The 55,368-nt window shown below is 71.2% G+C and carries 53 protein-coding genes (2 of these 53 only partly in view); 30 read left to right on the top strand and 23 right to left on the bottom strand.

Translation table 11 applies throughout. The features are described from left to right. A protein-coding gene (locus ACZ7J0_RS21115) for a flavin-containing monooxygenase (protein WP_470889491.1) crosses the window boundary here: on the bottom strand, positions 1-266 show its start. 868 nt of this gene lie to the left of the window's left edge; only the first 266 of its 1,134 coding nucleotides appear in the window; it begins with the start codon at positions 264-266; its stop codon lies off the left edge, out of view. Between the two features lie 149 nt (positions 267-415). On the opposite strand from ACZ7J0_RS21115, the gene ACZ7J0_RS21110 reads away from it, so the two are divergent. Continuing rightward, complete coding sequence (locus ACZ7J0_RS21110; protein WP_470889489.1) at positions 416-865, top strand: DoxX family protein; 450 nt, start codon at positions 416-418, stop codon at positions 863-865. Continuing rightward, entirely contained in the window at positions 865-1,305 is a 441-nt protein-coding gene (locus ACZ7J0_RS21105) for a Zn-ribbon domain-containing OB-fold protein (protein WP_470889487.1), read from the top strand. The genes ACZ7J0_RS21110 and ACZ7J0_RS21105 overlap by 1 nt, the downstream gene beginning before the upstream one ends. Positions 1,306-1,476: 171 nt before the next feature. Here the strand turns inward: ACZ7J0_RS21105 and ACZ7J0_RS21100 are convergent, their stop codons facing one another. Both ACZ7J0_RS21100 and ACZ7J0_RS21095 read right to left on the bottom strand, forming a co-directional pair. Then, positions 1,477-1,725, bottom strand: coding sequence for an SCO4226 family nickel-binding protein (locus ACZ7J0_RS21100; protein WP_470889485.1), 249 nt, complete (start codon positions 1,723-1,725; stop codon positions 1,477-1,479). Between the two features lie 61 nt (positions 1,726-1,786). Next, the gene (locus ACZ7J0_RS21095; protein ID WP_470889483.1) at positions 1,787-2,197 is read right to left on the bottom strand and encodes a hypothetical protein; all 411 of its coding nucleotides are present in this window, start codon (positions 2,195-2,197) and stop codon (positions 1,787-1,789) included. A gap of 75 nt (positions 2,198-2,272) precedes the next feature. Here ACZ7J0_RS21095 and ACZ7J0_RS21090 point away from each other — a divergent pair, with 75 nt between their 5' ends. The 4 genes from ACZ7J0_RS21090 to ACZ7J0_RS21075 all read left to right on the top strand — a co-directional run bounded on the left by ACZ7J0_RS21090 (position 2,273) and on the right by ACZ7J0_RS21075 (position 4,591). Then, positions 2,273-3,097 (top strand): helix-turn-helix domain-containing protein, encoded by an 825-nt coding sequence (locus ACZ7J0_RS21090; protein WP_470889481.1) that lies wholly within the window; start codon positions 2,273-2,275, stop codon positions 3,095-3,097. Beyond that, positions 3,094-3,336: a DUF397 domain-containing protein gene (locus ACZ7J0_RS21085; RefSeq protein WP_470889479.1), complete on the top strand. Its 243-nt coding sequence runs from the start codon at positions 3,094-3,096 to the stop codon at positions 3,334-3,336. Before ACZ7J0_RS21090 ends, ACZ7J0_RS21085 begins: the two co-directional genes overlap by 4 nt. An 86-nt stretch (positions 3,337-3,422) precedes the next feature. Then, positions 3,423-3,863, top strand: coding sequence for a hypothetical protein (locus tag ACZ7J0_RS21080; RefSeq protein WP_470889477.1), 441 nt, complete (start codon positions 3,423-3,425; stop codon positions 3,861-3,863). Further along, positions 3,860-4,591, top strand: coding sequence for a hypothetical protein (locus ACZ7J0_RS21075; protein ID WP_470889475.1), 732 nt, complete (start codon positions 3,860-3,862; stop codon positions 4,589-4,591). Before ACZ7J0_RS21080 ends, ACZ7J0_RS21075 begins: the two co-directional genes overlap by 4 nt. Before the next feature lie 10 nt (positions 4,592-4,601). Here ACZ7J0_RS21075 and ACZ7J0_RS21070 read toward each other — a convergent pair whose 3' ends face one another. The 3 genes from ACZ7J0_RS21070 to ACZ7J0_RS21060 form a co-directional block, all read right to left on the bottom strand. Next, positions 4,602-5,270, bottom strand: coding sequence for a pyridoxine/pyridoxamine 5'-phosphate oxidase (locus ACZ7J0_RS21070; protein ID WP_470889473.1), 669 nt, complete (start codon positions 5,268-5,270; stop codon positions 4,602-4,604). Positions 5,271-5,453: 183 nt separating this feature from the next. After that, a complete protein-coding gene (locus tag ACZ7J0_RS21065; RefSeq protein WP_470889471.1) occupies positions 5,454-6,689 on the bottom strand; it encodes an FAD-dependent monooxygenase in 1,236 nt (411 codons plus the stop codon). A 111-nt stretch (positions 6,690-6,800) separates the two neighbouring features. Next, positions 6,801-7,979 carry a thiolase C-terminal domain-containing protein gene (locus ACZ7J0_RS21060; RefSeq protein WP_470889469.1) on the bottom strand — a complete coding sequence of 393 codons (1,179 nt, stop codon included), beginning with the start codon at positions 7,977-7,979 and terminating at the stop codon, positions 6,801-6,803. Positions 7,980-8,012: 33 nt separating this feature from the next. Here ACZ7J0_RS21060 and ACZ7J0_RS21055 point away from each other — a divergent pair, with 33 nt between their 5' ends. The 3 genes from ACZ7J0_RS21055 (at position 8,013) to ACZ7J0_RS21045 (ending at position 10,109) form a co-directional block, all read left to right on the top strand. Next, positions 8,013-8,384: an iron chaperone gene (locus ACZ7J0_RS21055; RefSeq protein WP_470889467.1), complete on the top strand. Its 372-nt coding sequence runs from the start codon at positions 8,013-8,015 to the stop codon at positions 8,382-8,384. Positions 8,385-8,463: 79 nt separating this feature from the next. Next, positions 8,464-9,639, top strand: a complete 1,176-nt coding sequence (locus tag ACZ7J0_RS21050; RefSeq protein WP_470889465.1) for an acyl-CoA dehydrogenase family protein — start codon at positions 8,464-8,466, stop codon at positions 9,637-9,639. Continuing rightward, a complete protein-coding gene (locus ACZ7J0_RS21045) occupies positions 9,639-10,109 on the top strand; it encodes a nitroreductase family deazaflavin-dependent oxidoreductase (protein ID WP_470889463.1) in 471 nt (156 codons plus the stop codon). The genes ACZ7J0_RS21050 and ACZ7J0_RS21045 overlap by 1 nt, the downstream gene beginning before the upstream one ends. A gap of 110 nt (positions 10,110-10,219) precedes the next feature. Here the strand turns inward: ACZ7J0_RS21045 and ACZ7J0_RS21040 are convergent, their stop codons facing one another. Then, positions 10,220-10,867, bottom strand: a complete 648-nt coding sequence (locus ACZ7J0_RS21040; protein WP_470889461.1) for a TetR family transcriptional regulator — start codon at positions 10,865-10,867, stop codon at positions 10,220-10,222. 313 nt (positions 10,868-11,180) lie between these two features. Between ACZ7J0_RS21040 and ACZ7J0_RS21035 the strand changes: the two genes are divergently transcribed. Together ACZ7J0_RS21035 and afsK are read left to right on the top strand one after the other, a co-directional pair. Further along, complete coding sequence (locus ACZ7J0_RS21035; RefSeq protein WP_470889459.1) at positions 11,181-12,158, top strand: VOC family protein; 978 nt, start codon at positions 11,181-11,183, stop codon at positions 12,156-12,158. Between the two features lie 85 nt (positions 12,159-12,243). Continuing rightward, positions 12,244-14,703 carry a protein serine/threonine kinase AfsK gene (gene afsK / locus ACZ7J0_RS21030; RefSeq protein WP_470889457.1) on the top strand — a complete coding sequence of 820 codons (2,460 nt, stop codon included), beginning with the start codon at positions 12,244-12,246 and terminating at the stop codon, positions 14,701-14,703. 28 nt (positions 14,704-14,731) lie between these two features. On the opposite strand, the gene ACZ7J0_RS21025 is transcribed toward afsK, so the two are convergent. Then, positions 14,732-15,445, bottom strand: coding sequence for a hypothetical protein (locus ACZ7J0_RS21025; protein ID WP_470889455.1), 714 nt, complete (start codon positions 15,443-15,445; stop codon positions 14,732-14,734). A gap of 120 nt (positions 15,446-15,565) precedes the next feature. On the opposite strand from ACZ7J0_RS21025, the gene ACZ7J0_RS21020 reads away from it, so the two are divergent. Both ACZ7J0_RS21020 and ACZ7J0_RS21015 read left to right on the top strand, forming a co-directional pair. Continuing rightward, entirely contained in the window at positions 15,566-16,156 is a 591-nt protein-coding gene (locus ACZ7J0_RS21020; protein WP_470889453.1) for a hypothetical protein, read from the top strand. An 83-nt stretch (positions 16,157-16,239) separates the two neighbouring features. Further along, complete coding sequence (locus ACZ7J0_RS21015) at positions 16,240-16,731, top strand: hypothetical protein (protein WP_470889451.1); 492 nt, start codon at positions 16,240-16,242, stop codon at positions 16,729-16,731. On the opposite strand, the gene ACZ7J0_RS21010 is transcribed toward ACZ7J0_RS21015, so the two are convergent. Genes ACZ7J0_RS21010 through ACZ7J0_RS21000 form a run of 3 tightly spaced genes read right to left on the bottom strand, consistent with a single transcriptional unit; the run spans position 16,728 to position 19,067 of the window. Continuing rightward, positions 16,728-17,501, bottom strand: coding sequence for an enoyl-CoA hydratase/isomerase family protein (locus ACZ7J0_RS21010; RefSeq protein WP_470889449.1), 774 nt, complete (start codon positions 17,499-17,501; stop codon positions 16,728-16,730). The genes ACZ7J0_RS21015 and ACZ7J0_RS21010 overlap by 4 nt on opposite strands. Then, positions 17,498-17,923 (bottom strand): Zn-ribbon domain-containing OB-fold protein, encoded by a 426-nt coding sequence (locus ACZ7J0_RS21005; protein WP_470889447.1) that lies wholly within the window; start codon positions 17,921-17,923, stop codon positions 17,498-17,500. The genes ACZ7J0_RS21010 and ACZ7J0_RS21005 overlap by 4 nt, the downstream gene beginning before the upstream one ends. 1 nt (position 17,924) lies before the next feature. Further along, a complete protein-coding gene (locus ACZ7J0_RS21000) occupies positions 17,925-19,067 on the bottom strand; it encodes a lipid-transfer protein (RefSeq protein WP_470889445.1) in 1,143 nt (380 codons plus the stop codon). Positions 19,068-19,161: 94 nt separating this feature from the next. Here ACZ7J0_RS21000 and ACZ7J0_RS20995 point away from each other — a divergent pair, with 94 nt between their 5' ends. Further along, on the top strand, positions 19,162-20,712 hold the full coding sequence (locus tag ACZ7J0_RS20995; RefSeq protein WP_470889443.1) for a FadD3 family acyl-CoA ligase: 1,551 nt from the start codon (positions 19,162-19,164) through the stop codon (positions 20,710-20,712). Here the strand turns inward: ACZ7J0_RS20995 and ACZ7J0_RS20990 are convergent. The 3 genes from ACZ7J0_RS20990 to afsR all read right to left on the bottom strand — a co-directional run bounded on the left by ACZ7J0_RS20990 (position 20,696) and on the right by afsR (position 24,410). Further along, positions 20,696-20,839 carry a hypothetical protein gene (locus tag ACZ7J0_RS20990; protein ID WP_470889441.1) on the bottom strand — a complete coding sequence of 48 codons (144 nt, stop codon included), beginning with the start codon at positions 20,837-20,839 and terminating at the stop codon, positions 20,696-20,698. The genes ACZ7J0_RS20995 and ACZ7J0_RS20990 overlap by 17 nt on opposite strands. A gap of 169 nt (positions 20,840-21,008) precedes the next feature. Further along, complete coding sequence (locus ACZ7J0_RS20985) at positions 21,009-21,233, bottom strand: hypothetical protein (RefSeq protein WP_468710541.1); 225 nt, start codon at positions 21,231-21,233, stop codon at positions 21,009-21,011. 219 nt (positions 21,234-21,452) lie between these two features. Further along, a complete protein-coding gene (afsR, locus tag ACZ7J0_RS20980; protein WP_470889439.1) occupies positions 21,453-24,410 on the bottom strand; it encodes an SARP-family global regulator AfsR in 2,958 nt (985 codons plus the stop codon). A gap of 166 nt (positions 24,411-24,576) precedes the next feature. Between afsR and ACZ7J0_RS20975 the strand changes: the two genes are divergently transcribed. The 8 genes from ACZ7J0_RS20975 to ACZ7J0_RS20940 all read left to right on the top strand — a co-directional run bounded on the left by ACZ7J0_RS20975 (position 24,577) and on the right by ACZ7J0_RS20940 (position 34,848). Next, positions 24,577-25,794, top strand: coding sequence for an amidohydrolase family protein (locus ACZ7J0_RS20975; RefSeq protein ID WP_470889437.1), 1,218 nt, complete (start codon positions 24,577-24,579; stop codon positions 25,792-25,794). Positions 25,795-25,872: 78 nt separating this feature from the next. Then, on the top strand, positions 25,873-26,517 hold the full coding sequence (locus ACZ7J0_RS20970; RefSeq protein ID WP_470889435.1) for a pentapeptide repeat-containing protein: 645 nt from the start codon (positions 25,873-25,875) through the stop codon (positions 26,515-26,517). Positions 26,518-26,605: 88 nt separating this feature from the next. After that, on the top strand, positions 26,606-27,526 hold the full coding sequence (locus tag ACZ7J0_RS20965; RefSeq protein ID WP_470889749.1) for an LLM class F420-dependent oxidoreductase: 921 nt from the start codon (positions 26,606-26,608) through the stop codon (positions 27,524-27,526). Between the two features lie 10 nt (positions 27,527-27,536). Then, complete coding sequence (locus ACZ7J0_RS20960) at positions 27,537-28,298, top strand: SDR family NAD(P)-dependent oxidoreductase (RefSeq protein WP_470889433.1); 762 nt, start codon at positions 27,537-27,539, stop codon at positions 28,296-28,298. A gap of 123 nt (positions 28,299-28,421) precedes the next feature. After that, positions 28,422-29,546, top strand: coding sequence for an LLM class flavin-dependent oxidoreductase (locus tag ACZ7J0_RS20955; RefSeq protein ID WP_468710533.1), 1,125 nt, complete (start codon positions 28,422-28,424; stop codon positions 29,544-29,546). A 265-nt stretch (positions 29,547-29,811) separates the two neighbouring features. Next, the gene (locus tag ACZ7J0_RS20950; protein ID WP_470889431.1) at positions 29,812-31,551 is read left to right on the top strand and encodes an N-acyl-D-amino-acid deacylase family protein; all 1,740 of its coding nucleotides are present in this window, start codon (positions 29,812-29,814) and stop codon (positions 31,549-31,551) included. Beyond that, positions 31,548-33,017 carry an aldehyde dehydrogenase family protein gene (locus tag ACZ7J0_RS20945; RefSeq protein WP_470889429.1) on the top strand — a complete coding sequence of 490 codons (1,470 nt, stop codon included), beginning with the start codon at positions 31,548-31,550 and terminating at the stop codon, positions 33,015-33,017. Before ACZ7J0_RS20950 ends, ACZ7J0_RS20945 begins: the two co-directional genes overlap by 4 nt. 259 nt (positions 33,018-33,276) lie before the next feature. Further along, positions 33,277-34,848: an APC family permease gene (locus ACZ7J0_RS20940; RefSeq protein ID WP_470889427.1), complete on the top strand. Its 1,572-nt coding sequence runs from the start codon at positions 33,277-33,279 to the stop codon at positions 34,846-34,848. Positions 34,849-34,939: 91 nt separating this feature from the next. Here ACZ7J0_RS20940 and ACZ7J0_RS20935 read toward each other — a convergent pair whose 3' ends face one another. Both ACZ7J0_RS20935 and ACZ7J0_RS20930 read right to left on the bottom strand, forming a co-directional pair. Next, entirely contained in the window at positions 34,940-35,395 is a 456-nt protein-coding gene (locus ACZ7J0_RS20935) for a carboxymuconolactone decarboxylase family protein (RefSeq protein ID WP_470889425.1), read from the bottom strand. A 56-nt stretch (positions 35,396-35,451) separates the two neighbouring features. Beyond that, complete coding sequence (locus tag ACZ7J0_RS20930) at positions 35,452-35,907, bottom strand: carboxymuconolactone decarboxylase family protein (RefSeq protein WP_470889423.1); 456 nt, start codon at positions 35,905-35,907, stop codon at positions 35,452-35,454. Positions 35,908-36,254: 347 nt separating this feature from the next. On the opposite strand from ACZ7J0_RS20930, the gene ACZ7J0_RS20925 reads away from it, so the two are divergent. After that, complete coding sequence (locus ACZ7J0_RS20925; RefSeq protein WP_470889421.1) at positions 36,255-37,082, top strand: LLM class F420-dependent oxidoreductase; 828 nt, start codon at positions 36,255-36,257, stop codon at positions 37,080-37,082. Between the two features lie 41 nt (positions 37,083-37,123). Here ACZ7J0_RS20925 and ACZ7J0_RS20920 read toward each other — a convergent pair whose 3' ends face one another. Then, the gene (locus ACZ7J0_RS20920; RefSeq protein ID WP_470889419.1) at positions 37,124-38,764 is read right to left on the bottom strand and encodes a CocE/NonD family hydrolase; all 1,641 of its coding nucleotides are present in this window, start codon (positions 38,762-38,764) and stop codon (positions 37,124-37,126) included. A 207-nt stretch (positions 38,765-38,971) separates the two neighbouring features. Here ACZ7J0_RS20920 and ACZ7J0_RS20915 point away from each other — a divergent pair, with 207 nt between their 5' ends. After that, a complete protein-coding gene (locus ACZ7J0_RS20915; RefSeq protein WP_470889417.1) occupies positions 38,972-41,563 on the top strand; it encodes a bifunctional FO biosynthesis protein CofGH in 2,592 nt (863 codons plus the stop codon). 203 nt (positions 41,564-41,766) lie between these two features. Further along, on the top strand, positions 41,767-42,885 hold the full coding sequence (locus ACZ7J0_RS20910; protein WP_470889415.1) for an ADP-ribosylglycohydrolase family protein: 1,119 nt from the start codon (positions 41,767-41,769) through the stop codon (positions 42,883-42,885). A 13-nt stretch (positions 42,886-42,898) separates the two neighbouring features. On the opposite strand, the gene ACZ7J0_RS20905 is transcribed toward ACZ7J0_RS20910, so the two are convergent. Continuing rightward, positions 42,899-44,452: a sodium:solute symporter family protein gene (locus ACZ7J0_RS20905; RefSeq protein WP_470889413.1), complete on the bottom strand. Its 1,554-nt coding sequence runs from the start codon at positions 44,450-44,452 to the stop codon at positions 42,899-42,901. Positions 44,453-44,655: 203 nt separating this feature from the next. Further along, positions 44,656-45,438, bottom strand: a complete 783-nt coding sequence (locus tag ACZ7J0_RS20900; protein ID WP_470889411.1) for an SDR family oxidoreductase — start codon at positions 45,436-45,438, stop codon at positions 44,656-44,658. An 81-nt stretch (positions 45,439-45,519) separates the two neighbouring features. Between ACZ7J0_RS20900 and ACZ7J0_RS20895 the strand changes: the two genes are divergently transcribed. Then, positions 45,520-46,359, top strand: coding sequence for a hypothetical protein (locus tag ACZ7J0_RS20895; RefSeq protein WP_470889409.1), 840 nt, complete (start codon positions 45,520-45,522; stop codon positions 46,357-46,359). Between the two features lie 116 nt (positions 46,360-46,475). Here the strand turns inward: ACZ7J0_RS20895 and ACZ7J0_RS20890 are convergent, their stop codons facing one another. The 3 genes from ACZ7J0_RS20890 to ACZ7J0_RS20880 all read right to left on the bottom strand — a co-directional run bounded on the left by ACZ7J0_RS20890 (position 46,476) and on the right by ACZ7J0_RS20880 (position 48,722). Further along, the gene (locus ACZ7J0_RS20890; protein WP_470889408.1) at positions 46,476-46,685 is read right to left on the bottom strand and encodes a DUF397 domain-containing protein; all 210 of its coding nucleotides are present in this window, start codon (positions 46,683-46,685) and stop codon (positions 46,476-46,478) included. 191 nt (positions 46,686-46,876) lie between these two features. Further along, positions 46,877-47,737 carry a helix-turn-helix domain-containing protein gene (locus tag ACZ7J0_RS20885; RefSeq protein ID WP_470889406.1) on the bottom strand — a complete coding sequence of 287 codons (861 nt, stop codon included), beginning with the start codon at positions 47,735-47,737 and terminating at the stop codon, positions 46,877-46,879. Positions 47,738-47,993: 256 nt separating this feature from the next. Beyond that, positions 47,994-48,722: a GOLPH3/VPS74 family protein gene (locus tag ACZ7J0_RS20880; RefSeq protein WP_468710513.1), complete on the bottom strand. Its 729-nt coding sequence runs from the start codon at positions 48,720-48,722 to the stop codon at positions 47,994-47,996. Positions 48,723-48,895: 173 nt separating this feature from the next. Here ACZ7J0_RS20880 and ACZ7J0_RS20875 point away from each other — a divergent pair, with 173 nt between their 5' ends. The 4 genes from ACZ7J0_RS20875 to ACZ7J0_RS20860 all read left to right on the top strand — a co-directional run bounded on the left by ACZ7J0_RS20875 (position 48,896) and on the right by ACZ7J0_RS20860 (position 55,132). Continuing rightward, positions 48,896-51,232, top strand: a complete 2,337-nt coding sequence (locus ACZ7J0_RS20875) for a D-alanyl-D-alanine carboxypeptidase (protein WP_470889404.1) — start codon at positions 48,896-48,898, stop codon at positions 51,230-51,232. A 114-nt stretch (positions 51,233-51,346) separates the two neighbouring features. Then, on the top strand, positions 51,347-53,224 hold the full coding sequence (locus tag ACZ7J0_RS20870) for an MFS transporter (RefSeq protein ID WP_470889402.1): 1,878 nt from the start codon (positions 51,347-51,349) through the stop codon (positions 53,222-53,224). Between the two features lie 167 nt (positions 53,225-53,391). Next, positions 53,392-54,159, top strand: a complete 768-nt coding sequence (locus tag ACZ7J0_RS20865) for an adhesin (RefSeq protein ID WP_470889400.1) — start codon at positions 53,392-53,394, stop codon at positions 54,157-54,159. Between the two features lie 166 nt (positions 54,160-54,325). Beyond that, positions 54,326-55,132, top strand: a complete 807-nt coding sequence (locus tag ACZ7J0_RS20860; protein WP_470889398.1) for an AfsR/SARP family transcriptional regulator — start codon at positions 54,326-54,328, stop codon at positions 55,130-55,132. 93 nt (positions 55,133-55,225) lie between these two features. Here the strand turns inward: ACZ7J0_RS20860 and ACZ7J0_RS20855 are convergent, their stop codons facing one another. Beyond that, positions 55,226-55,368 carry the 3' portion of a response regulator transcription factor gene (locus ACZ7J0_RS20855; protein WP_470889396.1) on the bottom strand. It continues 466 nt past the right edge of the window, so only the last 143 of its 609 coding nucleotides appear in the window; its start codon lies beyond the right edge, outside the window; it ends in the stop codon at positions 55,226-55,228.

Here is a 55,368-nt window from a genome sequence, read left to right as displayed (position 1 = left end):
TACTTCTCCAGATAGCGCACGACGTCGTCCCGTGAGACCCACCGTCCGAAGGAGCGGGGGATCGGCAGTCCGGGCAGCGCGGAGAGCCGCCGGGTCGTGTGCAGGCGCAGCCGGTCGTAGTGGCCCCGCCAGGAGGCGCCGACGGAGTCGGACTTCTCCAGCACGACGGCCCGGACGCCGCGCTCGCGCAGTGAGGCCGCGACGGCGAGTCCCCCGGGGCCGCCGCCGACGACGTAGACGGGTCTGTCATGGGTGGTCATGTCCATGAATGCTGAGCGTAACGGCGTGCTCACATGATGGGTCTCGGTGAAGAGGGGTTTCGGTTGCGAATCGATCACGCCCGCACGCCCCTTGCGTACAACGGTTGCATCCGCTGAACTGACGTACCGTCAGATCAAACGGGAGGGGAGCCCCCATGCGGACCATCTGGCTCACCGGCGGCGAGTGGCTCGCCGTCCTGCGGATCGGGCTCGGGCTGTGGTGGCTGGAGAGCTGGCGCCACAAGGACAAGAAGGGCTGGTTCGAGCGCGGCACGGGCATCGCCTGGGCGCAGGACGTCGCCGCGAAGCACAAATGGGCCATGGTCAAAGGAGGCTTCGACCGGGTGGTCGCGCCCCGCCCCAGAGCGATCGCCTACGTCGTCGTCTACGCCGAACTCGCCCTGGGCCTCGGCCTCGTCCTCGGCTTCCTCACGCCGATCGCCCTCGTCGGCGGCCTGCTCCTCAACCTTCTCTATCTGGTCCTGATGATCCACGACTGGGCCGAGCAGGGGCAGAACGCGATGATGGCGCTGATCTCCTTCGTCGCGCTCTTCGCGATGTCCTGGCAGACCTGGTCCCTCGACCACGCGATCGGACTGTTCTGATGACCACCGCGAAGCCGGCCGCGATCACCGCCGCCACGCCCGGGATCGACGCCTTCACCCGGCCCTACTGGGACGCCGCCGCCGACGGCCGGCTGCTGATCATCCGCTGCGGCGCCTGCGGGAAGGCCCCGCACTACCCGCGCGAGTTCTGCCCGTCCTGCTGGAGCGAGGACGTCGCCTGGGAGCAGGTGAGCGGACGGGCCACGCTCTACACGTGGTCCGTCGTGCACCGCAACGACCTGCCGCCCTTCGGCACGCGCACGCCCTACACGGCCGCCGTCGTGGACCTCGTCGAGGGCCCGCGGCTGATGACCGGGATCGTGGAGTGTGCGGAGGCGGACCTCCGGATCGGCATGGAGCTGGAGGTGGCCTTCCGGACGGACGACACGGACGGCGTCACCATCCCGGTGTTCCGGCCGGCCGGCGCGCCCGGCCCATGAGCACGCCCGGGCCAACGCCCGGCCCTTGCGCACGCTCGGGCCAACGCCCGGCCCTTGCGCACGCTCGGGCCAACGCCCGGCCCTTGCGCACGCTCGGGCCAACGCCCGGCCCTTGCGCACGCTCGGGCTGAGCGCGACCGACCCTTGAGGGCACTCAGCGCTCGAGGGCGCTCACACCTTGAGCGGTACGGGGTGGATCTCGTCGGCGGCGTGCCCCGTGCGCTCGTGGATGCGCTGCACCGCCTCGGCCGACGGCGCCTCGGACAGGCAGTACACCGTCCCGGACTCAGGGTCGGCCCACGCCTTCTCGAAGTGGACGCCCTCGTCCTTCTCGATGGACAGGTCCGCCTGGTGCGCTTCCTTCAGCTGCTCCGCCGTTATGCCCACCATTCCGTGGTGGACGTCCATGTAGGTCGGCATGGCTCCCACACCTCCGCTGGTCGCGTCGCGCCCCCGTTTCCTTCCTTCCATGGTGCGCCGCTCACTCGCCCGGGGCCACGCAGAGCTGGGCCGTCACCACCAGGTTCAGCAGCTCCGGGTCGACGAACTCGCCCTCGGCCGGTGGGGCGCAGCGCCACGACAAGGGGTACGTGTTCCCGTGGGCGGCCGGGACCCCGACGTACTGGTCGCGGGCCGAGGGGCCGAAACAGGTGGCGCCCGGCGGCCACGCGTATTCCTTGCTCGTCCCCGGAGGGATCAGGAAATACGTCCACCGCCCGCCCGCCACCTCCCGCACCACGGGCCCCGGCTGCCCGTCCGTGAGGTCGGCCAGGTGGTGGAGCACGGCCTCGCCGCGCACCCCGCGCACGCGGATGGCGTCGAAGTGGACACCGGCGAGACGCAGCTGGTGGCCCGACGCCGGTACCCAATCGGGGAGTTTGTTGCTCGTCATGGCTACGAGCATTCCGATGGTTGCGTAGCGTGACCAGAGGGACTCGATGCACATCGGACCGATGTGGGGAGGGTGGTGGTCGTTGTGGTCACGAGCCAGCAGCCGTCGGCGGCGCGCGTGCACGTGGGGGAGCTGATCAAGGGCTTCCGCAAGCGGGCGAACCTGACGCAGAAGGACGCGGCGGAACGCCTGTTGATCTCGGAGTCGCTGGCCGGGGCGTACGAGCGCGCGGAGCGGATTCCGACGTCCGACTTCCTGCGGGACGCGGACAAGGTGCTCGGCGCGGAGGGCGCGCTGATGTCATGCGTCCGGCTGATGGAGGAGGAGAAGTACCCGCGGACGTTCATCGGCTGGGTGCGGCTGGAACGGGACGCGCGCAGCATCGGCGCGTACGAGAACATGCTGTTCCCGGGCCTGCTCCAGACGGAGGCGTACGTACGGGCGCTGTACGGGGTGCGGGTGCCGTCGCTGAGCGAGGGTGAGATCGAGCGGAACGTGCAGGCCCGGTTGGAGCGGCAGGCGGTGCTGCGGCGCGATCCGTTGCCCGTGGTGGCGTATGTGATCGACGAGTCGGTGCTGCAACGGCCCATCGGAGGCCCGGAGGTGCTGAAGGCGCAGCTCTGGCACGTGGCGGAGTGCGCGCAGGGGATGCAGCATCTGACGGTGCAGGTAATGCCGATGAGGCTGGCGGTGCATGCGGCAATGAGCGGGCCGATGGCTCTGCTGAGTACACCGGAGGGGCGGAATTTCGGGTACGCGAGCTGGCAGGGCGGCGGTACGTTGATCTCGAATCCGCAGGACGTCAACCAGTGGATCGACCGCTTCGGCGCCTTGCGGGCCCAGGCGCTCACCCCCTGGGAGTCCGTGGACCTGATCGAGAGGATGGCGGGGCAGCTATGAGCACCGAGCTCGCGTGGTTCAAGTCCAGTTACAGCGGCAACGAGGGCGGCGCCTGCGTCGAGGTGGCCTACGACTGGCGCAAGTCCAGCTACAGCGACAACGAGGGTGGCAACTGCGTCGAGGTCGCCGCCCACCCCCGCGCCGTCCACGTCCGTGACTCCAAGGTCCCCGACGGCCCCGTCTTCACCGTCACACCCGCCGCCTGGAGCGCCTTCCTGGAGGGGCACGCAACGCGCTAGGCGTGTGGTCAACCACCCCCCGGCAGGGGCGAGTTCGGTCGTACGATGCCCTCGGGCCCACGAAGCGTGTGGAACGAGGGGGAATGATGTTCGCAGAGGGAATGACCGCCCTGGCGGCAGCGCTCAGTGCCGCCGTGGTCCAGGCAGCCGGTACGGATGCCTGGACCGCTGTCCGTGACCGGGTGGCCGGAGTCTTCGGCCGGGGTGACGGAGAGGTCGAGCGGGCCGAGCTGGAGCGGCTCGACCGGACGGCCGCCACGCTGGAGGCGTCGGCGCCCGAGGAGGCCGACCGGACCAGGACGCGCCAGGAGGGCTTCTGGCAGGGCCGCTTCGAGGAACTGCTGGAACGGCTGCCCGAGGACGAGCGGGCGCGTGCCGTCGCGGAGTTGCGTGCCGTGATCGCGGAGCAGGACGGCCCGTCGGGGGCGGCCGGCGGACAGCTCTCGGGCAATGTCTTCCACGGCCCCACCGCCGTCCAGACCGGCAGTCACAGCCACCAGGTCAACCACTTCGGGCGGGGTGCGTGAACGACTCCGTACCCCCGAGACCGCCGGGACCCCCGAGACCCTCGAACCCGCCGAACACCTTCCACGGCTCCAACGCGGCGCAGACGGGCCCGTACAGCACCCAGTACAACCACTACGCGGAGCCGCGCAGCAAGGTATGGATGTCGGTCACGGGGACGGCCGCGCTGGTCGTGATCTGCGGCGCCGTACTGGCCTGGTTCCAGCTCTTCGGTAACCCGGACACCTCAGACGCGGGCAAGGACCCGGGGGCGGTGACGTCGTCATCCGGCGGAGGGACGGACCACGCGGGCGATCCGGCGCCGCCGGCGTCGCTGCCGTCCGAGAGCACGCCGTCGAGCGGCAAACCCTGGACGGGGCCCGTGCGGCTCACAGAGATGGGGCCGCAGCTCGACCGGAACCCTCCCACGCTCGACGCGTACGAACGCGATCTCTACCTCGTGCTGATTTATCCGACGACGGTCCATGACTCGGACGCCATGACCAACAAGAGCAACATCGCGATCTGGTCGGGAGAGGGCACGCCCAACCGTCAGCAGTGCCTGGAGACGGTCTCTGCGCAGGGCATCCGGCAGGTCGAGGTGAAGCAGGGGACGGTGCTCTGTGTGAGGACCAAGGAAGGGCGCATCGCGGCACTGAAGGTCACCAAGGCGGTGAACGACTTCACCACCGGTGTCGAGGCGCAGGCGACCGTATGGCCCGAGATCATCGCGGCATCAGGAACGAACTGACCCACCACCCTCACGGCCAGAGCAGCTCCCGTACCCACTCCGCCCCTTCCCGGCGGTACCGCAGCCGGACGTGCCGCCGGCGCTCGTCGCCCTGGAAGAACTCGACCTCGCGGGGTTCGAGTACGTACACCGTCCAGGTCTCCGACTCGGCGTCCGGCTCGGCCCGCGCGCGCTCCCAGGCCGCCCGGCTCGCCTCGGCCAGCGTGTCCGTCGCGTCGAGGACCTCGCTCTGCCGGCCGACCAGGGCGGAGGCCAGCGCGCCCGTCGAGCGGGCGTGGAGGTCGGCGGCGGCCTCCTCGGGGGTGCCGGTCACGACCTGGCCGCGGACGCGGATCTGGCGGCCGCGGGACGGCCAGTAGAAGCCCAGCGCCGCGTCCGGGCGGCCCGCCAGCTGGCGGCCCTTGGCGCTGGTGGCGTGCGAGGCGAAGTGCCAGCCGCGTGCGTCGGCGTCGTGCAGCATCAGGGTCCGTACGTCCGGCCGCCCGTCGTCGTCGACGGTGGCCAGTGACATGGTGTGCGGCTCGGGCTGGCCCGCCTCGGCCGCCTCGACGAGCCACTCCTGGAAGAGCGGCAGCGGCTCGGAGGGTGCGGCCGTGGGGTCGAAGTCCGGCAGGTCGATGTCCCAGACCCGCAGCGAGCGGAGGGTGGCGTGGAAGCGTGACGCGGTCGGCTCGGTCATGGGGCCCATCCTTTCGCGCCGTCCGACAGCCGCTCGCGGCAGGTCCGCCTGGAGGCGATGATTCCGGCATGTCACACGTGTCACCCGGCTTCGACCCGGTGACCAGCCGCCATCCGGCGGCCGTGTGGTGGGAGGAGATCGCGCGGAGCCGGCCGGCCGGGGGCCGACCGGTCGACCGCCCCCTCACGCGGCCAGGCGGGCGACCGCGTAGGACTTGAGCGGGATCGCGCGGGCCGCCTTCTGGATCTCGTCGCGGATCTTCTTGGCGATCAGGTTCTTCCAGGGGGTGCGGGGGAGTATCCGCACCATGAACATCCGCAGGGCGATCTTGCGGCGCGAGGAGACGGTCATCTCCTTGGCGAAGCCCGCGGCGACCTTCTGGTTCAGCTCGACGCCGGGCCGCATCTCCCGCTCATAGGCGGCGAAGGCGGCCGTGTGGTCGCCGCCGGCCGCCGCGAGCTCGCCCGCCAGGACGTATGCGCCGATGAGCGCGAGGCCGGTGCCCTGCCCGGAGGCGGGGGAGGCGCAGTGGGCGGCGTCGCCCAGGAGCACGACCCTGCCCTTCGACCAGCGGTCCATCTCGATGAGGCTGAGGGAGTCGAAGTAGAAGTCGTCGGCCGCCGCGGCGTCCTGAAGGAAGCGGGGGATCTCCCAGCCGACGCCGGTGAAATTGTCGGCGAGCAGCCGCTTCTGCTGGGTGGAGTCCCGGTGGTCGTAGACCAGTTCCTGCGGGGTGGAGAAGACGAAGCCGGTCTTCGCGGTGGTCTCGCGGGCGGAACGGTAGGCGAACACCAGCTTGTTCGGGACCGCGTGGTAGGTCTCCCACTGGGTGAGACCCAGGCGGTTGGGGCCGGAGAAGATGGAGATGTACGCGCCGAGGTGGCGCGTGAACTGCTTCTCGTCGCCGAAGACGAGCCGCCGGGTGTTCGAGTGCATTCCGTCGGCGCCGACGACCAGGTCGAACCGGCGGCGCGTGCCGCTCTCGAAGGTGACCTCGACGCCGTCCGCGTCCTCGTCGAGGGCCGCGATCGAGTCCCCGAAGAGGTACTCGACGTCGTCGCGGGTGCGGTCGTACAGGATGCGGGCGAGGTCGCCGCGCATGATCTCGTCGTCGCCCTCGACCCGGCCGCCGAAGATCTCGGCGGGCAGCTCGCCGATGGTCCGGCCCTCGGAGTCGACGTACGAACCGCCGTCCATGTCGGTGGACTTGGCCCGCACAGCGTCCATGATGCCCATCCGCTCGCAGACCTCGATGGCCGTGCCGCGAAGGTCGACCTTGTAGCCGCCGGGCCGCAGTTCGGGGGCCCTCTCGACCACCGTCGGCACGAACCCGTAGCGGTGCAGCCACAGGGCGAGGGCGGGACCGGCGATCGAGGCGCCGGAGATCAGGACGGTCTTGGAAGCGGGCGTGCGCGTCATGGCGGGACTCCTTGTCGGTGGTGTCCGGCGCCGCTTCCGGCGCCGTGCACACGACTATACGGATGTCCTACACGCTTGTCTATGACGGATGTATAGATCCTTGGGAAGGGCTCAGTCGCGCCCCAGGACCACCGTCCCCGAGGAGCAGAACCAGCCGCCCGTGCCCGAGGCGACGGCCAGCTCCGGCAATCCGCCCCCGGCCTTGCGCACCTGCCGTCCCGTCGCCTCACCGCGCAGCTGGCGCACCGCCTCGACCAGCAGGAACAGCCCCCGCATCCCGGGATGGCAGGCCGACAGGCCGCCCCCGTCGGTGTTCACCGGCAGCCCGCCGGTCAGCGTCAGCCGGCCCTTCTCGACGAACGGCCCGCCCTCGCCCTTCGCGCAGAAGCCCAGGTCCTCCAGGGTCACCAGGGTCATGTAGGTGAAGGCGTCGTAGATCTCGGCGAGGTCGATGTCCTCGGGGCGCACCCCGGCCCGCTCGAAGGCGAGCCGGCCGCTCACCGCCGCCGGGGAGACCGTGAAGTCGTCCCACTCCGACATCGTGGTGTGCGAGACGTACTCACCGGTCCCGAGGATCCACACCGGGTCCTTCGCCGTGTCCGGCACGTACTCCTCCGCCGCCAGCAGCACCGCGCAGCCGCCGTCGCTGCGGATGCAGCAGTGCAGCTTGGTGAACGGATCGGCGATCACCGGTCCGTCCAGGACGTCGTCCACGGTGATCGGGTCGCGGAACATCGCGTCCGGGTTGAGGGCGGCGTTCGCCCGCGCCTGGACGGCGACCTCGGCGAGCTGCTCCAGGGTCGTGCCGTACTCGTGCATGTGGCGGCGCGCGGCCATCGCGTACTTGGAGACGAGGGTGTGGCCGTAGGGCACCTCGAACTGCAGCGGTCCGCGTCCGCCGAAGGAGAGGTTCGACGTGCGGCGCCCGGCCCGGATGTCCGCGCGGGCCGTCGAGCCGTAGACGAGGAGGACGGCGTTGGCGTGGCCCGCGGCGATGGCGTCGGCGGCATGGGCGGCCAGCACCTCCCAGGTGGCGCCGCCCACGGCGGTCGAGTCGACCCAGCGGGGCCGGAGCCCCAGATACTCGGCGACCTCGACGGGGGCGAGGGTGCCCAGGCCCGCCGAGCCGAGACCGTCGATCACCGAGCGGTCGAGCCCGCTGTCGGCGAGGGCGCGGCGGGCGGCCTGGGCGTGCAGGGCGTGCGGGGTGGCCTCGTCGACGCGGCCACAGTCCGAGAGCGATATGCCGACGACGGCGACTCTGCGCCGGTTGCGCGGGGTGGCAGGCATGAATCTGACGGTACATCAGATAGGGTCGCGCGTATGCCGAGAAGTGCCGCTGAAGATGTCGACGAGTACCTCGCCGAGGTCGTCGAGCCCGACCGGCTCACGGTCCTCGTGCGGCTGCGCGAGCTGTGCCGCACGGAACTGCACGGCTACGAGGAGGTGATGGCCTACGGCATGCCCGCCTACCGTCTCCCCGGCGGCGAGCCCGAGATCGCCTTCGCCAACCAGAAGCACTACCTCTCCTTCTATCTGATGCGCCCCGACGTGCGCGAAGGCTTCGAGGACCGGCTCTCGGACCAGGACATGGGCAAGGGCTGCCTGCGGTTCCGCCGTACGGAGACCGTCGACTTCGCTCTCGTGCGGGATCTGCTGCGGGCGACGGCGGCCGGCCCCGGCCAGGTCTGCTGAGGCTCGCACCCCCCGACCCCTGGGCATCCGACCCGGCCCGCTCTAACATGACGGCCCGTCAGATACGGAGGGGAGCTCCATGGACGCCGCCTTCACCGCAGAGCAGGACGAGATCCGCCGCACCCTGCGCGAACTGCTCGCCAAACGGTCCGGGCCCGCCGAGGTCCGCGCGGCGGTCGCCACCGCCGACGGTTACGACCCCGAGCTGTGGGCCCAGCTCTCCGCGCAGCTCGGCCTGCCCGGACTCGCCCTGCCCGAGACCCACGGCGGAGTCGGCTGCTCCCTCGCCGAACTCGCCCTCGCGTGCGAGGAGACCGGCCGGGTCCTGCTGCCCTCACCCCTGCTCGCCACCGCCGCGCTGGCCGCGCCCCTGATCGACCGGCTCGGCACGGACAGCCAGCGCACCACGCTGCTCCCCCGGATCGCGGCCGGCTCGCTCACCGCCACGCTCGCGGTGCCCGGGGGGTACCTCGCCACCGCCCTCGGCCTCACCGACGACACCACGGACGGCCAGTGGGCCGGTGGCGGCAGGGCCGGAGGCGTACAGGCGCGGCCGTCCGGGGACGGCTGGCAGCTGTACGGGGAGGCCGCGCAGGTCATCGACGGGCACAGCGCCGGGCTGCTGCTGGTCGCCGCGCACACGGGTGGCTTCGCCCGTGCCCGGACCCTGCTCTTCCTCGTACGGGCCGGGGCGCCGGGCCTGTCCCGCGTACGGCTCACCTCGCTGGACGAGACCCGCTCGCTCGCCCGCCTCGAACTGCGCGACTGTGCGGCCGAGTTGCTCGGGCTGGACGGCGTGGACGTGACCCGGGCGCTCGCCGCCACCGGCCGGGGAGCCGCCGCCGTCCTCGCCGCCGAGGCCGTCGGCGCGGCAGCGGCGGCCCTGGAGCGGACCGTCGACTACGTCCGGTCCCGCGAGCAGTTCGGCCGGCCCATCGGCTCCTTCCAGGCGGTCAAGCACCGGCTGGCAGATCTGTACGTCCACGTCCAGGCGGCCCGCTCGGCGGCGTACTACGCGGCCTGGGACCCGTCCGCGGGCGGCCTCGCGCTCGCCCAGGGCCTGGAGGCGCTGCGCACCGTCGCCGGGGAGGCGATCCAGCTCCACGGCGGCATCGGCTTCACCTGGGAACACGAGGCGCACCTCTACTTCAAACGGGCGGCCGCCGACGAGCTGCTGTTCGGTCCCGTCCACCGGCTGCGCGCCCGCGCGGCCGAGGAAGCCGGACTGTTCACCCCGCGAAAGGCGGCCGCCTGATGCCTCCCGGAGTCCGCCTCATGCAGAAGGTGTCCTCGACGCGCACGTTCGCCAGGATCGCTCCCTACTTCATCCCGGCGATGGACCGCACGGTGCACCGGCTGACGCGGGGCAAGGTGATGCTCAGCGCGCGGATGCTGCCGGGTGTGGTGCTCACGGCACGCGGTGCGAAGTCGGGGCAGCCCCGCCGTACGCCCCTGGCCTGCATGCCGGAGAAGGACGGGAGCTGGATCCTGATCGGCTCCAACTTCGGGCGCGAGGGGCATCCGGCGTGGACCGGGAACCTGCTCAAGCACCCGGACGCCGAGGTGAGCTGGCGGGGTGAGGACATACCCGTGAGGGCGCGGCTGCTCACGGGGCAGGAGCGGGCGACCGCATGGCGGGAGGTGCTGAGGTTCTGGCCGCCGTACGCCACGTATCAGGCGCGGGTGGAGCGGGAGATCCGGCTGTTCCGGCTGACCCGGCGATAGAGCCTGTTCCTCGGAGCGTGCCGGTCTTTGGACATGGGAAAGCCGACGGCGGTCGGCATCGCGCGGGACCGCCGTCGGCGTGACAGGACGTGCGGAGGGGACGAAGAACGTTACTTCGTCGGCTTCTTGCCCGTGATTCCCAGATGGACCAGCAGGGAGAGATTGGGCTTGAGTTCGGTCTGCTTGACGCCCCAGGCCTGGAAGCCCTTCTGATGCGAGGCGACCGCGGCCAGCATCGCGACCAGCGAGCCGGCCATCGCCGCGGGGCTGACGTCCTTGTCGACCTTGCCCTTGGCCTGGAGCTCCTTCACCGCGTCCGTAAGGGAGTTGGTGACGGAGTTCAGGATCTTCATGCGGATCTTGTAGAACCGCTTGTCGCCCTCAGCGGCCCCCAGATCCACCACCCGGAGGATGGCGTCGTTGCGGCGCCAGAAGTCCAGGAATCCTTCGACCAGCTCCTCCGCGGTCTGCCAGCCGGCCTTGCCGACCCAGGAGCGGCCGGAGACCAGTTCGGTCAACCCGGCGCCCTCCTTGGCCATTTCCTCGGCCACTTCGAGGACAGCGCCCTCGACGTCGGGGAAGTACTGGTAGAAGGTCGCGGGTGAAGTCCCCGCCTTCCGGGCCACGTCGATGACTTTGACGTCCCGGTACGGCGAGGAGCTGAGCATCTCGCTGAGGCAGTCGAGCAGCTTCTGCCGCGTCGCCTGGCCGCGTCGGCCTGCCACGCGGCCGTCGACGGTGCGTACTTGTCCTGTCATGCCGTCAGCTTACCGAGGGGTGATCGGCGCGCGATTCGGCCGACTGCAAATGGGGTGTGGTCCTCCTCCCACCCCCGGGCGGCCCCGGCGACGGCCCTCCGGGCGCCGGCGTCAACCGTCGGCGTCGCGGGGGTGCCACTCAATAGGATTATTAACAGCCTGTGGACAACTTCGGTGGACAAGCCATGGGAATCCCGGGCCCCAGACCGAAAAGTGCCTGTTTGTTCGATTCTGTTCTCTGTGTGGGTCGTGTGGCGCCGCTAGCTTGACCGTGACGGGCACCACACGGGCCGTACCAGGGAAGGAACCGCCCATGGCCGCATTCGCAGAGGGCACACCGTGCTGGGTGGACGCGCAGCTCCCCGACCTCGAGGCGGGCAAGCGCTTCTACGGTGAGCTCTTCGGATGGACGTTCGGTGACGACCCCGACGCGGACCACGGGCACTACACCACCGCCCTCCGCGAGGGGAAGCGTGTCGCCGCCCTGGTCCCCAAACGGGACGGCCGCCTTCCCACCACCTGGAACGTCTACCTCGCCACCCCTGACGCGGCCACGCTCGGCGACCGCATCGAGGAAGCCGGAGGCCGGGTGGTGCTGACCCCCTTCCCAGTCGGCCCCCTCGGCCTCATGGCACTCGCCGCGGACCCGGGCGGAGCGGTCTTCGGGCTCTGGCAGCCCGGCACCCACAGCGGCTTCGAGCTGCAGAACAAGCCCGGCTCCTTCTGCTGGGCCGAGGTCTACACACGGGAGAAGGAAGCCGTCGACGCCTTCTACGAATCGGTCTTCGGCTATGAGGTGAGGGACATCGCGGCCGAGGGGGAGAGCGAACCCATCGACTTCCGCGTCTGGTCCCCGGCGGGCAGCGCCAACGGCGACGACCAGGCGATCGGCGGCCGGAGCGTGATCAACTCGGCGTTCCCGGCCGAGATGCCCAGCCACTTCCTCGTCTACTTCGCCGTCGAGAACTGCGATGCCACGGCGGAAACGGCCGTCCGGCTCGGCGGCCGGGTCACCGAGCCGCCCTTCGACACGCCGTACGGGCGGATCGCGGCGCTCATGGACAACCAGGGCGCGGCCTTCGCGGTCCTCGCCGAGCCGGTGACACCCGCCCAGCCGTTCCGGCCGGCCGCCGCTCTCGGCGCCCAGCCGCCCAAGACCCCGGATGCCAAGGCCCCCGCCGCCGAGGCCCCGGTCGCCAAAGCCCCGCCGGCCGGGGGCGCGGAGGCCGCCGTGACCGCCGACCCCGCCCGGTCCCTGGAGGCTCAGGGCGGTAAGGGGTCCGACGAGTGATATGAGCTGAGACACCCCGATCCGCCCCCGGGTTCGCCACCGCCGCCTCCGGCAGGAACAATCAGGGGCGCGGGGCCGTACCCTCATGGCCCTACGGGGAGGTGGCAGGCAAGTGGAGCAGCTGACGCAGCACGACCCGAGGCGGATCGGACCGTTCGAGGTGCTGGGCCGGCTCGGTGCCGGCGGCATGGGTCTGGTCTATCTCGCGCGGTCGGCGTCCGGCCGGCGTGTGGCGATCAAGACCGTACGGACCGAGCTCGCCGAGGACCAGCTGTTCCGCGTCCGCTTCACGCGTGAGGTCGAGGCCGCGCGGGCGGTCTCCGGCTTCTACACGGCGGCCGTGGTCGACGCCGATCCGCGCGCGGCGGTTCCGTGGCTCGCGACCGCCTACGTCCCGGCTCCCTCCCTCGAAGAAATAGTGAATGAGTGCGGGCCCATGCCCGCCCAGGCCGTCCGCTGGCTCGCGGCCGGTGTCGCCGAGGCCCTCCAGTCCATTCACGGCGCGGGCCTCGTCCACCGCGACCTCAAGCCGTCGAACGTGCTCGTGGTCGAGGACGGGCCGCGCGTCATCGACTTCGGTATCGCCTCCGGTGTCTCCAACACCCGGCTGACCATGACCAACGTCGCCGTCGGCACTCCCGCGTACATGTCCCCGGAGCAGGCGCGCGACTCGCGCAGCGTCACCGGCGCCAGCGATGTCTTCTCGCTCGGCTCCATGCTGGTGTTCGCCGCGACCGGGCACGCCCCCTTCCACGGCGCGAACCCCGTCGAGACCGTCTTCATGCTGCTGCGCGAGGGCCCCGACCTGGAGGGGCTCCCGGACGAGCTCAGGCCGCTCATCGACGCCTGTATGCAGATGGACGTCTCCCTGCGGCCGACCCCCGCCGACCTCCAGGCGCAGCTCGCCCCGCACCTGTTCGGTTCGGGCAACGACGACAGCGGCACCGCGTCCGCGTGGCTGCCGTCGCGGGCCACGGCGATGATCGAGCAGCGCCGGGGCGGTGGCCGGGTCCCGGCGCCCGCACCCGCCGCGCCGCCGACTCCGCCGCCCGCGCCGCCGCGCCCTCCCCGGCGCGCGCCGGACTGGGACGCGGCCTGGCGCGGCGGTGAGGACCCCCGTACCGGCCAGGCGTCCCCCGGCCCCGCCCGGGGCCCCGGGCGGCACGCGGGGCCCGGATCGCCCTCGGAGGCCGGGCCCGTCCGGCTGCCGGGCGCGGCCGTGCCCATCGGCCCCGGCCCCCGGGTCGCCGACACCCGCGCCGCGATCGTCGCCGACACCGGCCCCGCGACCGGCTGGATCCGCCGTCCGGGTGGTGGCCCGAACGGCGCGGAGCCGGGGCCGACGGCCGGCACCCGGCCCCTCCCGTCGCCCGCGTCCGCGCCCACGGCGGAGGGACAGCCGCCCGCCCAGGCCGAGCCGGGGCACTGGCGCCCCTGGCGGTTCCGTATGTCGAACGACGTGTGGGGCACGCCCGTCGTCGACGGCGACCTCCTCTACGTCACCTCCTTCGAGGTGCACGCCCTGGACGTGGCGAGCGGCCGGCGCCAGTTCAAGACCCGGGACGTCGCCTGGTCGATGGCGGTCGCGGGCGGCCGCGTCCACGCCTCCGACGGGCCCACGCTGTACGCCCTCGACGCCACCGACGGCAGCGAACGCTGGCGTCTGCGGACCGACGCCTGGGTGTACTCGCTCAAGGTCGACCGGGGCACCGTCGTCACCGGCACGCGCGGCGGCGGCGTCCAGGGCTGGGAGGCCTCCAACGGCGCCAAGCTCTGGGAGATCAGCGGCGCGCAGACCGACTTCGAGACCCCCGAGGCCGGACCGGCCGTCCACGGCGACACCGTCTACGTCTGGCGCGACGCACGCCTCCAGGCGCTGGACGCCCGTACGGGCACCGAGCGCTGGTCGTACCCCGTCGGTGACGCGGCGTCCTGCGGCAACGTCCCGGTCCGGGTGGCCCCGGCGGAGGACGGCTGCGTGTACGTCTCGGCCGGTACGCGCGTGCTGTCCATCGACATCGTGAGCGGGCTCGTCCGCTGGCGCTTCGAGGCGCCCGCGGTGTTCCTGTGTGCCCCGGCGTTCGCTCCCGGGCCCGCCGTCACCGGCGGCGGGGTCTACCTCGCCGACTACCTGGGCACCGTCTACGCGCTCGACGCGACCACAGGCAAGGACCGGTGGCGCATCGCCACCGAGGGCCGGCAGTCCGTCGAACCCGTCCTTGTCGTCAACGGCAACGTCCACGTCGGCAGCGGCAGCGCGCTGTACACGCTCGACGCGGTCACCGGCACGCCCAAGTGGCGCTTCGCGGCCGGCGGAGACCTCATCGGCACACCGGTGGTCGCGGACGGCCGGGTGCACTTCGGCTCGGCGGACCATGTGCTGTACACGCTGGACGCGAGTGGCGGACAGCTGCGGTGGAAGCTGGCGACGGGCGGCGAGATCACGGGGTCGCCGGTGGCCAGGGGCGGCGTGGTGTACGCGTGCAGCAAGGACCGGTGCGTGTACGCGCTGGACGCGGTGAAGGGGACGGCGACGCGCGCCTGACCTCTACGGCGCGCTGTCGCTCAGGCGGTCACGCGGGCCGGCCGGGCCCCGGCGGCCCACCGTGGCGGCGGTCGTCCGGCCAGTCGTCCCCCTGGTCCCGCGGCGGGCCGTCCCACGCCCTGGTCTCCTGGGAGGGGTCGCCCTGCGTCGGGTAGGCCGAGGTGGGGCGTTCCCCGGCACGGTCGTCCGGGTAGGCGCGCTCGTCGGGGTAGCGGTCGTCCGGGTAGGCGCGGTCATCGGGGTACGCGCGCTCGTCCGGGTACGCGCGGTCGTCGGGGTGCGCACGGTCCCCGGCGTACGCCGGCTCCGGTTCCGTACGGCGTGTACGCCGGCGGCCCGACATGATCGCCGCGCCCAGAAGCAGGAGCAGTCCGCCGCCGAGGGCGAGCCCGACGCCCGAACCCAGCCCGTCGCTGTCGTCGCCGCCGGCCGTGAGGCTGCCCGCCTCCTGGCCCTGCTGGACCATCCACAGGATGGTGAAGCCGAGCACGATGACGCCGGCGAGCGCCACCAGGAGACGCGAGCGGAAGACCAGCCCGAGCAGGGTGATCACAGCGGCCACCACGAACGGCAGCAGGACCGAGATCCACAGGTCCGACTTGGTGTCCGTGATACCGCCGAACAGGTCCTCGATGCGGTAGTCCCGCCCGTGACGGCCGTCGTACCAGGCTCGGAAGGGGCTCCAGACGGCGGCCGTCGCTCCGGCGAGAGCGGCGATGGAGCCGAGGACGTTGCGTATCATCGTCGGCCTCCTTGGGGTCGGCTCTCGATCACGACGCTACGCCGGGTGGGTACGCCCCGCCACGCGGCGGCTCGTTAAGGTGGCGCGCGACAACCGCGGTGGAGTGGCAGGGGGAGTGGCATGGTGGGTCGGCGTCCGAGGTTCGCGGCGGTGCTCGTGGTGGTGGTGCTCGCGCTGACCGGGTTCCAGACCTCGACCGGAGGCAAGAGCGGCGGCCGGGGCAAGAGCAAGAGCGGCAGCAGTCGCAGCAGCAGCAGCGGTGGCGGTTGCTCCAGCTCGAAGAAGGGCAACGGCGGCTACCGCGACTACGACAACGACAACGACGACGACTACGGCTCCTCGTCCGGCGGTTCGTCGAGTGGCTCGTCCACCGGTGAGCCGACGCCCACGCCCACCTCGACCTCCCTTCTCGACGTCGTGATCAGCGAGTGCGTGGACGCCAAGCAGCGCAGGCGCAAGGGCAAGAAGACCAGGACGGCCGCCGGCGACACCTCAGCGACCGTCCGGCTCACCTCGCGCTACTCGGTCCGCCACACGTACCGGGTCACGGTGAACTTCACCGGTCTCAGTGGCTCCTCCATCGACTCCGGGCAGGCCGAGGTGGTCGTCGAGCCGGGCGTCACCACGTCCGTGGAGGTGGGCATGAAGAACCCCAAGAGCGTGAGCCGGGTCAAGAAGTGCGTGCTGGGCCGGGTCGAGCTGAGGGACTGAGCGGTCCCGTTGCGCTGTTAGGGTGACGTGCGCCCGTCAACACGGGCCTCCGAACTTTTGACACTTTCAACGGGGGTTGAAGAGTGAAGCTTCGTCATGTCCGCGCGGTCGCCGTCTTCGGTATCGCTGTGTTCGCGCTCACCGGAGCCCGCGGCTCGCACGGCGGAAGCTGTTCCGGTTCGAGCTCCGGCGGCTCCAGCAGCCACAGCCGCGACGACAACGACAGCACCACCGGCGGCACCACCGGCTCCGTGACAGGTGGTTCCAGCAGTGCCCGCAAGGCGGAGCGCGATGTGCGGATCGACGACTGCCTCATCTCGGCCGACAAGCTCACGGTGAAGGTCACCATCACCAACAGCGACGCCCTGGCGTACAAGTACGACGTCAGCGTCCAGTTCAAGGGCGAGGTCGGCGGTCCCAGCGCCGACGTCGCGTTCGCCACGGTGGACGACCTGCTCGTGCCGGGCAACGGCTCGCAGTCGACCGAGGCCTCCACGCCGTACACCGGCAAGGGCGACGGCTCCGAGTACAAGAAGTGCCTCGTGGTCAGCGCGAGCCGGGTCGTGTCGAGCTAACGCAGCCGGAAGCCCGCCCCGCCCCGTCCTGAGAACAGCTGCGCCTGCCGCTCCGGCGGCAGGTTCCCGAGCGCGATCAGGTGCGGGGCGTGCGCGAGGGCCTGGGCCCTGGCCGCCTCCTTCGCCGACCACACCGCCCGGACCGTGCCCTGCACGGCCTCGGTCGGGCAGGCGGCGATGACGGCGGCGGCCCGGCGGGCCGCGTGCGCCGCCTCACCCGGGTCGGTCAGCTCGGAGACCAGCCCGGTCTCGTACGCCCGCCGCGCCGAGACCCGTTCGGCCGTGCCCATCAGGGACATACGGGCGACCTCGCCGAACGGCATCCGCTGGGCCATGGAGATGGCCTCGTACGCGCTGACCATGCCGTAGGTGGTGTGCGGGTCGAAGAAGGTCGCCTCCTGGGAGGCGACGACGAACTCGGACTCGCCCAGCAGATAGAACGCGCCGCCGCAGGCCATCCCCTCCACGGCCGCGACGACCGGCTTCCACAGGTCGTTCGCCTTGGGGCCGATGGCGATCAAAGGGTCGTCGATCGTGTACGGCGAGGACGGCTGCGGGACCTCGGCGCCCCGGTCGATGCCGGTGCAGAAGGCCTTCCCGCCGGCGCCCGTGAGGACGACGGCCCGTACCGTGTCGTCGTACCTGAACTCCCGCCATACATCGGCCAGTCGGGCCGCCATGTCGAGCGTGAGGGCGTTGTGCCGCTCGGGGCGGTCGAGAGTGACGAGCGCAACCCCCGACTCCTTGTCCGTCTCGACGCGGATGCTCATGAGCGCTCCAGCAGCCAGCGCGGAACCGCCATGCCGTCGATCTCGGTGAAGGCGACCCTGACGCCGGCGCCGATGCGCAGCCGGTCCGGGTCCACCGAGTTCAGCGGGGCGTCGGGCGCGGCGACGACATTGCCGACGAGCCGGATCCGGGGGTCCTCGACGAGCTCGACGACGACCGCGTTGTACGGGGCCTGCGCCGCGTAGTCGGGGAGCAGCGGCGGATGCGGCAGGACGTACGACCAGATGCGGCCCCGGCCGCTCATCCTGCGCCATTCGCTGTCGAAGGACTGGCAGTGCGGGCAGCAGGGGCGGGGCGGGAAGCGCGGCTCGTCGCAGGCCACGCACGCCTGAACGCGCAGCTCGCCCTGTGCGGCGTACTCCCAGAAGGGCGCGCCGTCCTCGTCGGTGACGGGTGTGAGCATCTCAACTCCTCAGCAGTACGGCCGATGTGGGCACGCCCTCGCCGGCGGTGACCAGACAGGTCGCGGCGTCCGGGACCTGGGCGGTGCTGGTGCCGCGCAGCTGCTTCACGCCCTCGTTGATGAGGTTGAAGCCGTGGACGTACGCCTCGGAGAGCCCGCCGCCACCCGTGTTGAGGGGCAGCCGGCCGCCGATCTCCAGCGCCCCGCCCTCGGTGAAGGCGGCGCCTTCTCCTCGTCCGCAGAAGCCGTAGCCCTCCAGGGAGAGCGGGATGAGGGGGGTGAAGGCGTCGTAGATCTGGGCGACGTCGATGTCCTCGGGGGTGAGGTCGGCGTTCTTCCACAGGTGCCGCGCGGCGGTCCAGGCGGGGCCGGTGAGCGGGTCGTCGTTCCAGTAGTTGACCATGCCGTGGTGCTGGGCGGGCAGGCCCTGGGCGGCGGAGTGGATGTAGACGGGCTTCTGGCGGCAGTCGCGTGCGCGCTCGGCGGAGACGATGACGCAGGCCAGCGCGCCGTCGGTCTCCAGGCAGTTGTCGAAGAGGCAGAGCGGCTCGCTGATCCAGCGGGCGGTCATGTACATCTCGCGGGTCAGGGGCCGCTCGTACATGATCGCGGCGGGATTCTGGTTGGCACGGTTGCGGCAGGCGAGGGCGACGTTGAAGAGATGGTCGCGGGTGGCGCCGTACTCGTGCATGTAGCGCCGGGCGAGCATCCCGATCTCGTCGGAGGGGCGCAGCAGTCCGAAGGGCCGGGTCCACTGGCCGGGAGTGGGAAGCTGGACGGCGGTGTTCTTCCAGGGTCTCGGTCCGCTGCCGCGCTTGCGGGAGCGCCAGGCGACGCCGACGCTCGCCTGGCCGGCGGCGACGGCGGCGGCGAGATGGGCGAGGGTGGCGCAGGAACCGCCGCCGCCGTAGCCGACCTTGGAGAAGAAGGTGACGTCGCCGGCGCCGATGGACTTGGCCACCTCGACCTCGTCCGTCTCCTCCATCGTGTACGAGGCGAAGGCGTCGACCTCGGACGGTGCGATGCCGGCGTCGTCCAGGGCGGCGAGGATGGCGCGGCAGGCCAGGGTCTTCTCGGGTTCGGGGAGTTGCTTGGCAAAGGCGGTCTGTCCGATGCCGACGATGGCTGTCCTGTCCTTGAGCACTGCAACCTCCCCGATCGCGAGCTGCTGACAGCGCGTCAGGCTACAGCTAATCTGACGGATAGTCAGCTACTGCGTCTGGGTGGAAGGACTGGGGATGCGCGGCGACCTGGAGTGGGGCTCGATACCGACGTTGGTGCGGTCGGCGGCCGAGCGGTACGGAAGCCGGGAGGCGGTCGTCGAGGGCCGGATCCGGGTGTCGTACGAGGAGCTGGGCGACCGCGTCGAACGGGCGGCGGCGGCCTGCATGGCGTCGGGCGTCCGGGCCGGGGACCGGGTCGCGATCTGGGCACCCAACACCCTCGACTGGATCGTCTCCGCCCTGGGCGCGGTGTCGGCGGGCGCGGTCCTCGTCCCGCTGAACACCCGCTTCAAGGGGGCGGAGGCGGCGTACGTCCTCCAGCGCTCCCGGGCGAAGCTGCTCTTCGTCACCGGCACGTTCCTCGGCACCTCGTACGTCGCCTCGCTGCGCCGGGCCGACGTGGAACTCCCGCACCTGGAACAGGTGGTGGTGCTCGCGGACTCCGCCCCCGAGGACTACCGCACCTGGAAGGACTTCCTGGCCGGGGGAGAGGGGGTGAGCGGGGAGGAGGTCCGGACGAGGGCCGATTCCGTCCTGCCCTCCTCCCCCTCCGACATCATCTTCACGTCGGGTACCACGGGCGCCCCGAAGGGGGCCGTGATCACACACGCGCAGACGCTGCGGTGCTACGACGTCTGGTCGGAGCTGGCCGGCCTGCGGGAGGGCGACCGCTACCTCATCGTGAACCCGTTCTTCCACACGTTCGGCTACAAGGCCGGGATCATCGCCTGCCTGATGCGGGGCGCGGTGATGGTGCCGCAGCCGGTCTTCAACGTGGACACGGTCCTCGCGAACATCGCGTCGGAGCGCATCTCGGTCCTTCCCGGCCCCCCGACGCTCCACCAGTCACTCCTGGACCACCCGGCCCGCTCCGCGCACGACCTCTCGGCCCTGCGGCTGGTGGTCACCGGCGCGGCGGTCGTGCCCCTCCAGCTCGTCGAGCGCCTCCGCTCCGAGCTGGGCATCGCCACCGTCCTGACGGCGTACGGCCTGTCCGAGGCGAGCGGCATCGTCACGATGTGCCGCCAGGGCGACCCCGCGGACGTCATCGCCGCCACGTCGGGCCGCGCGATCCCGGACACCGAGATCCGTGTCGAGAACGGAGAGGTCCTCGTCCGCGGCCACCACGTGATGCGGGGCTACTTCGAGGACCCGGAGGAGACGGCGAAGGTCCTGGACGCGGACGGCTGGCTCCACACGGGAGACGTGGGCGTGCTCGACGACGCGGGGAACCTGCGGATCACCGACCGGATCAAGGACATGTTCATCGTCGGCGGCTTCAACGCGTACCCGGCGGAGATCGAACAACTCCTGGGCCTCCACCCCGACATCGCCGACATCGCGGTCATCGGCGTCCCGGACGCCCGGCTGGGCGAGGTGGGCAAGGCGTACGCGGTCCGGCGGCCGGGCTCGACCCTGACGGCGGACGACCTGATCGCGTGGGCGCGGCGGGAGATGGCGAACTACAAGGTCCCGAGGGAGGTGGAGTTCGTACCGGAGCTGCCGCGGAACGCGAGCGGGAAGGTACTGAAGGGCGAACTCAGGGCGGTCAGCCGGTCACGGTGACGTGCACGTTCGCGGGGCCGGCCGTGGGCGTGGTGACGTGGACGTTCGCCAGCGCCGGGGCCGCGGAGCCCGTGACGAGGGCCGCGGCGACGAGCGCACCGAGGATCAGCTGCCTGGCGCGGGTCATGCGGGCCTCCGCGGGGATGGATCGATTCCGGACATGACTGACCCTAGGCGCTCGTTGGTCGGATGATCGATGGTTGCCCTGGCTTCCGGACAACTTATGGCTCGTTACACGCCGCGGCCGCGACGGCTCCCCCTCCGCGCCGCCGCGGCCGCACCCCGTGCGTGAAGGTCTACTTGGCGGGTTCCGTCGTCACGTGGATGTTGGCCGGCGCGACCTCACCCTCGGGCTCGCCCGTGACGTGGATGTTCTTGATACCGATCTTCTCGGCGATCGCGTCGCCACCCTCGCCACCGGTGACGTGGATGTTCTTCGTCTCGATGCCGCCCTCGCCACCGCCGGTGACGTGGATGTTGGTCGGCTTGACGATCGGGTCGGTGGTGTTCTCGTCGGCCATGGTGGTCAACTCCCATGAGTAGTCGCTGCGGTGGTCTGCGAGGCCCGCCCGGCTGTTCCCCCGTGGACGGCCGGACGGGCCTCAGTGCAGGGCCGCTCACCCTATTGCGTCGGAGCGACGGCCTTACCGTTGACCCGTCTGCCCCCCGACGCGACGGATCGATGAGTAAGAGAATGCCGGGCGGCGATAAACGAACGATGAACGCCCGCTGCCGGGGCCTCAGGCCGCCGCGGCCGGGGAGAGGAGCGCCCGTACGTCGGACGCCTCCGGTGAGCCCAGCACGTCGTAGATGCCGAGCGCCTCGCGCCAGCAGACCTCCGCGCGGCCGAGCTGCCCGATGCCGTGCAGAGCGCGGCCCAGGACCGTGAGGACGTTCCCGCGCCGCCACTCGCCCCCGATGCCCCTGAGTACGGTCAACGCCATCTCGGCGTTCAGCGCGGCCTGGGCGAACCGCTGGGTGGCGACGTCGACCTCCGCGAGCCGGAAGAGCGTCATGCCCTCCCACAGCCGCTGACGGCTGTCACGGAAGACGGCGAGGGCCGCCTGCAGACTGTCCGCGGCCTCCGGCAGCTGCCCTGCGCGGGTGAGGGCCACGCCCATGGCGTACCGGCCGTTCGCGCCCTTGAGGGCATGGCCCATCCCGTCGTACATCTCCGTGCCCTGGAGGGCGAGGGTGACCGCGCTGGCGGTGCGCCCGGTGAGGAGGTGGATGCGGGACAGGTTGCAGAGCGCGCTGGCCTCGCCGGGGCGGTCCTCGCAGTCGCGGAAGGCGTCGATGGCGCGGCTGAGATAGCCCTCGCCCTCCTCGTAGCGATTGCGGTAGACCGCCATCACTCCCAGCGTGTTGGCGGCCCAGCAGTACGGGAGCGGATCGCCGACCGTCTCGGCCAGGCCCATGGCCTCCCGTGCCTCCTCGTCCGCCTGGTCGAAGCGGCCCGACACATGGTGGACGTACGCCAGTGTCAGCGCGGCCCGGCCCTCCGCCCGGGTGTCGCCCGCTTCCCTCGCCGCGTCCCGCAGACCGGCCGCCGCCGCTTCGTACTCCTTCGAGTTCGCGCCCGACTCCGCCAGGTCCAGGGACGCCCACAGCAGGTCCACCGACCGGCGCAGGGTCGTCTCGCCCGTCGACTGACGGACACATGCCAGGAGGCAGTTGGCCTCCGCGTACAGCCAGTCCTGGGCCGCGTGGCGGTCGGTGAAGACCGGGCCGTCGTACCGCGTGGGCTCCAGGTGGTCCACCAGGCGGTCGCCGGGGCGTTCGATCGCGTAGCCGCGCGAGGCCGTCGACAGGTAGAAGTCCAGCAGCCGGGAGAGGGCCAGTTCCCGCTCGACCGGCGGCTGTTCGTCGCGCTCCGCGCAGGCGCGGGCGTAGAGGCGGACGAGGTCGTGGTAGCGGTAGCGGCCCGGGGCGGCGGACTCCAGGAGGGAGGTGTCGACCAGGGCCTCCAGAAGGTCCTCCGCCTCCTGGAGGGGCAGGCCCAGGACCGCGGCCGCGGCCGCCAGGGAGATGTCGGGTCCGTCGGCGAGGCCGAGGAGGCGGAAGGCGCGGGCCTGCTGGGGCTCCAGCTGGCCGTAGCCCAGCTCGAAGGTGGCCTTGACCGCCAGGTCGCCGGCCTGCAGCTCGTCGAGTCGGCGGCGCTCGTCCGCGAGCTTCGCGGCCAGGACCGAGACGGTCCAGGTGCGGCGCGCGGCCAGCCGGGAGGCGGCGATACGGATGGCGAGGGGCAGGAAACCGCAGGCGGCGACCACGTCGAGGGCCGCTTCCCGCTCGGCCTGGACCCGCTCCCTGCCGACGATCTTCGTGAAGAGCTGGAGGGCCTCCTCGGGCGACATCACGTCCAGATCGACGAGGTGCGCGCCGGCCAGATCGACCATGCGGGTGCGGCTGGTGACCAGGGCGGCGCAGCCGGCCGTGCCGGGGAGCAGCGGCCGGATCTGCGCGGCGTCGCGCGCGTTGTCGAGCAGGACGAGGATGCGCCGGCCGTCGAGGGTGGAGCGGTACAGCGCGGCCCGTTCGTCGAGGCCGTCCGGGATGGCCGTGTCGGGGGTGCCGAGGGCGCGCAGGAAGGAGCCGAGGACCGTCTCGGGCTCGGCGGACCGCGCTCCGGCGCCCTGGAGGTCGATGTAGAGCTGGCCGTCGGGGAAGTGCGGGCGGGCGGCGTGCGCGACGTGCACGGCGAGCGTCGTCTTGCCGACCCCGCCGATGCCGGCCAGCGCGGAGACGGCCATGACCGAGCCCTCGGCGGTGGCGAGCCGGTCGCCGAGCTCCCGCACGAACGCGGCGCGGCCGGTGAAGTCGGAGACGGTCGCCGGCAGCTGGGCGGGCCGGGCCGGCGCGGGGGCGGAGGTGGTCTCCTCGACCGGTCGGGCCAGCTCCGCGTCCGCCTGGAGGATCCGCTGCTGCAGCCGGGAGAGCTCGGGGCGCGGGTCGACACCCAGCTCGTCGGCGAGGAGGCGGCGGGTGTCGGCGTAGACGGCGAGGGCCTCGGCCTGCCTGCCACTGCGGTACAGGGCGAGCATGAGGAGCTCACGGAGACGCTCGCGCAGCGGGTGGGCGGCGGTGAGCGCGGTCAGCTCGGACACGGCCTCCGCGTGGCAGCCGACCTCCAGGTCCAGGTCGAGGCGGGTCTCCAGGAGCTGGAGGCGCCACTCCTCCAGCCGGGCGCGCTGGGTCTCGGCGTACGGTCCGGGCACCGAGGCGAGGGGCTCGCCGTCCCAGAGGCCGAGCGACTTGTTGATCAGCGAGCGGGCGCCCGAGCGGTCGCCGGCGGCCCGGAGCTTCTCCGCCTCGGCGGCCAGCTCCTGGGCGGCGTTGAGGTCCAGGGAGTCGGCCCGGGTGCGGATCGCGTACCCGCCGGACTCGCTGACCAGCACGCCCGGGTCCAGGATCTTGCGCAGCCGGGACGCGTAGGTGCGCACGGCCGCCAGCGCCTGGGAGGGCGGCTCCTCGCCCCAGATCGCGTCGATCAGCTCGGAGGCGGTCGCGGTGCGTCCGTCGCGCAACAGCAGCGCGGCCAGCAGGGCGCGCTGCTGCGGGGAGCCGGAGGGCAGCGCTTCGCCGTCGCGCCACGCGCGCACCGGACCGAGCACGCCGAACCGCAGGTCGCTGCCCGTATCGCTGTGACCTGTCAGCGGAGCACGCTGCTCCGGCACTCGTGGCCCGTTGTCACGGTCCATAGCTCCCCCTGCTCGCACCCCTGGTCCTGCCGCTGGCTTCGCCCCCGACAGTCTGCCTTGTCCGGAGCGTATGCGTCAGCACTGGGTGACTCTCTGCACAAGGTCTGGACATGATCTGCCGACGAGAGAGCTGACGGGTCGTCAGATCAGCGCTACGGTGGAGGACATGGAGACCTTCCCGAAGATCATCTCGGTGGACGACCACACGGTGGAGCCCCCCAACGTCTGGCGGGACCGGCTCCCGTCGAAGTACCAGGACACCGGCCCGCGGATCGTCCGGGCGCCCCTGAAGGAAATGACCTTCCTCGGCGGCAAGTTCGCGCCGGTCATGGGTGCGCCCGGGGACGACGGGCCGATCGGCGACTGGTGGGTGTACGAGGATCTGCACCGCCCGCTCACCCGCCTCGACACGGCCGTCGGCTACGACCGCGACGAGATCAGGCTCGAGGTCATCACCTACGAACAGATGCGGCCGGGCTCCTACAGCGTCCCCGACCGGCTCGCCGACATGGACGTCAACCACGTCCAGTCCGCCCTGTGCTTCCCCACGTTCCCCCGCTTCTGCGGGCAGACGTTCACCGAGGCGGCCGACCGTGAGCTGGGGCTCCTCGGCGTGCGGGCGTACAACGACTGGATGGTCGAGGAGTGGTGCGGCCCCGAGGCGCGCGGCCGCCTCATCCCCCTCACGCTGATCCCGCTCTGGGACGCGGAGCTCGCGGCGGCGGAGGTGCGCAGGAACGCCGCCCGGGGCGTACGGGCCGTCGCGTTCTCCGAGATACCGCCCCATCTGGGGCTGCCGTCCATCCACACGGACGCGTGGGACCCGTTCCTTCGGGCCTGCGACGAGACCGGGACCGTCATCGCCATGCACATCGGCTCATCGAGCCGGATGCCCTCGACGTCACCGGACGCGCCGCCGGCCGTGGGCTCGACGATCACCTTCGCGAACTGCTGCTTCTCGATGGTCGACTGGCTGATGAGCGGCAAGTTCGAGCGTTTCCCGAACCTTCGGATCATGTATGCGGAGGGCCAGATCGGGTGGATCCCGTACATCCTGGAACGGGCGGACGTGGTCTGGGAGGAGAACCGGGGCTGGGGCGGGGTGGCCGACAAGGTCCACCGGCCGCCGTCGGAGCTGTTCGCGGAGCATGTGTACGGCTGCTTCTTCGACGACGCGTTCGGGCTCAGGAACCTCGACGCGATCGGGGTGGGCAATGTGCTCTACGAGACGGACTACCCGCACTCCGACTCGACCTGGCCCAAGTCCAAGGAGGTCGGAGAGGCCCAGATGGGGCACCTGGACCCGGCGGTGATCGACCGGATAGTCCGGGGCAACGCGATCGACCTGCTGGGCCTGTCGGACGAGGGGCTGTGGGTGGGGTAGGGCCGCGCGGCGGAGCGGCACGGTCGGTCGGCGCGTTGTCAGTCCCCCGTTGTCAGTGCCCCGGGGTTCAATCGGGGCATGTCCTCCGAGGGTGAAAATGATCAGGTCCGTCCCCTCTCCGGGCGTGCTCCCGCGGCCGGCGAGGAACGCGTCGTGCGCGGCGAGGACTGGTACGGGCGGGAGCTGGGGGCCGGTGAGACGTTCACCCGGTGCACCTTCTTCGACACCGACTGGACCGAGCTGGTCAATGAGGGCGCCGTCTTCGACGAGTGCACCTTCTCCGGTGTGCGGTTCAACGCGTCGCGGCACACCGGCGCCGCTTTCACCAACTGCACCTTCCGCAAGTGCGCCTTCTTCGACAGCCGCTTCGAGCAGTGCAAGGTCGTGGGCAGTCTGTTCCAGGAGTCGACGTACGCCCTGCTGGAGGTGACCGGCGGCGACTGGTCGTACGCCGGGCTGCCGGGGGCGGATCTGCGCAAGACCGTCTTCGACGGGGTGCGGATGCGCGAGGCGGACCTGACCGCCGCCCGGCTGGAGGGCGCGACGCTCGTCCGCTGTGATCTCTCCGGGGCGATGCTCCACAGCGCCCGGCTGGACCGGGCCGACCTGCGCGGCAGCGATCTGTCGTCCCTCGATCCGCTCACCGTGCGCGCGGCCGGGGCGCGGATCGACCTGGAGCAGGCCGCCGTGATCGCCACGGCTCTGGGCTACGACGTGGGGTAGGTTCCGGCAACACCCTTGTCTGATGGGGCGTCAGCAAAGACGATGGGGCTCATCGTTTATGACGAACCGTCAGATGAGGGTGGCCCGCATGGTCATGTACGGGATGCAGCTCCCGGTCCAGTCGCAGAGCACCATGTACGCCGAGCCCTGGGAAGCGGGCGCCGGCCCCGACGACCTCGTCGAGATCGCCCGTACCGCCGACCGGGCCGGATTCGGGTACATCGCCTCCTGCGACCATGTGGCGATCCCTCGCAGGCTCGCGGGACCCATGAGCACCGTCTGGTACGACCCGGTCGCCACCCTCTCCTTCCTCGCGGCCGCCACCGAGCGCGTCCGGCTCATGAGCCATGTCGCCGTGGTCGGCCTGCGCCACCCCCTCGTCTCCGCCAAGGCCTACGCGACGCTCGACCACCTCTCCGGCGGTCGGTTGATCCTCGGCGTCGGCGCCGGCCACGTCCAGGAGGAGTTCGAGGCGGTCGGCGCCGACTTCGAGCGCCGAGGACCGCTCCTCGACGAATCCATCGACGCCCTGCGGGCCGCGCTCGGGCCCGAGGAGTATCCCGAGTTCGGCGGAGAGCGGTTCTCCTTCAAGGACCTCGGCCAGCGGCCCCGGCCCGCCCAGTCGCACGTCCCGCTCTGGGTCGGCGGGTCCTCGCCCGCCGCCGTCCGCCGCGCCGCCCTCAAGGGGGACGGCTGGCTCCCGCAGGGCGACCCCCGCGACCGGCTGCCCGGCCAGATCGCCCGCATCCGCCGGCTGCGCGCCGACGCGGGGATCACCGGCCCCCTCGTGATCGGCGCGATCGCCGAACCGCTGTACGTGGGCGAGCCGGGGTGGGACACCGGGCGTCGCACGCTCACCGGCAAGCCGGAGGCGCTCGCCGAGTCGCTGCGGGCGTACGGCGCGATGGGCGTCGACCAGATCCAGGTCCGGTTCCGCTCCCGGAGCCGTGCCGAACTCACCGACCAGATGTCGGCCTTCGCCGCCGAGGTCGCCCCGAACCTGAGCTGAGGAGAAGACCATGGGTAAGTTGGACGGGCGCGTCGTCGTCATCACCGGCGCCGCGCGCGGGCAGGGCGAGCAGGAGGCCCGGCTGTTCGCCGCCGAGGGGGCCAGGGTCGTCCTCGGGGACGTACTCGACGACCAGGGCGAGGCGCTCGCCAAGGAGCTCGGCGAGGACACCGCCCGCTATGTGCACCTGGATGTGACCAGGGAGGCGGACTGGCGTGCCGCCGTCGCCGCCGCGAAGGCCGCCTTCGGGAAGATCGACGCGCTGGTCAACAACGCGGGCATCCTGCGCTTCAACGAGCTGGTGTCCACTCCGCTGGAGGAGTTCCAGCAGGTGGTGCAGGTCAATCAGGTCGGCTGCTTCCTCGGCATACGGACGGTCGCGCCCGAGATCGAGGCCGCCGGCGGCGGGACCATCGTCAACACCGCCTCGTACACCGCGCTGACGGGCATGGCGGGCGTCGGCGCCTACGCGGCGACCAAGCACGCGGTGCTGGGCCTGACGAGGGTCGCCGCCGTGGAGCTGGCCGCGAAGAAGATCCGGGTCAACGCCGTCTGCCCGGGGGCGGTGGACACTCCGATGAGCAATCCGGAGGGGGTCGACCCGGCGGCCGTGGCCGAGCTCTACGAGAAGCTCGTCCCGCTGGGCCGGATAGGCCGCCCGGAGGAGGTCGCGGCGCTCGCGCTCTTCCTCACCGGCGACGAATCCTCGTACATCACCGGGCAGCCGTTCGTCATCGACGGGGGCTGGCTGGCGGGCGTGAGCCTGTTCTGAGGAGCCGCCCGACGAGCTCAGTGTCTGACGGCTCGTCAGGTATTGACGCTCCCTCCCCACGGTGCCAGAGTCGACGGCACCAAGTATCTGACGCTTCGTCAGAAACACCCGAAGGAGAAGACCTTGGAATTCGGGCTCTTTGTACAGGGATACGTCGGAAAGCGTGCCGAGACCGATCCCGAGGCTGAGCACAAGGCGCTGATGGAGGAGACCGAGTACGTCATCCAGGCGGACAAGTCGAACTTCAAGTACGCCTGGGCCTCCGAGCACCACTTCCTGGAGGAGTACTCGCACCTGTCGGCCAACGACGTGTACCTCGGGTACCTCGCACACGCCACGGAACGGATCCACCTGGGCTCGGGCATCTTCAACCCCCTCGCCCCCGTCAACCACCCGGTCAAGGTCGCCGAGAAGGTGGCGATGCTCGACCACCTCTCCGGCGGACGCTTCGAGTTCGGCTCCGGGCGCGGCGCCGGCTCCCACGAGATCCTCGGGTTCATGCCGGGCATCACCGACATGAACCACACCAAGGAGATCTGGGAAGAGACCATCGCCGAGTTCCCCAAGATGTGGCTCCAGGAGGAGTACGTCGGCTTCCAGGGCAAGCACTGGTCGCTGCCGCCGCGCAAGATCCTTCCGAAGCCGTACGGGAAGTCCCACCCGGCCATGTGGTACGCGGCCGGCTCCCCCTCCTCGTACGCCATGGCCGGAAAGAAGGGCCTCGGCGTCCTCGGCTTCAGCGTGCAGAAGGTCTCCGACATGGAGTGGGTCGTCGAGTCCTACAAGTCGGCCGTCAAGGAGGCCCAGGCGGTCGGCGACTTCGTCAACGACAACGTCATGGTGACCTCCACGGCCATCTGCGCCGAGACCCACGCGAAGGCGGTCGAGATCGCGGTCGGCGGCGGGCTCAACTACCTCCAGTCGCTGCTCTTCCGCTACCACGACACCTTCCCCCGGCCGGAGGGCATCCCGGAGTGGCCCGAGCTGCTCCCGGAGTACAGCGAGGAGATCATCGAGCTGCTCATCGCCGAGGAGCTGATGATCTGCGGCGACCCGGACGAGGTGCTCCAGCAGTGCAAGCGCTGGGACCAGGCCGGGGCCGACCAGCTCTCCTTCGGGCTGCCGATCGGGATCTCCTACGAGGACACGATGAACACGATCAAGCTGATCGGTGAGCACGTGATCCCGAAGATCGACACCGACCCGGTGCACCGGACGACCCGGTTCCGTCAGGCGGCCGGCGAGTAAGGGGCCGACCCTCCAGGGACGCGGGGCGGTGTCTTCCCGGACCGCTGCCCCGTACCGGCCGGCCGGAGGGTGTCGTGGCCGCGGCCGGCCACGACGCCCCCCGGCCGGAGCCAACAGCACGAGTGAGCCGAAGAGGCCCGCGGATGCCGAAGGGGAGAACGCGCCGGGTCCCGGGGCACGGGGGACCGAGCGCGATCGACCGTCGGCGCACGCTTCAGGGCCGCGGAGGCGAACCGCGTGCCCAGACACAGGGAAAGGGGACGCCATGCTCGACCACCTCATCAGGCGCGCCACCGTCGTGGACGGCACCGGCGCGCCCGCGTACACCGCCGACGTGGGCATCCGCGACGGACGGATCGCCGTCATCGCCGAGCCCGGAACCGTCACCGAGTCCGCCCGCACCAGCGAGGACGCCACCGGCCTGGTGCTCACCCCCGGCTTCGTCGACCCGCACACGCACTACGACGCCCAGCTCTTCTGGGACCCCTTCGCCACGCCCTCCATGAACCACGGCGTGACGACCGTCGCGGGCGGCAACTGCGGCTTCACCCTCGCGCCGCTGAATCCCGACCGCCCCGAGGACGCGGACTACACGCGCCGCATGATGTCCAAGGTGGAGGGCATGTCGCTGGTCGCGCTCGAAGAGGGCGCGCCCTGGAACTGGCACACCTTCGGCGAGTACCTCGACGCCCTTGAGGGCCGTATCGCCGTCAACGCCGGCTTCATGGTGGGCCACTGCGCCCTGCGCCGCCACGTCATGGGAGCGGACGCGGTCGGCGGGCGGCCCACCGAGGAGCAGATGGACCGGATGCTGGCGCTCTTCCACGACGCCATGGACGCCGGTGCCTGGGGGCTCTCCACCACCCAGTCCTCCACGCACTCCGACGGCGACGGCCGGCCCGTCGCCTCCCGGCACGCCCGGCCCGCGGAGCTGCTGGCTCTGGCGAAGGCCGTCGCCGACCACGAGGGCACCCAGCTGGAGGCGATCGTCGCCGGCTGCCTCGACCAGTTCGCCGACGAGGAGATCGACCTCTTCGTCGAGATGAGCGCGGCCGCCGGGCGGCCCCTGAACTGGAACGTCCTCACCATCGACGCCTCCGTCCCCGAGCGGGTCCCGCGCCAGCTCACCGCGAGCGAGCGCGCCCGCAAGTCCGGCGGCCGGATCGTCGCGCTCACCATGCCGATCCTCACGCCGATGAACATGTCGCTGGGCACCTTCTGCGCCCTGAACCTCATCCCCGGCTGGGGTGACGTCCTCGGGCTGCCCGTCCCCGAGCGGATCGCGAAGCTGCGCGATCCGGCCGTACGGGAGGAGATGCTGCGCCGCGCCGACTCCAAGGAGGCGGGAGTCTTCCGGCGCTTGGCGCACTTCGGCCGGTACGTCATCGGCGACACCTACAGCCCCGCGAACGAGGGCCTGACCGGACGGGTCGTCGGGGACATCGCCGCCGAGCGCGGCCAGGACCCCTTCCACTGCCTCGTCGAGATCTGCGCCAACGACGATCTCCGTACGGTGCTGTGGCCCATGCCCACCGACAACGACCCCGCCTCGTGGGCACTGCGCCGTGAGACCTGGGAGCACGAGGACGTGATGCTCGGTGGCTCCGACGCCGGCGCGCACCTGGACCGCATGTGCGGCGCCCCGTACACGACCCGCTTCCTCGGCGACTGTCTGCGCGGCCGCAAGCTCGTCGGCCTGGAGCAGGCGGTGAGGATGCTCACCGACGATCCGGCCCGGCTGTTCGGGCTGCGCGAGCGCGGAAGGGTCGCCGAGGGCTTCCACGCGGACCTCGTCCTCTTCGACCCCGAGCGGATCGACGCGGGTCCGGCGACCCTCGTCCACGATCTGCCGGGCGACAGCCCGCGGCTGGACTCGCGGGCGATCGGCATCGTGTCGGTGCGGGTCAACGGCGTGGAGACGATCCGGGAGGACCGGGTGACGGGCGCGATCCCGGGGAAGGTCCTGCGCTCGGGCCGTGACACGAGGACGGTGTCGACCAGGTGAGCGGGACGACGGAGCGGCTGTTCATCGGCGGCGAGTGGACCGAGCCGGACGGTGGGCACTACGAAGTGGTCAACCCGGCGACCGAGGAGGTCGTCGGCCTCGCGCCCGAGGCGAGCCGTGCGCAGGTCCACGCGGCCGCGGCGGCGGCCCGGGGGGCCTTCGACGCCTGGTCCCGGACCAGGCCCGAAGAGCGGGCGGCGATCCTCGACCGGGCCGCCGACATCATCCAGCGGGAGGCGGAGCCGTTCACCCGCCTCGCGCAGGCCGAGACGGGCGCCACCACCGGCACGGCGCGCGGCATGCAGGTGGCGGTCGGGGTGTCCCGCTTCCGGCGGTACGCGCGCGGCGCCCTGGAGCCGGTCGAGCAGGCGCTGCCCCCGCAGATCAACGAGGCGGGCCCGATGGGCGCGGCGGGTGTCTTCGGCGCCGTGGCCGTGCGCCGCCCGGTGGGCGTCGTCACCTGCATCACCTCGTACAACAACCCCTGGGCGAATCCGGCGGGCAAGGTCGCCCCGGCCCTGGCCATGGGCAACACGGTCGTGGTGAAGCCCGCCCCGCAGGACCCGCTCTCGGTCTACGCGATGGCGCGGGCCCTTCAGGAGGCGGGCGCGCCGCCGGGGGTCGTCAACGTGGTGTCGGGCTCGCGCGCGGAGGCGGGGGAGGCCGCAGTCGACTCCCCGGACGTCGACATGGTCAGCTTCACCGGCTCCACCGCCGTCGGGCAGCGCATCGGCGAGGTCTGCGGGCGCGGGATGAAGCGGCAGCTGATGGAGCTGGGCGGCAAGGGCGCGGCGGTCGTCTTCGACGACGTCGGCGACGCGGGCCTGGTCTCGGCGGTCATGGGCATCGGGACGACGTTCTCCTTCTACAGCGGACAGATCTGTACGGCTCCGACGCGGGTCCTGGCCCAGCGCGGGATCTATGAGGCGCTGGTCGAGAAGCTGTCCGGCTATGTGGCCCATCTGAAGGTCGGCGACCCGGCGGAGCGGGGCACGGTGGTGGGACCGGTGATCTCGGCGGCGCACCGCGACCGGGTGGAGTCGTACGTCGAGCTGGGGAAGAAGGAGGGCGCACGGCTGGTGGCGGGCGGCGAGCGGCCGGCCATGGACCGGGGCTTCTATGTGGCCCCGACCCTCTTCGCGGACTGCACCAACGACATGCGGGTGGTCCGGGAGGAGATCTTCGGGCCGGTCGTGGTGGTCGTCCCCTTCGACGACGAGGAGGAGGGGATCGCGCTGGCGAACGACAGTGACTACGGATTGCTCGACTACGTCTGGTCGGGCGATGTGGCGCGGGCCTTCCGGGTGGCGGGCCGGCTGCGGGCCGGAGGGGTCGGGGTGAACACCGTCGGCCGCAATATGGAGGCCCCCTTCGGCGGCTTCAAGAACAGCGGAGTGGGCCGGGACGTGGGCTCGTACGCCCTGCACGCGTACAGCGAGACGCAGGCCGTGGTGTGGCCCGGCTGAAGCCCTGCCGGGGGGTGACCGTGAGTGACTTTGGGTAAGGAGACGCAGGCCACTGGAAAATTTGAAAGCGGGCAAAACGGGCAGAGCTGCGATTCCCGCATATCGAACGGTCCCCGATTTCGCCTCTCAATCGATCAGTGATGTGGATCGTCGATCTTTCAATCACTGATCGATGGGCGATCTGTCCTCGTAATGCAAGGCAATGATCCCGGAGTCAAGGGCTCCGGATAAGGAAACCGCAGCACTTAACGTCCTGTTCATGACTCAGGTGGACATGCGGCCCCAGGCCGGAGACAAGGTAAGGGGCGTCAACGCCCCGGGCGGCGACCACGGCGTTCGCACCAAGGGACTCGGCGGAAACTCCGTCGGGCTGATGGGCAGTGCCGTGATCGGCGTCTCGACCGTCGCCCCGGTCTACTGTCTGACCTCGACCCTCGGCGCCACCGCCGGCGAGGTCGGACTGCAGATGCCCGCCGTCTTCCTGGCCGGCTTCCTGCCGATGCTCCTGGTCGCCTTCGCGTACCGCGAGCTCAACAAGGTCATGCCCGACTGCGGCACGTCCTTCACCTGGACCGTCAAGGCCTTCGGCCCCCGCCTCGGCTGGATGTGCGGATGGGGCCTCGTCATCGCGACGATCATCGTCCTGTCCAACCTGGCGGGCGTCGCGACCTCCTACTTCTGGCTGCTGGCCGGTGAGATCACCAGCAACCCGTCGATCGCGGCCCTGGACGACAACAAGGCCGTCCACATCCTCACCTGCCTCACCCTGATCGCCATCGCGACCGCCATCAGCTACCGCGGCATGACGGCCACCAAGGGCGTCCAGTACGCGCTGGTCGGCCTCCAGCTCGCCGTCCTGGCCGTCTTCGTGGTCCTGGCCTTCATGAAGGCGGGCACGCCGGAGTTCTCCACCGGGGTCGACTTCTCCTGGTCCTGGATGAACCCGTTCGCTGTCGAGTCCTTCTCCGCCTTCACGGCCGGCCTCTCCCTCGCGATCTTCATCTACTGGGGCTGGGACGCCTGCATGGCGACCAACGAGGAGACCACCGGCAGCGCCAAGACCCCCGGCCGCGCCGCGCTCATCACCATGATCGTCCTGGTCGGCTCGTACCTGGCCACCGGCATCGCCGCCCAGATGGTCGTCGGTTCCGGCGACACCGGCCTGGGCCTCGGTAACCCCGACACCTCCGACAACGTCTTCGCCGCCCTCGCCGGGCCGGTCATGGGCAGCGTCCTCGGCGTCACCCTCTTCATCGCGGTCCTCGCGTCCGCCGCCGCCAGCCTGCAGACCACCTTCATCCCGGTCGCCCGCACGGTCCTGTCCATGGCGACGTACGAGGCCCTGCCGCACTCCTTCACCAAGGTCCACCCGCGGTTCAAGACCCCCGGCAAGGCCACGGTCATCGCGGGTGTCGCCACCGGCGTCTTCTACACGGCGATGACCCTGCTCAGCGAGAACGTCCTGGTCGACACGATCTACGCCCTCGGCCTGATGATCTGCTTCTACTACGCGCTGACCGCCTTCGCCTGCGTGTGGTACTTCCGCCGCGAGCTGACGAACTCCGCCCGGGACGCGTTCTTCAAGGGCGTCCTCCCGGCGCTCGGCGGCCTCATGCTCACCGCCGTCTTCGGCAAGACCCTCTACGACATGTGGGACCCGGCCTACGGCAGCGGCTCGGCCGTCTTCGGTGTCGGCTCGGTCTTCGTGATCGGCGTCGGTCTGCTGCTGCTCGGTGTGGTGATCATGCTCGTCATGCAGCGCCGCAGCCCGGCGTTCTTCCGGGGCGAGATCCTCACCAAGGAGACCCCCTCGCTGGTCGTCGCCGACTGACCTTCCGCACACCCCTGAGTCTCATGAAGTGACCCGCGCCGGAATCCGGCGCGGGTCACTTCTCTGTGGGGGCCGGCGAGAACACCGGGGACTACCACGTGGCGCCGGCGACCTGCCTGGTGGTGGCGTTGAGGCGGTTGAAGAGGTTCGTCACGCCGATCATCAGGACGAGCGAGGCGAGCCCCTTCTCGTCGTAGTGCTTCGCCGCCTCGTCCCATATCGCGTCCGGCACGGCGTCCGGACTGCCGGCGAGCCGGGTGGAGGCCTCGGCGAGGGCCAGGGCGGCGCGCTCGGCGTCCGTGAAGTACGGGGCCTCCCGCCAGGCGGCGACCGCGTGCAGCCGCTCATCGCTCTCGCCCTCCTTCAGCGACTTCAGCGCGCCGCCGACGACACAGAAGCCGCAGCCGTTGATCTGGCTGACGCGCAGGTGCACGAGATCGAGCGTGGTGCCCGGGACGTCGCCGGACTGGGCGGCCTGGAGAATGCCGAGGATGGGGGGCATGGCCTCGGGGAGGACGCTGACGGGGTTCTTCATACGTGCCTGCATGGGATCTCCTCAGGGGTGTACGGGGACTGGGCCGAGGGCGGGGCGGCGCGCGGCGGCTACCAGGCGGCGCCGGCGACCTGACGGGTGGTGGCGTTGAGGCGGTTGAAGAGGTTCGTCACGCCGATCCAGAGGATCAGGGACGCCAGCTGCTTCTCGTCGTAGTGGTCCGCGGCCTCGTCCCAGATCGCGTCCGGCACGGCGTCGGCCCGGTCGGCCAGGCGCGTGGCGGCCTCGGTGAGGGCGAGCGCGGCGCGCTCCTCGTCGGTGAAGTACGGGGCGTCCCGCCAGGCGGCGACGGCGAACAACCGCTCGTCGCTCATGCCCGCCTTCTTGGCGGACTTCACGCCTCCGTCGACGCAGGGCGCGCACCCGTTGATCTGGCTCGCCCGCAGATGGACCAGCTCCATCGTCTCCTCCGGGACGCCGCCCTTCTTCGCCGCCTTGATCAGGTTCAGGATGGCGGGCATGGCATCGGGGAGGACGTTCGCGGGGTTGCTCATACGTGCCTGCATGGGTGCTTCTCCTGGAGTCTCGTCGCGCTCTTCGCTGCTTCCGACTCATTGACTCCTCGGGAGGGGCGAATGTGACCGATCCGCGAAATTCTTTTTTGGGCGACGAAGATTCGCAGGTCAGAGCGTTGCGGACAGGAAAACCGGGTTGGTGAGGGCCACCAGACCTGGCAGAGGACCGGTCGCGGCAGCGCGGCGGGCCTCGCCGGGCGAGCCGGGCGGGAGGGCGCCGCGCACGACCCGGCCGACGTTCCCGCCCGCCGCGCCCGACGTGGCAACGGAAGGGGGGACATCGCACGCCGTACCGCATACCTTTGGCCCGCCGACAGCCATACGACGGAGGGGCCCGGATGCGCATCGCCACGACGATCTTCCTCACCGACGAAACGATCACGCCCGTACGGCTCGCCCGCGAACTGGAGTCGCGCGGATTCGCCGGTCTCTACCTTCCCGAGCACACCCACATCCCGCTCGAGCGCACCACGCCCAACCCGGCGGGCGGCGAGCTGCCGCGCGAGTACGGCCGGACCCTCGACCCCTTCGTGGCCCTCGGTCAGGCCGCCGCCGTCACCGAACGCCTCACGCTCGGCACCGGGATCACGCTCGTCACCCAGCACGATCCGATCGCCCTGGCGAAGCAGATCGCCACCCTCGACCATGTCTCGGGCGGGCGGTTCACCCTCGGCGTCGGCTTCGGCTGGAACCAGGAGGAGGCCGCCGACCACGGCGTCACCTGGTCGACCCGGCGCGAACTCGGCCGGGACCGGATGGCGCTGATGCGGGCGCTGTGGGCACCCGAACCGACCGCGTACGACGGCAAGTTCGGATCCGTCCGGGCTTCGCACGCCTACCCGAAGCCGGCCGGAGGAGCCCCGCGCACGCTGATCGGCGGAGCCGCCGGGCCGAAGCTCTTCGCGATGGTCGCGGAGTTCGGGGACGGCTGGATGCCGATCGGCGGACGCGGGCTGAGCGAGACCGTCCCCGTGCTGCGGGCGGAGTGGGAGAAGGCCGGGCGCGACCCGGGGGCGCTCCAGGTGGTGCCGTACGCGGTCCGGCCGAGCCCCGGGAAGCTCGCCCACTACGCGGAGCTGGGCCTGGAGGAGGTCGTGCTCCAGCTTCCGCCGGCCGGGGAGGCGGAGATCCTGCGGGTCCTCGACGACTTCGCCCAGTACCTCTAGGACCCCCGCCCGCGCCGGAACGCCCCGCCCGCGCGCGGGCGTCAGCCCATGGGCAGATCCAGATGGGACGGGTCGTCCTCGGAACCGAACACCGAGATCGTGGCACCCGGATCGTTGGCGTCGCCGTAGAACGGGTCCTTGGTGTCCAGGACGAGCATCAGGCGGTGCCCGGCGCGCAGGTCGTAGCCGGTGGCCTGCAGCTCGATGTCGGCGGTGACCGGGCGTCCGGGGAAGCCGTCGAGCGCGGTGTAGGGGGCGTGGGTGACGATGTGCGCGTCGCCCTGCGGGTCGACGTCGAAGAGGTGCGCGACGAACGTCGAGCGGCCCGCGCTCGGCGTGTACGTCAGTCGCAGCCTCGGGATTCCGCGCAGCTTCGTGACGACGGCCATCGGCGCGCTGACCCAGATGCCCGCGTCGGCGCGGCTGATGTCGTCCGTGGGGTAGATCAGGGGCCGGCCCGCCATCTCCGCGTACCCGGTCCTGATGACGGCCCCGGCGACAGTGGCCGGGGTGTCGGCGCCCGTCTGGAAGGTGAGGTGCCAGTCGGCGGCCGGCTTGTCGGTGAGGGTGCCGTCGCCGCCGGGCTCGCTCGCCCCGGCCAGATAGAGCCGCTCGGTGCGGCCGGTGACGGTGTCCCAGGTGGGCCGGGACTCCAGGGCCCGGTTCCACATGATCTCGCTGACGACCTCGCCCTCGGCGTCGACGCCGTTGTCGGCGCCCAGGAGGTGGTGGTCGAACCAGCGGTGGGCGTCCTCCCAGATCCGGTTCGGCAGGCCGAAGACGCCGGACATCTCGGGGGAGGAGTGGTCGCCGATGGACAGATCGATCCGCTTGGGACCGGTGAGCGCGTGGTACATCCGCAGCGTCTGGTTGGACGGGAACAGCGTCTCGTGCCAGGCGTGCGCGAAGAAGACCGGGACCTGGCGGTTGTTGAGCGCCTCGCAGTAGGCGAACGGGGAGCGGACCTCCGCCCACTTCAGGGTGTCCGAGACGTTCCGGTTGGCGAGGACGTCGTCGAAGGTCTGCCGCGTGCGCTCGCTCAGCCGCGCCTGCTCGGCGGCCTTCAACAGCGCCTGGACCGACGCGATGTGGCGGGTGGAGTTCTCGTAGAACGCCTCCCCCAGATCACCCCAGGAGCTCAGCGCCACGACCGCGTCCACGCGCGGGTCGTGGGCGGCCACGAGCTGGCTGATGCCGGAGCCGTACGAGTCGCCGAGGAAGCCGACCTTGGTGATCTGGCCGGGCGCCCGCTGGACGAGATGGTCGAGCGCGCGGGAGCCGTCCGCGACGTCGAGTGGCCCGCCGACCTCGACCTCGCCACCCGACGCGCCGAACCCCCGGGCGGTGTAGGCGAGGACGTGGTAGCCCTTCAGCGCGAACCGGGTGGCCTGCACCGCGTACACGAGCCAGCCGAGGCCGCTCCACGGCGACGGCATCACGATCGCCGGCCGGGGCCGGCCGTCCATGTGCGTCCACAGCATCGCGTCCAGCTCGACACCGCCCTCGCCGGCGATCCGCTCCCGCCGGGGCGGCGCCATCAGCAGGACCTCGGCCACCTCCTCGGCCCGCGCGGGCGAAAGGGCGCCGGTGTCCCCGGTCTCCAGCGCCGCGACGATCTGCCTCAGCGCCGCCTCGTCCAGCTCCGGGTAGAGGCTCACCGGCCGGATTCCCTCTGAAGTCACGTCAGTTCCCATCCTCATCGTCGAGTGGTGCGGGCCTGAGCGCGGTCAGTATCGGCACAGCAACAGACGGTCACCAAGGGGGCATTGTGGTGATTGGCCGGAATCGGGCCCCGGGTGCCGGCAGGTGGGGAGGCGAGGCCCCACATGTGCGGAGGCACACTCCGACTCCGCGGATCGACTGTCGGCGCGCGATCGTATGCTCGCAGGATGACGACTCCCGCAACCGGCCAGACCGGACCGACCGCGAACGCGATGCGCCGCGCGCTCAAGCGCGCGCGTGACGGTGTCGCCCTCGACGTCACCGAGGCGGCGGTACTGCTCCAGGCACGCGGCGCGGACCTGGAGGACCTGACGGCCTCGGCGGCGCGGGTGCGGGACGCGGGCCTGGCGGCGGCGGGGCGCCCCGGTGTCATCACGTACTCGAAGAGTGTCTTCATTCCGCTCACCCGGCTGTGCCGGGACACGTGTCACTACTGCACCTTCGTGACCGTCCCCGGCAAGCTGCGCCGGGCGGGGCACGGGATGTACATGTCGCCGGACGAAGTCCTCGACATCGCCCGCAAGGGCGCCGAACTGGGCTGCAAGGAAGCCCTGATCACCCTCGGGGACAAGCCGGAGGACCGCTGGCCCGAGGCGCGCGAGTGGCTGGACGCGCACGGCTACGACGACACGCTCGCCTATGTGCGGGCCATGTCGATCCGCATCCTGGAGGAGACCGGGCTGCTGCCCCACCTCAACCCCGGTGTGCTGTCGTGGACCGACTTCCAGCGGCTCAAGCCGGTCGCCCCGTCGATGGGGATGATGCTGGAGACGACCGCCACCCGGCTCTGGTCCGAGCCCGGCGGCCCGCACTACGGATCGCCGGACAAGGACCCCGCCGTGCGGCTGCGGGTCCTGGAGGACGCCGGGCGGTCCTCCGTCCCCTTCACCAGTGGGCTGCTCATCGGGATCGGGGAGACGTACGAGGAGCGGGCCGACTCCCTCTTCGCGCTGCGGCGCGTCGCCCGCTCGTACCACTCCATCCAGGAACTGATCATCCAGAACTTCCGCGCCAAGCCGGACACGGCGATGCGCGGAATGCCCGACGCGGACCTCGACGACCTGGTCGCCACGGTCGCCGTCGCCCGGCACATCATGGGCCCCTCGGCCTGTCTGCAGGCCCCGCCGAACCTCGTCGACGCCGAGTACGGACGCCTCATCGGCGCCGGTATCGACGACTGGGGCGGCGTCTCGCCGCTCACCATCGACCATGTGAACCCGGAGCGGCCCTGGCCGCGGATCGAGCTCCTGGCCGAACGGTCGGCGGCCGCGGGCTTCCGTCTCCAGGAACGGCTCTGCGTCTACCCGGAGTTCGTCCAGCGCGGCGAGCCCTGGCTCGATCCCCGGCTCCTGCCGCACGTGCGCGCCCTCGCCGACCCGGACACCGGCCTCGCCCGCCCCGACGCCCCCGTCCGGGGGCTGCCCTGGCAGGAGCCGGACGAGGGGTACGTCGCGGCCTCCGGGCGCACGGACCTGCACCGCACGATCGACACCACCGGCCGCGCGCACGACCGGCGCGACGACTTCGACGAGGTGTACGGCGACTGGGAGGCGCTGCGCGAGCAGGCCGCGCCCGGCATGGTGCCCTCGCGCATCGACACGGACGTACGGGCGGCCCTCGCCACCGCCGCGGACGACCCGACCCGGCTGACCGACGACGAGGCGCTCGCGCTGCTGCACGCCGACGGTCCGGCGCTCGACGCGCTGACCCGGATCGCGGACGACGTGCGCCGCTCCGCCGTCGGTGACGACGTCACCTACATCGTCACGCGCAACATCAACTTCACCAACGTCTGTTACACCGGCTGCCGTTTCTGCGCCTTCGCCCAGCGCCGCACCGACGCCGACGCCTACACCCTCTCCCTGGACCAGGTCGCCGACCGGGCCCAGCAGGCGTGGGACGTCGGCGCGGTCGAGGTGTGCATGCAGGGCGGCATCCACCCCGACCTGCCGGGCACGGCGTACTTCGACATCGCCCGGGCCGTGAAGGAACGCGTCCCCGGCATGCACGTCCACGCCTTCTCCCCGATGGAGGTGGTCAACGGCGCCACCCGCACCGGCCTGTCCATCCGCGAGTGGCTGACGGCCGCCAAGGAGGCCGGTCTCGACTCCATCCCCGGCACGGCCGCCGAGATCCTGGACGACGAGGTCCGCTGGGTCCTCACCAAGGGCAAGCTTCCGGCCGCCACCTGGATCGAGGTCGTCAAGACCGCGCACGACCTGGGTATCCGGTCCTCCTCGACGATGATGTACGGACATGTGGACCAGCCGCGCCACTGGCTGGGCCACTTCCGCACGCTGGCCGCCATCCAGCAGGAGACCGGCGGGTTCACCGAGTTCGTGACCCTCCCCTTCATCCACACCAACGCCCCGGTCTACCTGGCGGGCATCTCCCGCCCCGGCCCGACCACCCGCGACAACCGCGCCGTCACCGCCATGGCCCGGCTGCTGCTGCACCCCCACATCCCCCACATCCAGACCAGCTGGGTGAAGCTGGGCGCGGAGGGCGCGGCGGAGATGCTCCGCTCGGGCGCCAACGACCTCGGCGGCACCCTGATGGAGGAGACCATCTCCCGGATGGCGGGCAGCGGTTACGGCTCGTACCGCTCGGTCAAGGACCTGATCGGCATCGCGGAGGCGGCCGGCCGGCCCTCCCGGCCGCGCACGACGCTGTACGGCGAGGTGCCCGAGGAGCGGGTGGCGGCGGCGCGGGCGTCGGACGGGCACCTGCCGGAGCTGCTGCCGCTGCTGCCGGACTGAGGCGGGCCGCGTCTGTCGGCGGGCCGTCGACGACCACGACCGACCCGTGGACGCCGGTGGCAGATCGGTCGAAAGCGGTCGTACGGCGATCTGAAGGGCGTCCCGTCCCATACCCCTGCCGACCGAAAAGGCACCCTCAACCGACCGATCGCGGTCGATTACAGTGCTGCGGCAGACCGGCGTCGCGCGGAGGGAGGCATGCGGTGACCACAGCATCCACAGCCGTCTGGGGCCGTGTCGAGCAGCAGGACTTCCGGGCACGGGTGCGCGGCTGTCTCCTCGGCGGGGCTCTCGGTGACGCCCTCGGGGCCCCTGTCGACTCGCTGTCCCTGGAGGAGATCAGAGCCGCCCACGGGCCCCAGGGCATGGCCGACCCCGCGCTCGCCTACGGACGGCGCGGGGCCGTGACCGCCGCCACGCAGCTGACGCTGTTCACCGTCGACGGGCTGATACGCGCCCAGGTCCGCCGGGACACCGGCGCCTGGCACCCGCCCACCGATGTGCACCGCGCCCATCTGCGGTGGGCCGCCACCCAGCGCGACTGGGGGCCCGACGAGCGCCGTAAGGACAACGGCTGGCTCGCCCGGGAGGAGTGGCTCTACGCCCGGCGCGATCCCGCCCGGGCCTGTCTGACCGGTCTCGGCGACGACGTCCTCGGGACCCTCGACGCGCCCAAGAACCCGACCGCCCGCGACGCCGGCGCGCTGGTGCGCTCGGCGCCCTTCGGGCTGCTGGTGGGGTGGGAGCCGCAGTTGGTCTGCCAGCTCGCCGTCGAGTGCGCCGCGCAGACCCACGGCCACCCCGCCGCGTACCTCTCCGCCGGCGCCTTCGCGGTCGTCGTGCACGGGCTCGCCCGGGGCGAGACGGTCGACGGCTCCGTCCAGCGCGCCCTGGGCCAGCTGGCGCCGCGCCCCGGCCACCAGCCCGTCACCGAGGCCCTCCAGCACGCACTCGGAGCGGTACGCCAGGGCATTCCGGGACCCGCCAGGATCGCCGCCCTCGCCGGCGGCGAGGACCACGCCGAGCGCGCCCTGGCCGTCGCCGTCTACTGCGCGCTCGTCGGCGAGGACGTGCGCCACGGTCTGCGCCTCGCGGTCAACCACGACGGGCCGTCCTCGACGACCGGCGCCCTCACGGGAGCGCTGCTCGGCGCCCTGCACGGGGAGACCGCGCTGCCTCCCGCGTGGCTGGCCGATCTGGAGGGGCGCTCGACCGTCCTCGAACTCGCCGACGACTTCGCCATGGAGATGACCCAGGGACCCGCGCTGCACGGCCCGGCGGTCTCGGCCCCGGGCTGGCTGGCGCGCTACCCGCGCGGGTAGCGCTTTCCGTACCTCAGCCGCCGGCGCCTTCCCGCACCTTGCTGTCGCCCGGCTCCGCCGGACCGGGCACGGCCGCCGCCGCGCCGCCGCCGTCGGAGTGGAGCACGTCGAGGACCGCGTCCCGCTCGGGGGTGTCCTCCGGCTTGACGAGACCGATCAGGACGTACAGCACCAGCGAGGTGGCGAGCGGCGAGACGATCTGGATCTGCAGCTCGATGCCGTCCAGGCCGTAGTTGGTGAGCCAGAAGACGAAGAGCCCCGCCGCCCACGACGTCAGCGCCGCCGTCGGACCGGACTTGCGGAACGTACGCAGCAGTCCGAGCATGAACGGGATCGCGATCGGCCCCATCAGCCCGGCGACCCACTTGATGACGACGGTGATGATGTCCTTGAAGGTGGGGGAGTTGACCTGGGTGGCGACGGCCATCGACAGACCCAGGAACGCGATCGTCGACCACCGCGCGGCCAGCAGCCCGGCCCGGTGGGTCCAGCTCCGCGCCGCCTTGGAGAGCACCGGCGCGATGTCCCGGGTGAAGACGGCGGCGATGGCGTTGGCGTCCGAGGAGCACATGGCCATGGTGTGCGAGAAGAAGCCGACGATGACCAGCCCGAGCAGGCCGTGCGGCAGGAGCTGTTGGGTCATCAGGGCGTACGCGTCGGACGCGTCCGCCTTGTGCGGCTCGATGAGCAGCGGGGCGACCCACATCGGGAAGAAGAGGACCAGCGGCCACACGAGCCAGAGGACCGCGGAGAGCCGCCCGGAGCGGGTGGCCTCCCGGGCGCTGGGCGTCGCCATGTAGCGCTGGGCCTGGTTCCACATGCCGCCGCTGTACTCGAAGGTCTTGATGAAGAGGTACGCGAGCAGGAAGGTCAGGGTGTACGGGCCGGCCGTCGGCGCGGTGTGCCCCTGGAGCTCCGGCCGGTCCCAGACGCTCCACAGGGCGCTGAAGCCGCCGAGCTCGGACAGGACGGCGACGAGCATCGCGATGCCGGCGAAGAACTGGATGACGAACTGGCCCAGTTCGGTGAGCGCGTCGGCCCACAGGCCGCCGACGGTGCAGTAGATGCCCGTGATGATCCCGGTGATCAGGATGCCCTGGTTGAGCGAGATGCCGGTGAAGACGGAGAGCAGGGTCGCGATGGCGGCCCACTTGGCACCGACGTCCACGATCTTCAGTAGGACGCCGGACCAGGCGAGGGCCTGCTGGGTGGGCAGGTCGTAGCGGTTCTTGAGGTATTCGAGCGGGGAGGCCACATGGAGCCGGGAGCGCAGCCGGTTGAGCCGTGGGGCGAAGAGATGCGCGCCGATGGCGATGCCCACGGCGATCGGGAAGGACCAGGTGACGTAGGAGGTGACACCGTAGGTGTACGCGATGCCCGCGTACCCGGTGAACATCACCGCGCTGTACCCGGACATGTGGTGCGAGATGCCCGAGAGCCACCACGGCATCTTGCCGCCGGCGGTGAAGAAGTCGGAGACGTCGTCCACGCGCTTGTGGGACCAGACGCCGATCGCGACCATCACACCGAAGTAGCCGATGAGCACGGCCCAGTCGAGACTGTTCATGCCTGCCCCCTCCAGGGGTCTGTCTTGTGAACGCCGTTCATGGTGTGGTCATTTGAACGGCCACGACAACGCGTGGAGAGGTCAAGAGCGAGTAAAATCGTTCTAGTTGTTGACCTACATTCATATCCGTGAACTGAGATGGGTGGAAAAAGGGCCGCACGGCGATGTCCGCCCGTGCGGCCCGAGGGTCTGGGTACGGCTCTTCAGCGCATCAGCTCACCGGCGTTGACGAGGAGGGACTGCCCGGTGATCGCCCGTGCCCGGTCCGAGGCGAGGAAGGCCGCGGCCTCCGCCACGTCGCCGTCGGTCGCCAGCTCCGGCAGGGCCATCCGCTCCGCGAGCCGCTCCAGCACCTCCGCCTCCGGTACGCCCTCGGTGTCCGCGGTGAACCGCACGTACGCCTGGACCGGCGGCCCCCACATCCAGCCCGGAAGCACCGTGTTGACCCGGATCCGGTGCGGACCGAACTCCCTCGCCATCGAGTACATCGCGGAGGTCAGCGCGCCCTTGGAGGCCGCGTACGCCGCCTGCTTCACCTGCGAGGGAGCGGCCACCGATGACTGCGTACCGATGATGACGACCGAACCGCCGCGCTCCTTGAGCGCCGGCAGGCAGGCCCGGGTCATCCGCAGCGTCCCGAGCAGATTGACGTCGAGAACCCCCTGCCAGGTGGCGAAGTCGGCGTCCTCGATGCCGCCGAAGTAGCTGTCCCACGCGGCGACATGGATGACCGCGTCGATCCCGCCGAACCGCTCGGCGGCCAGCGCGGCGAGGGCCTCGCACTGCGCCGCGTCGGTGATGTCGGTGGCGAGATGGGCGGTGCGCCGTCCCTCCGGGTCGATCTCCGCGGCCGACTTCACCAGATTCGCCGTCGTCCGCGCGCCGAGGACGGCGTTGCCCCCGTCCCGCACGACCGTCGCCGCGATCTGATGACCGAGCCCGGCCCCGACGCCCGACACGATGACCGTCTTCCCCTGGAGCACCATCCGGTCGCCTCCCGACTCTGGCCAATCATCTGACGGCCCGTCAGAGTAGGTGGCTCCAGACGACTTGGGAAGGGGTTCGGTGTGAGCGAGGAGACCCGCAGCGAGGTGTACGCGGAGCTGGCGTCGGTGGGCCCGTACGGAGTGCGCCCCGGCCACGCCCTGATCACCATGGTCGAACCCCACCCGGGCCATGAGTACGCGTACAACCGCTGGTACGAGGACGACCACTACTACGCGGGCGCCATGGCCATGCCCTGGATCTACGCGGGGCGGCGCTGGGTCGCGCCGCGCTCACTCCAGGAACTCCGCCTTCCCGAGAAGTCGGCCGTCGCCCAGCCGGTGACCGCCGGCTGCTACCTCTCCACGTACTGGATCACCGACGGCCGCTACGACGACCACATGAAGTGGACCGTCGCCATCAACAAGCGCCTGAACCGCGACGCCCGGGTCTACCAGGACCGTACGCACGTCTTCACCGCCTTCCAGGACCACGCGGCGACCCTCTACCGCGACGGCGCCGCCGGACCCCGCGACCACCACGCCCTGGACCACCCCTACGCGGGCCTGATCCTCCAGGTCATCGACGCCGAGAACGCCGAACACCGGGCGGAACTCGTCGAGTGGCTGCGCGGCCGCCATCTGCCGCGGCGCCTGGCCGGCTCCCCGGCGGCGATGGTCACCGTCTTCCGCCCCACACCGCTGCCGGGCGACCGGATGACCTATGTGAAACAGGTCGAGGGTGTCGACACCCGGCTGACACTCCTCTGGTTCCTGGAACAGGACCCGCACACCTGCTGGGAGGACCACTTCACGGACCTGGGGGCGGAGGTCGACGCGTCGGGGCTGGGGAGGGTGGAACTGGTGGCGCCGTTCATCCCGACGGTGCCGGGGACCGACCGGTACGTCGACGAACTGCGCTGACCGCGAGCCGCACCCGGCTCAGCGGGGCGGGTCCCGCCTGACAGCAGCCAGCCCCCTCGGCCGGGACGGCGATCCAGTCGAGAGGGCTTTCCTGAGGGTGCGGTGTGACGTCTGCGTCAGGCGCCGGGGCGGCCGCGCTCGCTGACGTCGAGGATGAACTCCGACCAGGTCTCCGCGGAGAATCCAAGACTCGAGCGAGCGATGTCCTTCGAGTCCCGGACGCGGACCACGAGGTGCCCCTGCGCCTTGACTTCTACGCAGTCTCCATTGACGGCCGAGTACGAGGACTTGGTCCATTCCGCCAGCGCGTCGTGCTGAAACAGCATCGTGACTCCGATGGTTGTGCCAGTGGGGTGGGTGGTGCGCAAACCAGCTGCTGCGGCAGCGGCTTCGCTCTCGACGCTACGCTCCAACATCACCGCTGGTGGGACGCGTTCACCCATCTGGATGGCATATTCCACTGAAATCTTTGCGCTCGGGTTCCGGCAGTGTATGGTGCCCGCTTCCCCGGATCCGGCTAGTCCGCCTGGAGCTCCTCGGCCACCTGGTGGATGAACTCCCGTGACTGCTCGGCACTCAGCGCCTTCGCCCTCAGGTGCTCGTACATCACCGCATAGCTCTGAACGTCGTTGGCCTTCTCCAGATAGAGGTCACTGGTGACGCCCTCCAGATAGACGACGCTGGCATCCATCGCCTCCTGGAACTCCAGGATGGCGAACTTGCCGTACATCCCGGGGTGGGCGCCGACGCCGTACGGCAGCACCTGGAGCGTGACATGCGGCTTCTCGCTCAACTGGGCGAGATGCCTGAGCTGATCGGCCATGATGTGCGGATTCCCGACGACGCGACGCAACAGGGCCTCGTCGATGACGGCCCAGAACCGTAGCGGGTTGACCGGGTCGGCGAGACGGTCCTGGCGCTTCAGCCGGATCTGGATGCGCTTGTCGATCTCACTGGGGGTGGCCTCCGGCCACATCCCCTCGATCACCGACTGGGCGTACTCACGCGTCTGCAGGAGACCGGGAACGATGAGCGACTCGTACACCCGCAGCGAGGCCGCGTCCGTCTCCAGGCCGATGTAGACGCTGTACGGGATGTCGCCGAAGGCGTGCCACCAGCCCTGCTGGCGGGAGTCCTTGGCCATCTGCATCAGGGAGTCGACGATGCGGTGGTCCTCGACCTCGTACACCCCGCACAGGTCCCGGACGTCGCGCTGACTGATGGAGCGGCGGCCGTTCTCCAGGCGGCTGATCTTCGACTGGGAGACCAGCAGGCGCTCGGCCACCTCCTCCGCCGTCATGCCCTTCAGTTCGCGAAGCCGGCGCAACTCCTGGCCCAATCGGCGTCGCCTTACGGTGGGATTGACACTGGACGCCACGGAAACTGCACCTCCGGCTGCTTGGCTGTTGCTCGCGTAGCTCTGCGTATCTACGTCTCAGCAGACTGCCACCAAAGGTGGGGGGCGCGCTGGGAAATGGCCACACGCGCGGGCGCGCGGGGCGGCCTGTACGGCTGCCCCGCGCGCTCTGTGCGGCTCCCGGACCGGGTCGTGGGGACGACGTCGGCGCGGTGGATCGTGCGAGGTGCGTCGTGCCGGCGTACACAGGGGTGCCGGTGTACGCCTACTGCCCTGCTCAGTGCGCGGCGACCCGTGCCATGGTTCCGTGGCGTGGCCGCTCCTGCATCGGCACGGCTGCCTGACGGCCACCGCCCGGGGCGGGGCTGCGGCGCGGCTGCGCCGCCACACCGTTCTGGACGTCCATCACGGCGTGCGCGACGAGACCGCCCATCGGGTCGTGCCTGATCAGGTCCCGGAGCCGGGAACGCGATGAGCGTCCCTCGTTGCCGGGATAGAGGTGCTTGCCGAGACCGACCGCGTGGGCCAGTGCGGCAAGCGCCGCGGTCCGCGGGTCCGGCGGTACGCCGGTGCGGATCGCACTGTCCAGCCGGGCCCTGATGTCCCGGCTGATCGCCGTCTCCGTCGCCTGGTAGCGCGTCGTCGGCAGCACTCCGCACATCTGGCCCGCCACGGCATGCACCATGCCGCACCGCTCCAGATGAGCGAGGTAAATCTGGCGCAGCCCCAGTCGGGGCCCGCCGATCCAGTGGACGGCCCGTACCGGGCTGCCGCGCCTGCGCAGCAGTTCCAGTGCGGAGTCCAGAGTCGGATCTCCGGTCGGCCGTGGCATCACCACGGCGATACGATCCCCGTCAGGGGCTATCCGTCCTGCCAGAGCCAGCTCCACTAGCTGAGCCCCGGCGAGGCCGAGGTCGAGCGACTGCGGCTGCGCTGTGGTACCCGTGGCCGGGTCCAGAGCGAGCAGCAGAAGCTCCTCCGGAATTGTTCTGCGGCTCCTGCCCATCCATGCCTCCCCGCGTGGATGAATGACAGGGTGACCCCTCTCACATTGGTCTGTCGAGAGCGCCTGGGTGCTTTGCGCGGGAACCGGCAGGTATGTCGTTCTCGTCTAGCACGGGGGCCAAGCGCTCACACAGGACACTGGTAGATGGTTCGGACAGCGCCGAATCTAAACGTATGACTCATGAAGGAGGCACGGTGGCGGGCGAGTCCCCCGACAAGTCGGAGCAGCAGAAGTCGTCGGGGGAGACGACTCCGGGCGAACGCGACCCGCGGCTCTCCGTCTTCCGTGAACATGAGACGGACCAGCCGACGGCCGTCTTCAAGGCAGTCGCCCCGCGCACGCCCGAGCCGGGGACGGAGTCGGGGACCACCGAGGGCGACGTGCGCCTGCGGGCGGCGGTCGCGGCGTGGGTGCAGAGCGCCGACGCGGCGGACACCGAGGGCGACGGCGACGCGGACGCCGAGGCCGACACCAAGGCCGACACGAAGGCCGGCGGTCAGGGCGAGGGTGGGGCTGAGCCGGTCGCGTCCCGCCAGTCGGCTCAATCGGTTGATCCCGGCGCATCGGGTGATTCCGACAAGGGTGAGGAAACCGGCGACACGGCCGTGCAGGATCGTGCCGCCACGCCCTCCGCCGACGCCGCACCGGTCGTCCCGGCCCCGGCCAAGCGCCCGGAGACGCCCGAGCCGAAGGCTGAGCCCAAGGCCGAGCCCGAGGCCGAGCCCGAGGCCGAGCCCGAGGCCGAGCCCGAGAAGCCCGCTGCCGAGAAGCCCAAGCCCGAGAAGCCCAAGCCCGAGACGCCGAAGCCCGAGTCGAAGCCCGAGGCCGGCACGCCCAAGGCCGGGGGCGACCAGGCCACCGCCGTCTTCAAGGCCGTGCGGCCCTCGGCCGTGGACCAGCCCACCACCATGCTCAAGGTCCCCGCCCCGCACCCGGAGGCCAAGCCCGAGGCCGAGCCCGAGGCCAAGCCGGAAGGCAAGCCCGAGGCCAAGCCGGAAGGCAAGCCCGAGCCGAAGGCCGGCCCCAAGCCCACGCCCGAGTCGGAGGCCGAGCGCACCAGCAAGTTCATCGCGCTGAAGCCGGACACGCCCCGGCCGCCGGCCACCCGGGCCACCCCGCCCCCCGCTCCGGCACCCGCACCCGTCCGGATCTCCGCCCCCGCGCCCTCCGGCGCGCCCGCCTCCCTCAGCGAGGCCGAGCGGACCAAGCAGCAGCCGATGCCGCCGCTGCCCCCGCTCGATCTGCTCGCCGAGCTGACGAACACTCCGCCCCCGCCGCAGACGCCGGTGCGGACGGTCGTGCGTCGCCTCAAGATCTGGACGCCGCTCGTCGTCCTGCTGCTGATCGTCTTTGCGGTCGCACAGGCTGTGCGTCCGCTGCCCGTGCCGAAGCTGTCGCTCACCGCCGCCCCCAGTCACACCTTCGAGGGCGGCGAACTGAAGATGCCGTGGCCCACCGAGGGCCAGGGCGCCGTCGAGGTCGAGGGCGTCGGCAGCATGGGCACGTACGGAGCCCAGAAGCCGGCCCCGATCGCGAGTGTCGCCAAGACCATGACGGCCTACGTGATCCTTCGCGACCACCCGATCAAGGGCGACGCACCCGGTCCGGAGATCACCGTCGACAAGATCGCCGGCGATGAGGCCAAGCGCCCGGCCGAGTCGACGGCCCCCATCAAGGAAGACGAGAAGTACACGGAGAAGCAGCTCCTCCAGTTGCTGATGATCCCGTCCGGGAACAACGTGGCGCGGCTGCTCGCCCGCTGGGACGCCGACACGGAGGCCGCGTTCGTCGAGAAGATGAACGCCGCCGCCAAGGACCTCGGCATGACCGGCTCGACGTACACCGACCCCAGCGGGCTCAAGGCGACGACCGTCTCGACGCCGCAGGACCAGATCAAGCTGGGCAAGGCCGTCATGAAGTACGACGTCTTCCGCGAGATCGTGAACACGCCCAACATCACCATCCCCGGCATCCCCAAGCGGATCGAGAACAACAACACGATCCTGCTGGAGCCGGGCGTGAGCGGCATCAAGACGGGCTCGTCCACCCCGGCCGGCGGCAACCTCCTGTGGGCGGCCGACACGATGGTCGACGGCAAGAAGCGCCGCATCATCGGTGTGGTCATGGGCGCCAAGAACGCCGACCAGCTCGGCAAGAAGCTGGAACTGGCGATCAAGAACAGTCTGAAGCTCATCCAGACCGCCCAGCGGGACGTCACCTCCGCCACGGTCGTCAAGAAGGGCCAGGTCGTCGGTCACATCGACGACGGCCTCGGCGGACAGACTCCGGTCATCGCGACGAAGGAGGTCAAGGCGATCGGCTGGCCGGGCCTCACGGTCGACCTGACCCTGACCGACGGTGGCAAGGGCGTCCCCCACGCCGCGAAGAAGGGCACGGTCGTCGGTGAGATCTCGATCGGTACGGGCGCGGGCAAGGTCGCCGCGCCCGTCGCCCTCCAGCGCGAGCTGGTCGAGCCCGGCTTCGAGACCAAGCTGACCCGCGTCGGCTGACATCCCCGGGCGCCCCGGTATCCGGGGCGCCCGACTGTTAGCGTTCCCAGGCAACTCCGCACGCGGGGACGGCGTCCCCTTCAGGAGTACCGGGACAAGACGGAGTGAGCCGCAGTGACGACCACTGAGCCGACACGCGCCGAGGACGGTACGGAAGCCGGGCCCGGCGCCGTATCCACCACCCACGGCTCCGTCGCCGCACCCGCGCCCCCCGCCTGCCTTCCCCCGCGAATACAGCTTCCGGGCCAGCGGCCGCCGGCGGCCGCCCCGGCCGCTCCCGCCGGCCGGTGGGAGCGGCTGCGGCATCCGGTTCCGCTCGCGACGGCCCTCGCCGCGCTGACGCACGTCCTCTGGGTGTTCGTCTTCGCGAACAGCGGCGGCGACCTCGCCGCCCAGGACGCCTGGGCGGAGTTCGTCGGCCGACACCCCGACTCCGCCTACAACCTCGCCTGGTACGGCGGCATGCACCCCGTCTCGTACAGCGTGGTGTCGCCGTATCTGATGTCCCTGCTCGGGGTCCGCACGACGATGATGGCGGTCGGCACGGTCTCCGCCGGGCTCACCGCGCTGATCCTGGTCCGGGTCCGGGCCGTCCGCAATCCTCTGGCATGCGCCCTGGCCGGGGTCTTCGCGCTGCTGTGCAACGCGCTGTCGGGCCGGGTGACCTTCGGCCTGGGGATGATGTTCGCGCTCGGGGCCGTGGCCGCCGTCTTCTGCTGGCCGCACCGCTGGCGTACGAAACGGTGGGCGAAGGCGGCCGCGGCCGCGCCGCTCGCGGGACTGGCCACCGCGTCCAGCCCGGTCGCCGGGTTGTTCCTCGGGGTGGTCGCCGCCGCGCTGTTCCTCAACAAGCGGCGCCCGGGCGCGTACGCCCTCGGTCTCGCCCCGGTCGCCGTCGTGGCGCTCTCCGCCTGGCTGTTCCCCTTCTCCGGTACGCAGCCCATGTCGTTCGGCTCGACGGTGCTGCCGTTCCTCTTCGGGGTCCTCGTCCTCGTCCTCGTGCCGGCGCAGTGGCGCACGGTCCGCACCGCCGCCGCCGTGTACGCGCTCGGGACGCTTCTCACCTGGCTGATCGACTCTCAGATCGGGTCGAACGTCTCGCGGCTGCCGATGCTCTTCGCCGGGGTGGTGCTGCTGGCGGCGCTGCCGTACACGGCCCCGCGCTCGCGCAGGTGGTACGCGCTCGTGCTGGCCTTCGCCGGACTGAACCTCTGGATCGGGTTCAAGGGCGTCGACGACGTCGTCCGCACGGCGCCGGACGCGTCCTGGGCCCGCGAGGCGGCGCCGCTGATCAACCAGCTCCAGGTGCGCGGCGCGGAGAAGGCGCGGGTCGAGGTCGTCCCCGCCCGCAGTCACCGCGAGGCGTCCGCGCTCACGCCGTACATCAACCTCGCCCGGGGCTGGAACCGGCAGGCGGACATGGAACGCAACCCGGTCTTCTACGACGACACGCTGAACGCCACCGCGTACCAGGAGTGGCTGGCCCGCTGGGCCGTCCACTACGTGGTGCTGCCGACGGGCGCGCCGGACTCGGGAGCCGAACAGGAGGCGAAGCTCGTCGCCGACGGCCTGCCGTACCTGGAGCAGGTCTGGTCCGACGCCAACTGGCGGCTGTTCGCGGTCGCCGACCCGACGCCGCTGGCCGCGCCGCCCGCCAAGGTGGACCGGGCGGGCGCCAACGAGGTCACGATCCGGCTGGAGTCGGCGGGCCGGGTCCTGATCCGCGTTCCGTACTCGCCCTGGCTGGCACTCCTCGACGACGAGGGCAAGAAGGTCGAGCCGCCGCAGGAGACCGAGGCGTCGAAGGCGCGCGCCGACGACGACGTGCCGAAGACCTTCGTGAACAAGGACGGATGCCTGCTGAAGGCGGAGGAGGACGCGCAGGGCGACGAGTGGACGGAGCTGCTGGCGCCCAGGCCGGGTGTGTACCGGCTGGCGGCACCGTACAAGCTCTTCCCGCGCGGCACTGCCTGTCCGGAAGAACTGCGCTGATACTCCCCAGGGTTGTCCCCCGTCCTGCATAGTGGCCTGCTATGGCATGTGAAAGGTGCTGCGGACGTGGCCGAAGGGGTCCGCTGCCGGGGATGGTCTGTCCCGTGTGCGGAGACGACCCCTGGAGCCCGGACCCCCCTCCACCGCCGCGCCGCGCCCGAAAGACCTTGCTCATAGCGGGAGTCGTGGCGGCGGCGGGCTGTCTGGTGGCGGCGGTGTCGCTGGTGGGCGGCGAAGAGCAGAAGACGGACCAGGCCGCCGGAAGCGGCGATCCGGGGCGCGGCGGGGCGCCGACGAGGATCGCGCCGACGGCGTTCCCGACGCCGTCGGTCTCCGTCTCCTCCTCCCCGTCCGCTCCCTCCTCACCCGCGCCCCCGCCCAGCGCGTCGACGACATCTCCGCCCGCGGGCTACGACGTCTGGGCCGGCCCGGGCTGTTCGGGCGGCCACTACCGGGAAGAGGGCCGCTTCTCGAACGGTGACGCGGGCTGGTACACGGTCACGTCCGGTGGCTTCAGGGGCGCCGGATGCGACGGCCGCTTCTCCGCGATCCCCATGTCGGGCAGTCCCACGGCGGACCGTGACAACGCTGCCATCTGGTCCTGGCGCATCGGCGACGGCTACACCTCGTGCGCGCTGGCGATCTACGTTCCACATCCCCCGCGGGCCCGCGACGCGGCCGGTGATCCCACGGTCTATCAGGTCCTGTCGGACGGCTCGCCATACGCGATTTTCGGCCTTCGGCAGACCGTCCACCGCGGCAGCCTGGTCCCGGTGGGGAGCTATCCCACGCGCTCGGACACCTTCACCGTCCGCCTCCTGGACCGTGGCCGGGACTGGGGGGACGCCTCCCGGATCGGTGCGCACCACGCGGCCGCCCAGATGCGGCTGACCTGCGGTGACTCGCCCGCCGGGCTGCGTTCCGCCGCACGCTGAACGGTCGAACCGGCCTGGACGGCGGCTTGAATTCCCCTCGAGTGAGATCCTCACACCCCAATCCATGACCGTGACACTGGGTGCCAGAGGGACGGGATGCGATCGTCGGATACGGCCACACCGGTCAGATCGATACGGTCAGTCAGACGTCTCTGGGGGATGTGTCGTGGACATTGGGATTCTGGGCCCGCTGGAAGTCCGGTTGCACGGGGAGTCGATAGTTCCCAGCGCCGGGAAACCCCGTCAGCTGCTCGCCCTGCTCGCGATCCGCGCGGGGCGCGTGGTGACGGTTCCCACGCTCATGGAGGAGATCTGGGGGGACGCGATACCGAAGAGCGCGGCGACCACGCTGCAGACGTACATCCTGCATCTGCGCCGGATGATGTCCGCCGGGCTGCGCGGGGGCAGGCGGGGCACCGCCAAGGACGTCCTCACCACCTCCTTCGGCGGCTACCAGTTCGCCCTGCGGCCGGACACCAGCGACCTGCGCGAGTTCCAGCACCTCGCCACGCGGGGGTCCGCGGCCCTGGAGGCGGGTGACGCGCGGGCGGCGTCCGCCGTACTGGGCCGGGCGCTGGCCCTGTGGCGCGGGCCCGCGCTGGTGGACGTGCCGGTGGGGCGGGTGCTGGGGATGGAGATCCTCGGCATGGACGAGCAGCGGATGCGCGCGCTGGAGCAGCGCATCGAAGCGGATCTGCTGCTGGGCAGGCACTCCTCGCTCCTGGCCGAGCTGCGGATGCTGGTCGCCCAGCATCCGATGAACGAGAACCTGGCGGCGCAGCTGATGACCGCGCTGTACCGCTCGGGCGGCGCGTGGCGGGCGCTGGACGTCTTCCAGCAGCTGCGCAGAACGCTCATCGACGAGCTGGGCGTGGAGCCTTCCCAGCGTCTGCAGCGGCTGCACCAGGCGGTCCTGGCGGGTGAACTGGACGCGGAACCCAGGGGGTTGCGGCCCCTCGGCAGGAGCGCGTGAGCGGTCACCCCGGAAGTAGCGGGGCGCGGGGAGCGTGGCCCCCGGCATGTCCGCGGGCTGTGAGGCGTGGTGGGCGGGCGGGGCCGCCCGCCCTCACAGCAGCCAGCCGGACTCCTGGGCGATGCGCACCGCGTCCACCCGGTTGCGGGCGTTCAGTTTGGTGACCACCGAGGTCACGTAGTTGCGCACGGTCCCCACCGACAGATGCAGCCGGGCGGCGATCTCCGGCGCCTCGT

The organism is Streptomyces sp. NPDC038280, from assembly GCF_055600045.1.
The sequence above is the reverse complement of the archived record's forward strand: the minus strand, read 5'-3'. Positions and strand labels throughout refer to the sequence as shown.

What these genes read in the sequence shown, in the direction of transcription:
- ACZ7J0_RS21110 (WP_470889489.1), top strand. Translation starts at nt 416, where the DNA reads ATGCGGACCATCTGGCTCACCGGCGGCGAGTGGCTCGCCGTCCTGCGG.
- ACZ7J0_RS21105 (WP_470889487.1), top strand. Translation starts at nt 865, where the DNA reads ATGACCACCGCGAAGCCGGCCGCGATCACCGCCGCCACGCCCGGGATC.
- ACZ7J0_RS21100 (WP_470889485.1), bottom strand. Translation starts at nt 1,725, where the DNA reads ATGCCGACCTACATGGACGTCCACCACGGAATGGTGGGCATAACGGCG.
- ACZ7J0_RS21095 (WP_470889483.1), bottom strand. Translation starts at nt 2,197, where the DNA reads ATGACGAGCAACAAACTCCCCGATTGGGTACCGGCGTCGGGCCACCAG.
- ACZ7J0_RS21085 (WP_470889479.1), top strand. Translation starts at nt 3,094, where the DNA reads ATGAGCACCGAGCTCGCGTGGTTCAAGTCCAGTTACAGCGGCAACGAG.
- ACZ7J0_RS21080 (WP_470889477.1), top strand. Translation starts at nt 3,423, where the DNA reads ATGTTCGCAGAGGGAATGACCGCCCTGGCGGCAGCGCTCAGTGCCGCC.
- ACZ7J0_RS21070 (WP_470889473.1), bottom strand. Translation starts at nt 5,270, where the DNA reads ATGACCGAGCCGACCGCGTCACGCTTCCACGCCACCCTCCGCTCGCTG.
- ACZ7J0_RS21065 (WP_470889471.1), bottom strand. Translation starts at nt 6,689, where the DNA reads ATGACGCGCACGCCCGCTTCCAAGACCGTCCTGATCTCCGGCGCCTCG.
- ACZ7J0_RS21060 (WP_470889469.1), bottom strand. Translation starts at nt 7,979, where the DNA reads ATGCCTGCCACCCCGCGCAACCGGCGCAGAGTCGCCGTCGTCGGCATA.
- ACZ7J0_RS21055 (WP_470889467.1), top strand. Translation starts at nt 8,013, where the DNA reads ATGCCGAGAAGTGCCGCTGAAGATGTCGACGAGTACCTCGCCGAGGTC.
- ACZ7J0_RS21050 (WP_470889465.1), top strand. Translation starts at nt 8,464, where the DNA reads ATGGACGCCGCCTTCACCGCAGAGCAGGACGAGATCCGCCGCACCCTG.
- ACZ7J0_RS21045 (WP_470889463.1), top strand. Translation starts at nt 9,639, where the DNA reads ATGCCTCCCGGAGTCCGCCTCATGCAGAAGGTGTCCTCGACGCGCACG.
- ACZ7J0_RS21040 (WP_470889461.1), bottom strand. Translation starts at nt 10,867, where the DNA reads ATGACAGGACAAGTACGCACCGTCGACGGCCGCGTGGCAGGCCGACGC.
- ACZ7J0_RS21035 (WP_470889459.1), top strand. Translation starts at nt 11,181, where the DNA reads ATGGCCGCATTCGCAGAGGGCACACCGTGCTGGGTGGACGCGCAGCTC.
- afsK (WP_470889457.1), top strand. Translation starts at nt 12,244, where the DNA reads ATGGCCCTACGGGGAGGTGGCAGGCAAGTGGAGCAGCTGACGCAGCAC.
- ACZ7J0_RS21025 (WP_470889455.1), bottom strand. Translation starts at nt 15,445, where the DNA reads ATGATACGCAACGTCCTCGGCTCCATCGCCGCTCTCGCCGGAGCGACG.
- ACZ7J0_RS21020 (WP_470889453.1), top strand. Translation starts at nt 15,566, where the DNA reads ATGGTGGGTCGGCGTCCGAGGTTCGCGGCGGTGCTCGTGGTGGTGGTG.
- ACZ7J0_RS21010 (WP_470889449.1), bottom strand. Translation starts at nt 17,501, where the DNA reads ATGAGCATCCGCGTCGAGACGGACAAGGAGTCGGGGGTTGCGCTCGTC.
- ACZ7J0_RS21005 (WP_470889447.1), bottom strand. Translation starts at nt 17,923, where the DNA reads ATGCTCACACCCGTCACCGACGAGGACGGCGCGCCCTTCTGGGAGTAC.
- ACZ7J0_RS20995 (WP_470889443.1), top strand. Translation starts at nt 19,162, where the DNA reads ATGCGCGGCGACCTGGAGTGGGGCTCGATACCGACGTTGGTGCGGTCG.
- ACZ7J0_RS20990 (WP_470889441.1), bottom strand. Translation starts at nt 20,839, where the DNA reads ATGACCCGCGCCAGGCAGCTGATCCTCGGTGCGCTCGTCGCCGCGGCC.
- ACZ7J0_RS20985 (WP_468710541.1), bottom strand. Translation starts at nt 21,233, where the DNA reads ATGGCCGACGAGAACACCACCGACCCGATCGTCAAGCCGACCAACATC.
- afsR (WP_470889439.1), bottom strand. Translation starts at nt 24,410, where the DNA reads ATGGACCGTGACAACGGGCCACGAGTGCCGGAGCAGCGTGCTCCGCTG.
- ACZ7J0_RS20975 (WP_470889437.1), top strand. Translation starts at nt 24,577, where the DNA reads ATGGAGACCTTCCCGAAGATCATCTCGGTGGACGACCACACGGTGGAG.
- ACZ7J0_RS20970 (WP_470889435.1), top strand. Translation starts at nt 25,873, where the DNA reads ATGTCCTCCGAGGGTGAAAATGATCAGGTCCGTCCCCTCTCCGGGCGT.
- ACZ7J0_RS20965 (WP_470889749.1), top strand. Translation starts at nt 26,606, where the DNA reads ATGGTCATGTACGGGATGCAGCTCCCGGTCCAGTCGCAGAGCACCATG.
- ACZ7J0_RS20960 (WP_470889433.1), top strand. Translation starts at nt 27,537, where the DNA reads ATGGGTAAGTTGGACGGGCGCGTCGTCGTCATCACCGGCGCCGCGCGC.
- ACZ7J0_RS20950 (WP_470889431.1), top strand. Translation starts at nt 29,812, where the DNA reads ATGCTCGACCACCTCATCAGGCGCGCCACCGTCGTGGACGGCACCGGC.
- ACZ7J0_RS20940 (WP_470889427.1), top strand. Translation starts at nt 33,277, where the DNA reads ATGACTCAGGTGGACATGCGGCCCCAGGCCGGAGACAAGGTAAGGGGC.
- ACZ7J0_RS20935 (WP_470889425.1), bottom strand. Translation starts at nt 35,395, where the DNA reads ATGCAGGCACGTATGAAGAACCCCGTCAGCGTCCTCCCCGAGGCCATG.
- ACZ7J0_RS20930 (WP_470889423.1), bottom strand. Translation starts at nt 35,907, where the DNA reads ATGCAGGCACGTATGAGCAACCCCGCGAACGTCCTCCCCGATGCCATG.
- ACZ7J0_RS20925 (WP_470889421.1), top strand. Translation starts at nt 36,255, where the DNA reads ATGCGCATCGCCACGACGATCTTCCTCACCGACGAAACGATCACGCCC.
- ACZ7J0_RS20915 (WP_470889417.1), top strand. Translation starts at nt 38,972, where the DNA reads ATGACGACTCCCGCAACCGGCCAGACCGGACCGACCGCGAACGCGATG.
- ACZ7J0_RS20905 (WP_470889413.1), bottom strand. Translation starts at nt 44,452, where the DNA reads ATGAACAGTCTCGACTGGGCCGTGCTCATCGGCTACTTCGGTGTGATG.
- ACZ7J0_RS20900 (WP_470889411.1), bottom strand. Translation starts at nt 45,438, where the DNA reads ATGGTGCTCCAGGGGAAGACGGTCATCGTGTCGGGCGTCGGGGCCGGG.
- ACZ7J0_RS20890 (WP_470889408.1), bottom strand. Translation starts at nt 46,685, where the DNA reads ATGCTGTTTCAGCACGACGCGCTGGCGGAATGGACCAAGTCCTCGTAC.
- ACZ7J0_RS20880 (WP_468710513.1), bottom strand. Translation starts at nt 48,722, where the DNA reads ATGGGCAGGAGCCGCAGAACAATTCCGGAGGAGCTTCTGCTGCTCGCT.
- ACZ7J0_RS20875 (WP_470889404.1), top strand. Translation starts at nt 48,896, where the DNA reads ATGACTCATGAAGGAGGCACGGTGGCGGGCGAGTCCCCCGACAAGTCG.